General features: G+C 47.8%; 31 protein-coding genes and 3 pseudogenes. 28 read left to right on the top strand and 6 right to left on the bottom strand.

Features of this window, described 5'->3' with window-relative positions; translation table 11 throughout:
• Positions 1 to 555: 555 nt before the first annotated feature.
• Complete coding sequence (locus Q0369_RS06005; RefSeq protein WP_298097339.1) at positions 556 to 2610, bottom strand: ATP-dependent helicase; 2055 nt, start codon at positions 2608 to 2610, stop codon at positions 556 to 558.
• Between the two features lie 197 nt (positions 2611 to 2807).
• Between Q0369_RS06005 and Q0369_RS06010 the strand changes: the two are divergent.
• The 6 genes and pseudogenes from Q0369_RS06010 to Q0369_RS06030 form a co-directional block, all read left to right on the top strand.
• A pseudogene (locus Q0369_RS06010) lies at positions 2808 to 5216 on the top strand (transglycosylase domain-containing protein); the annotation flags it as partial.
• A gap of 866 nt (positions 5217 to 6082) precedes the next feature.
• Positions 6083 to 6163 (top strand): annotated as a pseudogene (locus Q0369_RS11205) (hypothetical protein); the annotation flags it as partial.
• A gap of 189 nt (positions 6164 to 6352) precedes the next feature.
• Positions 6353 to 11518 (top strand): alpha-2-macroglobulin family protein, encoded by a 5166-nt coding sequence (locus tag Q0369_RS06015; protein ID WP_298097347.1) that lies wholly within the window; start codon positions 6353 to 6355, stop codon positions 11516 to 11518.
• 260 nt (positions 11519 to 11778) lie between these two features.
• A complete protein-coding gene (locus Q0369_RS06020; RefSeq protein WP_298097349.1) occupies positions 11779 to 13335 on the top strand; it encodes a flavocytochrome c in 1557 nt (518 codons plus the stop codon).
• Positions 13336 to 13753: 418 nt separating this feature from the next.
• Positions 13754 to 15298 (top strand): flavocytochrome c, encoded by a 1545-nt coding sequence (locus tag Q0369_RS06025; RefSeq protein ID WP_298097353.1) that lies wholly within the window; start codon positions 13754 to 13756, stop codon positions 15296 to 15298.
• A gap of 148 nt (positions 15299 to 15446) precedes the next feature.
• A complete protein-coding gene (locus Q0369_RS06030) occupies positions 15447 to 16208 on the top strand; it encodes an EFR1 family ferrodoxin (RefSeq protein WP_298097364.1) in 762 nt (253 codons plus the stop codon).
• An 876-nt stretch (positions 16209 to 17084) separates the two neighbouring features.
• On the opposite strand, the gene Q0369_RS06035 is transcribed toward Q0369_RS06030, so the two are convergent.
• The 4 genes from Q0369_RS06035 to Q0369_RS06050 are packed head-to-tail and all read right to left on the bottom strand — an operon-like array spanning position 17085 to position 20666.
• The gene (locus tag Q0369_RS06035) at positions 17085 to 18806 is read right to left on the bottom strand and encodes a HAMP domain-containing sensor histidine kinase (RefSeq protein WP_298097366.1); all 1722 of its coding nucleotides are present in this window, start codon (positions 18804 to 18806) and stop codon (positions 17085 to 17087) included.
• Entirely contained in the window at positions 18790 to 19452 is a 663-nt protein-coding gene (locus Q0369_RS06040; protein WP_298097368.1) for a response regulator transcription factor, read from the bottom strand. The genes Q0369_RS06035 and Q0369_RS06040 overlap by 17 nt, the downstream gene beginning before the upstream one ends.
• A gap of 34 nt (positions 19453 to 19486) precedes the next feature.
• Positions 19487 to 20149, bottom strand: coding sequence for a hypothetical protein (locus Q0369_RS06045; RefSeq protein ID WP_298097370.1), 663 nt, complete (start codon positions 20147 to 20149; stop codon positions 19487 to 19489).
• A 13-nt stretch (positions 20150 to 20162) separates the two neighbouring features.
• The gene (locus Q0369_RS06050) at positions 20163 to 20666 is read right to left on the bottom strand and encodes a PepSY domain-containing protein (RefSeq protein ID WP_298097372.1); all 504 of its coding nucleotides are present in this window, start codon (positions 20664 to 20666) and stop codon (positions 20163 to 20165) included.
• Positions 20667 to 20872: 206 nt separating this feature from the next.
• Between Q0369_RS06050 and Q0369_RS06055 the strand changes: the two genes are divergently transcribed.
• The gene (locus Q0369_RS06055) at positions 20873 to 22489 is read left to right on the top strand and encodes a phosphoethanolamine transferase (RefSeq protein ID WP_298097374.1); all 1617 of its coding nucleotides are present in this window, start codon (positions 20873 to 20875) and stop codon (positions 22487 to 22489) included.
• A 202-nt stretch (positions 22490 to 22691) separates the two neighbouring features.
• Here Q0369_RS06055 and Q0369_RS06060 read toward each other — a convergent pair whose 3' ends face one another.
• Positions 22692 to 23582 carry a LysR family transcriptional regulator gene (locus tag Q0369_RS06060; RefSeq protein ID WP_298097376.1) on the bottom strand — a complete coding sequence of 297 codons (891 nt, stop codon included), beginning with the start codon at positions 23580 to 23582 and terminating at the stop codon, positions 22692 to 22694.
• A gap of 156 nt (positions 23583 to 23738) precedes the next feature.
• On the opposite strand from Q0369_RS06060, the gene sdhA reads away from it, so the two are divergent.
• From sdhA to Q0369_RS06175, 21 genes and pseudogenes are all read left to right on the top strand, one after another.
• Complete coding sequence (sdhA, locus tag Q0369_RS06065; protein ID WP_298097378.1) at positions 23739 to 25619, top strand: 8-methylmenaquinol:fumarate reductase flavoprotein subunit; 1881 nt, start codon at positions 23739 to 23741, stop codon at positions 25617 to 25619.
• Positions 25616 to 26590 (top strand): 8-methylmenaquinol:fumarate reductase iron-sulfur subunit, encoded by a 975-nt coding sequence (gene sdhB / locus Q0369_RS06070; RefSeq protein ID WP_298097380.1) that lies wholly within the window; start codon positions 25616 to 25618, stop codon positions 26588 to 26590. The genes sdhA and sdhB overlap by 4 nt, the downstream gene beginning before the upstream one ends.
• 10 nt (positions 26591 to 26600) lie before the next feature.
• Entirely contained in the window at positions 26601 to 27458 is an 858-nt protein-coding gene (gene sdhE, locus Q0369_RS06075; protein WP_298060921.1) for an 8-methylmenaquinol:fumarate reductase membrane anchor subunit, read from the top strand.
• Positions 27459 to 27856: 398 nt separating this feature from the next.
• Positions 27857 to 29002, top strand: coding sequence for a hydrogenase small subunit (locus Q0369_RS06080; protein WP_298097382.1), 1146 nt, complete (start codon positions 27857 to 27859; stop codon positions 29000 to 29002).
• Between the two features lie 2 nt (positions 29003 to 29004).
• A complete protein-coding gene (locus Q0369_RS06085; protein ID WP_298097384.1) occupies positions 29005 to 30726 on the top strand; it encodes a nickel-dependent hydrogenase large subunit in 1722 nt (573 codons plus the stop codon).
• A gap of 3 nt (positions 30727 to 30729) precedes the next feature.
• Positions 30730 to 31404 (top strand): Ni/Fe-hydrogenase, b-type cytochrome subunit, encoded by a 675-nt coding sequence (gene cybH / locus Q0369_RS06090; protein WP_298097388.1) that lies wholly within the window; start codon positions 30730 to 30732, stop codon positions 31402 to 31404.
• Positions 31401 to 31496, top strand: a pseudogene (locus Q0369_RS06095) (hydrogenase expression/formation protein); the annotation flags it as partial. The gene cybH and the pseudogene Q0369_RS06095, both read left to right, overlap by 4 nt.
• Positions 31497 to 31556: 60 nt before the next feature.
• Positions 31557 to 32279: a hydrogenase maturation protease gene (locus tag Q0369_RS06100; RefSeq protein ID WP_298097422.1), complete on the top strand. Its 723-nt coding sequence runs from the start codon at positions 31557 to 31559 to the stop codon at positions 32277 to 32279.
• Positions 32263 to 33900 carry a hypothetical protein gene (locus tag Q0369_RS06105; protein ID WP_298097393.1) on the top strand — a complete coding sequence of 546 codons (1638 nt, stop codon included), beginning with the start codon at positions 32263 to 32265 and terminating at the stop codon, positions 33898 to 33900. Before Q0369_RS06100 ends, Q0369_RS06105 begins: the two co-directional genes overlap by 17 nt.
• Positions 33901 to 33911: 11 nt before the next feature.
• Positions 33912 to 34175 (top strand): hypothetical protein, encoded by a 264-nt coding sequence (locus Q0369_RS06110; RefSeq protein ID WP_298097396.1) that lies wholly within the window; start codon positions 33912 to 33914, stop codon positions 34173 to 34175.
• A gap of 10 nt (positions 34176 to 34185) precedes the next feature.
• Positions 34186 to 38982, top strand: a complete 4797-nt coding sequence (locus tag Q0369_RS11210; protein WP_367178980.1) for a Sua5/YciO/YrdC/YwlC family protein — start codon at positions 34186 to 34188, stop codon at positions 38980 to 38982.
• A 577-nt stretch (positions 38983 to 39559) separates the two neighbouring features.
• Positions 39560 to 39991 carry a nickel-responsive transcriptional regulator NikR gene (nikR, locus tag Q0369_RS06130; RefSeq protein WP_297943443.1) on the top strand — a complete coding sequence of 144 codons (432 nt, stop codon included), beginning with the start codon at positions 39560 to 39562 and terminating at the stop codon, positions 39989 to 39991.
• A 739-nt stretch (positions 39992 to 40730) separates the two neighbouring features.
• Entirely contained in the window at positions 40731 to 41573 is an 843-nt protein-coding gene (gene hypB / locus Q0369_RS06135; protein ID WP_298097400.1) for a hydrogenase nickel incorporation protein HypB, read from the top strand.
• Positions 41573 to 41854 carry a HypC/HybG/HupF family hydrogenase formation chaperone gene (locus Q0369_RS06140; RefSeq protein ID WP_297943439.1) on the top strand — a complete coding sequence of 94 codons (282 nt, stop codon included), beginning with the start codon at positions 41573 to 41575 and terminating at the stop codon, positions 41852 to 41854. The genes hypB and Q0369_RS06140 overlap by 1 nt, the downstream gene beginning before the upstream one ends.
• 35 nt (positions 41855 to 41889) lie before the next feature.
• Complete coding sequence (hypD, locus tag Q0369_RS06145) at positions 41890 to 42987, top strand: hydrogenase formation protein HypD (RefSeq protein ID WP_298097403.1); 1098 nt, start codon at positions 41890 to 41892, stop codon at positions 42985 to 42987.
• A gap of 198 nt (positions 42988 to 43185) precedes the next feature.
• Positions 43186 to 44370: a hydrogenase expression/formation protein HypE gene (gene hypE / locus Q0369_RS06150; RefSeq protein WP_298097406.1), complete on the top strand. Its 1185-nt coding sequence runs from the start codon at positions 43186 to 43188 to the stop codon at positions 44368 to 44370.
• A 99-nt stretch (positions 44371 to 44469) separates the two neighbouring features.
• Positions 44470 to 45027: a hydrogenase maturation nickel metallochaperone HypA gene (locus tag Q0369_RS06155; protein WP_298097409.1), complete on the top strand. Its 558-nt coding sequence runs from the start codon at positions 44470 to 44472 to the stop codon at positions 45025 to 45027.
• Positions 45028 to 45746: 719 nt separating this feature from the next.
• The gene (locus tag Q0369_RS06160) at positions 45747 to 46514 is read left to right on the top strand and encodes a hypothetical protein (protein ID WP_298097412.1); all 768 of its coding nucleotides are present in this window, start codon (positions 45747 to 45749) and stop codon (positions 46512 to 46514) included.
• Between the two features lie 248 nt (positions 46515 to 46762).
• Positions 46763 to 47809, top strand: a complete 1047-nt coding sequence (locus Q0369_RS06165) for an ABC transporter substrate-binding protein (RefSeq protein ID WP_297924443.1) — start codon at positions 46763 to 46765, stop codon at positions 47807 to 47809.
• On the top strand, positions 47809 to 48789 hold the full coding sequence (locus Q0369_RS06170; RefSeq protein WP_298097415.1) for an iron ABC transporter permease: 981 nt from the start codon (positions 47809 to 47811) through the stop codon (positions 48787 to 48789). Before Q0369_RS06165 ends, Q0369_RS06170 begins: the two co-directional genes overlap by 1 nt.
• The coding region (locus Q0369_RS06175; protein WP_298097418.1) for an ABC transporter ATP-binding protein at positions 48773 to 49274 on the top strand (502 nt) is incomplete at its 3' end. The genes Q0369_RS06170 and Q0369_RS06175, both read left to right, overlap by 17 nt.

Raw genomic sequence — 49274 nt, forward strand, 5'->3', positions numbered from 1 at the left:
TAGCTCCGCGATGTATAAAACACGTAAATTTCAAAGTAAGAGAAAGATGAAATAGAGCGGTGAAATTTCACTATCGCCGAATTTTGCCGTAGAATTCTGTCTGCGCAAGATTTTGCGGGGAATTCGCCGCGTTAAAACCCTGTAACAGAACGAGAGTGAAATTTTAAAATTTTGCCGCATTTGCGGCGTAAAATTTTGCAACCGCCCGTACCGCAAAGATCACCGCTTCCAAACCGCCCCCTGATCGCGCTGTAGCGTAACCCGCGCGCAGCTCGCAAAAAAGTCCCAGGCAACCACGCCTCTCAATCGTAGCTTCAAACCCCGCTACCGCCTGCGAAATTTAGCGAGCTGCAAAATATCGCGGCAGTGTCCGTGCCGTAAAAATTTACAAATCGCAAAATTTACAAAAATCGCGCGGCGAAATTCTTGCCCTAACGATCCGATAAAGAAGCCGGGGCAGCGGCGCACCAGGCGTATGCAAGGAGTAAAATTCTCACCCAAACGATCCGCCAAACACGCTTAAATTAAATTTCAAATTTAGCGAGCAAATTTCGCCTACTTCACCAGCCCCGCTTCCCTTAAAAAGCAACTCGGCTCATAATTAATCTTTCTGATCTTATCAAATTTCGCGTAGCTTAGCACCAGCTCATCGCGCGCTCTGGTGACCGCCACGTAAAAGAGCCGCCGCTCCTCCTCCAGACTGCCGCCCATCGCCATTAGCTTGAGGTTTGGGAAGCGGTTTTGCGCCAGATCGATGAGATAGACGCTGCAAAACTCAAGCCCCTTGCTTGCGTGCACGCTGAGCAGATTCACCCCCTCGCCCTCGCTCATCTCCTTTGCGCCCAGGGTTATGAAGTTATAAAAGCTCTGCGGATCCGCGTATTTGCCGGCGATCTGCTCTAAAATGCCGCATTTATCGTAGATGCGAGTGACTTCGTCCTTTTTGCGCTCATCGTCTATCTTGCCGTTTTTTAGCGTCGCGCGTTTCGTCGCGATAAAGTCCGCCACAAGCGCAAAAAGGCGCGAGTCTTTGATATGCGAGATGAGCGTAGCGGATCTTGCAGCCGAGCCGCTTTTTTTAAAAATTTTATAAATTTCGTGCAAAAATACGGCGCCGCCCTCGGTGATTTTATTGTGTTTTAGCACCGGATGCGAGCGAAAAAACTCGTCAAATTCCAAAGCTTCAAAGCGCGATACCGAGCCGATAATATCCACATCGTCAAAAAGCCCGAGCTGGTAGTTTTTCCTCTTTTTTTCAAAAATTTTAACGCTCTCGTCGGGACGCAAAAGCCCTGCGTGGATGCTTCCGTGTCCAAGCGCGATCAGCGCGTCGAAAAGCTCCTTGCTTAGCGCGCTGCCGACGCCTCTTGCGTATTCGCACGTGCTCATAAAGGCCATCATATCTTTTGGATTTATTATCATCGCGAAGATGTCCGTAAAGGCCTTGATCTCGCGGCTTTCAAAAAAGCTCACGCCGCCTTTTCGCTTCGCGCCGATACCGAGCTCCTTAAGCGCGACCTCGACGCCGTCGGCGCTGGAGTTGTTGCGAAAGATAACGGCGATCTTTTCGCGCGGAGTGGCGCTTTGCGCGATCTGTGCGGCCACGTGGGCGTATTGCGCCGCCGTATCGTCGTAAACATGCAGCCTAGGCGCGCTAAATTTTCCCTCGCGGCCTACGATCAGCTTCTTTTCGTAAAGGCGCGGATTGTTCGCGATGACGCGGTTTGCAAGCGCTAAAATTGCCGAGCTTGAGCGGTAGTTGATATTCAGCGCGTAAATTTTAGCATCCGCAAAGCGCTTGCCGAAGCTGCCGATGATGTCGATGTTTGCGCCGTTAAAGGCATAAATGCTCTGATCGAAATCGCCGACGCAAAATAGGCTTTTCGTCGCAAAGGCATCGATGAGGCTTCCTTGCAGCGAGTTCGTGTCCTGATACTCGTCCACTAAAATTTCATCAAACCGCAGCGGAGCGCCCTTTCGCAGCTCATGGCGCATCTTTAGCAAGACGTCGTTGAAATCGGCGTAGTTAAATTTCGCCTTTTCCTCCTCGAACTCGCGCAAAATATCTGCGTAAATTTCGGCAAATTCCGCCTGATCCTCGTAGTTTTTGCTAAACCACGTCTCAAAATCTGCGCTCATCTCCTTATTTTGATACAGAGAATACACGTCGTACAGATACGCCCCGCCGTAGGGGCGCGCGTCGCTTACGTGATAAAATTTGCGCTTTTCTACGAGGCTTTTTAGCAGTGTCTTTAGCTCGGCGGGCTGCTTTAGGATCACGCCTTTGCCTAGCTCGCGAAGTAGGGCGTAGGATACGGCGTGGAAGGTGCCCGCGACGATTGCGGAGGTGATTTTTTTATCAAAATGCCGCTGCAGCCTCGCTATCATCTCGCTCGCGGCCTTATTCGTAAAAGTAAGAAGCAAAATTTTTCTAGGGCTCGCGCCAAGATTTAGCAGATGGGCGATCCTCGCGACGATGGTGCTGGTTTTGCCCGTGCCTGCGCTTGCGATTATTAGATTGTGCCCAGCAGGAGCGGTTGCTGCGGCGTATTGTTCGGTGTTTAGCTTAGCTAGAGCGTCCAAGATTATTCCTTTGCAAAAAGGCGCCATTATAGCCTAAAATCATTAAAATTCTTTGATATAATTGCGCGATGAAATTTCTAAAATTTACATTAAAAATCACGCTATTTTGCGCATTTGCATTCGCTCTGTTTTTGATCCTAGACGCGCTTTATCCGCTAAATTTGGATATGCTAAATAAGCAGAAGAGTAGAATTTTATATGACCGAAACGGCGAAATTTTAAATATGCAGATCAGCGACGATCAAATTTGGCGCTTCTACGCGAGCGCGGACGAGATACCGCCGCGGCTGAAACAAAGCGCGATCTACTTCGAGGATCGCTATTTTTACTACCATTTCGGTGTCAATCCAGCCTCGATCCTGCGCGCGGCTACGTATAATTTTACACAGAATTTTACTAAAAAAAGCGAGGGCAACGTCGAGCGCGTCGGAGCCTCGACGATTACGATGCAGGTTGCGCGTATGATGCGCCCCAAACAGCGCAGCTATAAGAACAAAATCATCGAAATTTTTAACGCCTTTCAGCTGGAGTGGCACTTCAGCAAGGATGAAATTTTAGGAATGTATTTCAACCTCGCCCCATACGGCGGCAACATCGAGGGGGTCAAGACTGCGGCGTATTTTTACTTCAAAAAGGACCTGCGCGAGCTTAGCAACGCTCAAATCGCGCTTCTTAGCGTGATCCCAAAAAACCCAAACAAAAACCGCCTAGACCGCAGATCAAACATCAACGCGCTTAAAAACCGCCTAATTTCGCAGCTGCGAGAGGGCGGCGTGATCTCACAGAGCGAGTATGAGCGCGCCATTGCGGAGCCGTTTTCGCCCAGACGCTACGCAGCGCCCAATTACGCGCCGCATTACGCGCTGCTGGCGTTTAGCAATTATAAAATGCAAAATTTTACCGCCAAAGATGACGTAAATTTCACTCAAAATTTAGAGCAGGGCGGCACGCCCGGCGCGACGGCGGGGCAAGCAGGCCCATCTGCGCGTAGAGCCGCGGCGATAGCAGAGTCAAATTTTTCGGACGCGGCGAGTGCCGAATTAAGCTTTACGACTGCGGAAAGTGGTAAGCCGAATTTATCTGGCTCCGTGAGTGCGCAGGTGGGAGCGGATTTAAAAGAAGCGGATTATAAAACGGAGACGACGGAGAGTTTAAATTTAAGCGAACGAACGAGCCTGAATTTAAACGAACGCGAAGGCGCAAAATCACAGGCGGGCGTAAAACCGAATGAATCGGAAAGCTTAAAACCAAATGAACGAAAGAGCGTAAATTTAGATGAGAGGCGAGATTTAATTGATGCCGTACATCCGTCGCAAAACTCGCAAGACCTAAATTTAAACGAGCAACGAGGCGCTGAGCGTTTGCTGCAGAATTTTAGCGCAGATGAAAATTCAAATAAACGACAAACCGAGTATCTGCCGCAAAATCCGAGTGCAGATATAAATTTAAACAAGCGACAGAATGTCGTCGGTACCGCGCATCCGTATCAAAACTCGCAAAACCCACAAAATCTAAATTTAAATAGTCGGCAAGATACCGCGCATTTGCCGCAAAATTCGCAGGCAGATGCAAACTCTAGCGAGCGGCCGAGCGTAAATTTTGATCCGCAGACAAATTCCGCTTCGGACACTAGGGCGCAGACGGATTTCGCTTCGTCGAACGCTAATGCTCAGACGGATTCTACTTCAGACGCCAAAATGCAGACGGATTCTGCTGCAAGCGCCGAATCGCGGGCAAATTCCGCTCCCAACGCCAAGGTGTCGCAAAATTTCGCTTTAGCCGCCCAGGCGCAGATAAATTCCTATCCCAACGCCAAGATGCGGAAAAATTCCGCAAACTCTAAAGCAGGCGTGCAGTCCAAGGAGCAAACTGCGCGAGAGCAGGAGCTTGCGCGTCTAAACGAGGGTAAAATTTATTCGAGCTTGGATCTTAAAACCCAGATCGCGCTTGAGGGTTTTTTGAAAAGCGAGATCCTCTCCTTGCGCGATAAGGGCGTTAGAAACGGCGCTGCGGTGCTGATCGACAACGAAAGCATGAGGGTGATCGCCTATGTAGGCAGCCACGATTTTAGCGCTAATGAGGGGCAAAACGACGGCGTGCGCTCGCAAAAAAACGTAGGCTCGACGCTCAAGCCCTTCATCTACGCCAAAGCCCTTGAGCACGGGCTCATAACCCCATCAAAGAAGCTGATCGACGCACCGATAACCTTCGCGGGCTATGTGCCGCGCAACTACAATCAGGGGTTTTTGGGCGCGGTTAGTGCTACGGACGCGCTAAGCCTTAGCCTAAATATCCCCGCGGTAAAGCTAAATTTAATGCTGGGTGACGACGGGCTATATGAGATGCTTAGCGGCGTCCATCTGGCGGAGTTTAGCAAGGATTATTACGGCGCAGGTATCGCGCTGGGCAGCATTTCGATGAGCCTAATGGATCTTGCTCGCCTTTACAGCGCGTTTGCAAACGGTGGAAAGCTACGAAAGCTCGAAATAGCGGGCGTAAAGATCGGTGACGATGCTAAAATTTTAACTCCGCAGAGCGCCTACATCGTAACGCAGATGTTAAGAAACGCGCCGCGCTCCTATCTCGGCTCGGTGTGGCAAAATACCCTAAACGCGCCGCCGTTGATGTTTAAAACGGGCACGAGCGCCGATGCGCGCGATCTCTACACCGTCGCTCTGACGCCGAAATTTACCCTCGGCGTCTGGCTGGGAAATTTCGACGGCTCCAAGACTAGAGATCTTAGCGGCGGCGTGAGTGCGGCAAAAGTCGCGTTTAATATGTTTGCTTTCCTCGATAAATCGGGCATGCTGGGCGAGGCGGAGTTTGCGCGTCCCGCAGGCGTGAGCTTGCGGCGAGTATGCACCGACGCGTACCGCGAAAAGGAGTGCGCTCAAAGCGCCGAGGATCTTACGATCGATGGAGTTGAGCCCAACGAGGAGTGCGAAATTTACGGCACAAGCGAGCTTTTTTACCTGCTAAAGCACGGCCTAGTCGATCCGCAAAAGGTGCGCGCAGGAAGGTGCGCGGCTAAATTTGCCGCCGTAAAGCCCGTGCTAAACGACATCAACGCCAAAACATACGAGACTGGCGCGGACGGCTTTTTGCGGCTTAAAGTGCAGTGCACGGCAGTTTTCGGCGAGCGCGTATATATCAGGCTAAGCGGCGGTTCGCGGGAGTTTATAGCGCTAAATTCCACCGCGTTTACGAGGGAGAATTCCGCGGATTTGGATTCCAAGCATTCTAGCGCGGTGCAACAAGATAATTTAAAGCAGAATTTAGCACAGCAAAATTTTGTAGAACAGAATTCTGCGGTACAAAATTCTATGCGACAAAATTTAGCGCCACAGAATTTAAAATCACAAAATCTTACGAAGCAAAATTCTGTAGAATGGAATTTCGTAGCTGAAAATCCAGCCACACAGAATTTGGCGTCGCAAAATTCTATCTTGCAAAATTCTACAGAGCAAAATTCGGGGGCTCAAAATTTCACAGCGAAAAATTTCGCGGATCAAAATTCCTCGCAGCAAAATTTCACGGCACTAGATTTCACCACGCAAAGCCTAGCGCCTGCAAATTCTAAAGTTAAAACGGGAGAATATTTTGCACGCACTAACGGCGAGGCTTTTACGCTTAACCTCGGCGTAGGGGATTTTGAGCTTGGCTGCTTGGACGAAAATGCAAATTTCGCTAAAGCAAATTTTAGAGTAAATGAAAGAAAATAAAAGGTTAATTTGTATATAATTTCGTAAAATTTTTGCAAAGGAATTTTATGAAGACAAAACTACTAAGCGCAGCGCTATTTTGCGCTTTGGCTAGCTTTGCCGCGGGCGTAGAGATCAAATACGCTAGCGGGGCTTACGAGATTAGCGGGGTGGACGGCAGTGGATTTAGTGTCACGCAAAAGCAGATCTTAAAATGCACTCCCAAAATCACGGGCACCTACGAAAGCGTGAGCGAGAGCTCAATCAGGCTTTATCCAAAGCCGATGCTTAGCGCCGGGGTTAATTATTCGTGCGAGGCGCGCGGGGTGCGCTTTGAGTTCGAGACAGAGCCTTTTAGCACCGAGCATATCGCGCTTCTGCGTCCGGGGTTAGTGGCAATCAAATTTAACGATGCGGTTAGCAAGGACGCGCTACAGCAAGCGACTAGAATTTATCGCGCGCAGAATTTAGCCCAAAACGACATATCCTACGAGCTTAGCTCGCACGATGATCGGAATTTTTTATTCAGCTTCGATCCTAAGGCGCAAAACGTCGTATTGCAAATAGAATCCCTCACCTCAAAAGCAGGCGCAAAGCTGCAAAATCCAGTGGAGCTGCGCACGGACGAGGAGCCTTTTAATGATAGCATTAACGCTTCAAATTTAAGCGGCGTGCAGATCCGCCCTGCGGCTCTAAAAGACGGCTCACTCGCAGCTAGAGTGTGTTTCCCTAACTATATGGACGAGCTGTCCGCCAAATACGTAAGAATCGCAGGCGTGAGTAAATTTAGCCTCACTCAGCCGCGATATTATTATTATGACGAAGATGAAGAGGGCGGCGAAAGCGACGATCCTTCATGCTACTACTATGCAGATATAGTAAGTGACGAGTTTATGCCGAATAAAAGCTACGAGATTAGGCTGCTAAAGGGCTTCGGAGATAGCTCATATATCTTGCGCGACGAGATAAAACAAAGCGTAAAAATGGGCGACAGGCTGCCTTTTGTAGCCTTTAGCGACGAGAAAAATTTTATCCCAAAATCCGCTTCGCTGGCATTTAAAAGCTCAAACGTAAATGAGGTTAAAATTTCGATTGCTAAAGTTCCTGAGCAAAATTTTAGGTATTTTTTAAACTTTGAAAGCAACGAAGATAGTGTAGGTGGGTTAGCTAGCGAGATCGCGGTTAAGAGCTTTGATATAGGAGGCGCTAAAAACGCCGTCGCGGAGCATAAAATCGCGATGGATTTTAAAGGCTACGAGGATGGAATTTATAAAATCACGGCGTTTTACAAAGTGGGCGAAAAGATGCAAGAGGTTTCGCGCGTAGCCTATCTTAGCGACATTACGGCTCAAGTGGTGCTGCTTGAGCGCGGCGCGCTAATTTATACTTCTAGGCTTAGTAATGGCGAGGAGCTAAGCAGAGCGAAGGTTAAAATTTACAGCGATAAAAACGAGCTAATCGTAGAGGATAAAACGGACGGAGATGGAATTTTAAGATTAGAAAATATGGAAATTTTAGCTAAAAATCCGCGCTCTATCGAGATTAGTAAAGGCGATGAGCATGCGTTCGTGCTATTTAATAACGCCGTAGCAAGCGTAGAGAAAACGATTACTGCAAAGCGTCCGTTCGTTTATCTCGCAAGCGAGCTGATAAGCCCGAATGAGCGGCTTTTAGGCACGATCGTGATGAAAAATCGCGATTTTAGCTCTTTAAAAAATACGCCGATTAAATTTAAAATTTACGATCCTAGCGGCACTGTGGTCATCACGCGCGCGCAAAACACCGATGAGTTCGGCAGCGTTAAAATAGACGAGCTCATGGGTGAAAAAAGCGGCACTTACCGCCTAGATCTCATCTATGAGGACAAAATCATCGCTTCTAAAAGCTTCAGCGTAGAAAATTTCGTCCCAAACCGCATTAAAAATGAAATTCTCACTGCCAAAGATGAATACGGCGCAGATGAGATCATAACTTTAAAGCTAAGCTCAAACTATCTTGCAGGCGCGCCGGCCGGAGATTTGAAAGGTTCGCTGGAAGCAAACGCCTATGAAAAAGAGCTAAAAATTAAAGGCTACGAGGGTTTTTCGTTTCTAAACGATCGCTTAAAGAAAAAAGGTGCTACGCAGCTTCGCAGGGCAGAATTTACGCTAAACTCCGCCGGCAAAAAAGAGCTTGCACTCTCGCCGGCAGCAGCTGATCTAAATGTCTCTAACGCCATAAATATTCTACTAAATTTCAGCGTAACCGAAGAGGGCAAAAACGTAAACGCATATCGCAGCCTGAGCTATCTGCCTTATGATCGTATCGTAGGAATTCGCGCGAGCAAGGATTTCATATCAAGCGGTGATAGCGTAAAATTCGGCTTTGCGCTACTAGATTCCAAAACTAAAACCGACGTCAAAGGCAAGATCGACGTTGAAATTTACCGAGACGATTTTACTTACGTTTATGACGGCAACAGATACGTCGAGCAAGAAAGCTTTAATCTCGTAAGTGCCGTTAGCACTGACGCGCGCGAGTTTGAGTATAAATTCCAAAACGGCGGCAATTATCTAATCGTCGCAAACGATTACTCAAGCGGCGCGAGTGCTGGCGTGCGCGTGGACGTAAGCGGCTGGGGATATTATGGACGGGTAAACGCTAAAGATGTTCAAAGCGCTAAAATCAAACTCGCAAGCGACAAGGTTAAAGCCGGAGATAAAATTAAAGGCGTCATCAATTCTCCGGTAGAAAGCGGCGTGCTAAATATCTCGCTCGTAGGCGAGCAGGTTTACGACTATAAAATTCTATCCATAAAAGGCGGTAGCGCGGAATTTGAGCTTAGTGTGCCGGAGAATTTCGTCGGAGGACACATCAACGCTGTAATCGCGCGCGCCGCAACACCCGCTGCGATGCCGCTTAGAGCCTATGCAAACGTGCCGGTGGCGCTAGATGCGAGCTCGCACAAGGCTAACGTGCAAATCCTAGCCGAGAAAAGCTACAAAAACGGGCAAAATGCGCAGATCAGTGTAAAAAGCGAGCCGAATTCCAAAGTGGTGCTCTACGCGGTCGATCTTGGAATTTTAGATATCGTCTCACAAGAGGAGCTTGATGCATTTAAGGCGTTTGACGTTAGTGCGTATTTTGCGCTGCGATACTTCGACATTTACGATGATCTTAGCGTGTATCAAACTACTGCTAAAGAGCTAAGCTTCGGCGGCGACGGCGTGATGGCGAAAGCTAAACGGAATTTAAGCCCGGTCGAAAACAAAAAGCAGAAAAAATTTATCAAAATGCTGATCGCAAAAGCGGATGCAAACGGCGAGGCGAAATTTGAGCTTGCGATGCCGAAAAATTTCAACTCTACGATCCGACTAAGCGCCATGGCTATCGGAGAGGCGGCTACGATCGGCTCGGCAAACGTCGAAGCTAAGGTTCGAGACGACGTGATCATAAAGCCTGCCGATCTAACCTACATGGTGCGCGGCGATGAAATTTCCGTGCCGCTTACGCTCATCAATACGACTGATAAAGAGCAAAAGGCGGTCTTAAAAATCAGCTCATCTCCTTCGGTTGCTATAAGCGGCGGCGAGGCAAATTTCACGCTCAAACCGCTTGAGGTCAAGCATACGAACTTCACCGCGAGCGCACTTGATATTGCGGATGCAAATATTAAATTTGATCTTGACGCAAACGGGCAAAAATTTAGCAACGATGTGGAATTTGACATAATCAGCCAGTTCCCGCGCTCGAAGCTATTTCACGTAAGCTATGGCGATAAGCCGGTAACGCTCAAAATCGATCCGAGCTATAAAGAAATTTATACTCACATCAGCGCTACGCCTAATGCTTTTAGCCTAGCGGACGAGCTATATCTCTATCCTTACGGTTGCACCGAGCAGCTTACTTCAAAGATGGTAGCGGTTGATTATGTCGCACGCAAAGACTCCAATAAAACCTTAACCAACCGCGTAAACGAGTATGCAAGTAGAATTTTATCTCGCCTCAAACCTAGCGGCAGTTTCGGCTACTGGAGTGCTCACGGCGTTACTAATTACTACGCTTCGATTTACGCAAGCGACGTTTTACTAGAGCTTGACGCGCGCTATAAATTCCTTAGCAATAAGCAAAGATCGCTGATATTTAGCGCCTTAAAATCAGACTACGAAGATCAAGCGACGCTTCGAGTATATGCGGATTTCGTGCTAGATCAATACGGCAAGCTGGATGACGATGAGATAAATTTCATTTACGACAACGGCCTTTATGACAACTCACCGATGGCTCGCATCGCTATGGCTGCGATACTTAAAAAGCACAATATGACGACCGAGTTTAACTTCATGCGTGAAAAAATAAACCAAATGGATTATGATTACGCCGAAGACGGAGCGGGCTTGACGTTTGCTAGCGACATAAGAGACGCCGCCTTTAAGCTCTACGCATTCGGCAAGGCGGGCATCAAAGACGATAGCACAAGCAAGGCGGCTATCGCGCTCGTGCGCAACCTAAAAGATGCGGACAATACGCAGGAGAGAGCGAGCGTTATACGCGGATTTGATGCGTATTTTAAGGACGCGAAAAAAGATATTAGCTTTGCTTTGAAATACGACGGCGAGACGAAAAATTTTAATTCGCCGCTGGATACTAAACTCGCGATTAAAGACGGCTCGATAGAATTTACGCCGATGAGCGGCAACGGCGAACTATTCTTTACCGTGCTAGGTTTCGGATATGAAAGCGCTGCGGTCAAACATAGCCCGCTTAGTATAAATAGACCGTTTGATAACGACCGAGATAAGAAGGTTGAAATTTATCGCGAGTTTCTTGATGCTCGCGGCAACATCGTCGATCTAAACAAACTCAAAGTAGGGGAGAAAATTTATTCTAAGATCAGCTGGCGAGCTAATCATTATCTATATAATTTCGCGATCGACGAGGCGATGCCTAGCTGCTTTGAGGCGGTAAATGAGCGCCTAGGCTCGGCCGCACAGGCTCGCCCGGAGGGCTTTGTAGATAGCGTAGCGATCGAGCATACGGAGTATCTGTATGATCGAGTGCTTTACTTCCCGAAAAGCGGCTATTTTTACTACGATCCGCAAGAGGGATATAATAGTACCGGCGTCATCTACACGCCGATAAACGTGATTATGTCGGGCTCGTGCGCGCTTCCTGCGATCTCCATCGAGGATATGCAATACGAGCGAGTAAATAACTACGATCTACAAACGCTTAAATTTAAAGTCGCTCGCTAAGGGCGTAACGATTTTAAGGCTCGGCGCGAATTTTTGCATTCATTGCGATTTTTGCGCCGAGATTTTTATTTTGAGCGATATTTTATAAACGAGCAGCATTGTAAATTTTAAAATTTTAAATCTCGCTTGCTAAATTTCAAAATTTATATTAATCCCTAAATTTCATAGCTTTTTACTATCCATTTATAGCGTCATTCTATTTGACTTGCCTTTAAATTCGAGTTATTATTTCTAAACACATTTCAATTAAAGGAGTTGTAATGCAAAAGCATGACGTATCAAGACGTAGTTTTTTAAAAATCAGTGCGGTGGGTGCGGGAGCGCTTGCGCTGGGAGCTAGTAGTGTAGCCGCAGCGCAAAACGCTAAGGACGTCAAATTTGACGAGGAATACGATATCGTCATCATCGGCACCGGTTTTGCGGGGCTTGCCGCAGCGATTAAAGCTAGCGGTCGCGGTAAAAAAGTGCTCATTTTAGAAAAGATGGGTCGCGCGGGCGGAAATTCCGTCATCAACGGCGGAAATATGGCTGCTCCTATGAATAAATTTCAAGTAGCGCAGGGCATCAAAGATAGTAAGGAGCTTTTTATCGCCGATGCCGTAAAAGACGGGCTCGGGCTCAATCATACCGATCTTTTAGGCGTGATGTTTGATCGCAGCAACGATGCGGTGGATCTTTTGGTAGGCTGCGGAGCGGAGTTTAGCGATAAGTTGATCTTTGAAAGCGGCCACAGCGTCGCAAGAAGCTTGCAATCGACCAACGGCTCGGGCTCGGGCTACATCCAACCGATGATGAATAAGCTTCAAGGGGATTCCAACGTCACGATCAAGACCCGCACGAAATTTGATGATTTCATCGTGGATGACAGCGGCCGCGTCGTGGCCGTAGAAGCGCGCGAGGAGTATAAATTTGATCCGAAGCTCTTTAGCGACGATTTGGAAAATAAAAGCGGCGAGAAAAAGAGTTACAAAGCTAAAGACGGCGTTTTGCTAGCCTCGGGCGGATACGGACGCGATCTATGGTACCGCCAGATCCAAGATCCGCGCGTAGTACCTACGATAGACAGCACCAACCATCCGGGAAGCTCGGCAGGAGCGATGCTTGCGGCAAATAGAATCGGCGCTTTTACCCTTCTAACATCGTGGATTCAGTTCCTTCCGTATTGCTCGCCCGACGAAAAGGGCTTCGGCGCTGCAGTAAATTTCACCAACCACTGCTGCAACACCTACGGTCTAACCGTCGATCCAAAGACCGGCAAACGCTTTATGGACGAGCACGCAGGGCGCAAGATCAAGGCGGACGCCTGCTTTAAGGTTATCGGCGAGAGCGAGAAAAACGACAACTATCCGGTAAACGTCTGCGATTCCCAAGCCGTTGCCGCGCGTAACCCGGTCTATACATCAAGGCCGCTGGAAGCTGGCGTCGTGAAGAAATTTGACACGCTAGAGGAGCTTGCGAAGGCTTACAACCTGCCGCTGGAGCCGTTTTTAAAGACCGTCGCGGATTATAACTCTTACGTCAAAGCGGGCAAAGACCCCGAATTCGGTAAAGTGGTCGATAAGCTAGACGGCATCGACGTTTCCAAGCCGCCGTTTTACGCAAGCCGCACGATGCCGAAGGTGCACCACACGATGGGCGGACTTGAGATCAACACCAAAGCTCAGGTCATCTCGAGCCTTACTCACGAGCCGATCCCGGGTCTTTGGGCTGCGGGCGAGGTAACCGGCGGCGTGCACGGCGCGAGCAGGCTCGGAACCTACGCGATCCTTGATTGTATGGTTTTCGGAATGATCGCGGGCGAGAGCATTGGAGCTTAAATTTAGCACCTGCGAAATTTCGGCGCGAAGTAGCGGTGCGTGCTTTGCGCCGAAATACTATGTGCGGTCTTTAAAATTTAGAAGCAAAGCCGCAAAGCGTGCCGCGGAATTTTAAGCATTTTAAAATTTAAAACGCTTAAAATTCCGCGGCGCGAGTTTTAAATTTGAATACCGCGCACTTTAAAATTTTATAGCGGCGGCAAAATTTCGCAATGGCGGCGAGCAAATCCGTGCGCCGTAAATTTTAAAATTTACGCCTAAATTTCGGCTAGCAGAGCGGAATTTATTCGCTTTAAATTTGCGCTTTTAAAATTTCTTTTCTAAATTTTCAAAATTCTATCACTAAGTCTTTACGTTAAATTTTAAATTTCGCTACGTGGGTGTATAATCTATAAAATTTCAACGCAAGGAGCAAAAAATGCAAGAAATTTCAAGACGAAATTTTATAAAAATAGGCGCGGCGGGAGCTCTGGCTTTAGCTGCAAGCAGTGCTAGTGCAACGCAAAACGCCAAAGACGTAAAATTTGACGAAGAATATGATGTTGTTGTTATCGGTAGCGGTTTTGCAGGCTCGATGGCGACACTTCAGGCTCTTAAGCGCGGCAAAAAAATGCTTATGATCGAAAAGATGGGTCGTGCGGGCGGTAACTCCGTCATTAACGCCGGCAATATGGCGGTGCCAAATAACGAATTCCAAAAAGCCGCGGGCATCACGGATAGTAAGGATGCTTTCATCGCAGATTGCCTAAAAGACGGGCTAAATTTAAATCACGTAGATTTGCTAGGCGTCATCTACGACCGTGCAGGCGATGCTTTTGAATACCTAAAAAGCATCGGAGTGGAGTTTTCGGGCAAGGTGATATCTGCTAGCGGACACTCGCTAAAGCGCGCCGTACAGGCCAAAAATGCTAGCGGCTCGGGCTACATCCAGCCGATGCATAAGGCAATCGAGGAAAATGCAAATGCTGTAATCAAGAAGCGTACTAAATTTGATGATTTTGTCGTAGATGACAGCGGCCGTGTCGTAGGCGTAAAGTGTCGCGAAGAATATAAGTTCGATCCCCAGCTTGCTAGCGACGATAGGGAAAACAAAAGTGGCGAAGTAAAATTTTTTAAAGCCAAAGATGGCGTCGTTCTGGCTGCGGGTGGATACAGCTCAGATAAATGGTTTCGCGCGCAGCAGGTGCCGTATCTAAAAGACAATATCGAAACCGTAAGCCAACCCGGTGCTACCGCAGGTGCGCTTATCGCGGCGATGAAGCTAGGTGCGAATCCTTTGCAACTCAGCTGGATTCAACTAAATCCTTATACTAATCCTAGCGAGAAGGGATTTGGTACTTCTGCGTTATTTTCAAATCACTGCGCTAACGACTATGGTCTAACTGTCGATCCAAAGACGGGTAAACGCTTTATGAACGAGCACGCCGGGCGCAAGATCAAAACCGAAGCGATCTTTAAATGCATGGCGGAGAGCGAAAATAACGACAACTATCCCGTAAATATCTGCGATCAAGCCGCAGTTGATGCAAATAATCCGGTCTATACGTCAAAAGGTGTAGAAGCAGGCTCAATCAAAAAATTTAATACCTTGGAAGAGCTTGCGAAATTTTATAAAATTCCGCTGGAGCCGTTTTTAAAAACCGTCGCGGATTTTAACGGCTATGTCAAAGCAGGAAGTGACCCGGAGTTTGGCAAGCCTTTGACAAAAGCCGATGTAGGCGGTATCGATGTATCAAAAGCTCCATTTTATGCGTGCCAAACAAGCCCGAAAATTCTTTACTGCATGGGCGGCGTGCAGATCAATACCAAAGCTCAGGTTATCGACGCAGCTAGCGGCGAGCCGATCGCAGGGCTATATGCAGCGGGCGAAATCACCGGTGGCGTTCACGGCGCAAGTAGGCTCGGTACTATGAGCATGGCTGATTGTATGGTTTTTGGAATGGTGGCGGCAGAAAATATCTGAATTGATTTTGCTTTTTTAGGGTGCGACGGCATATTTAAATTTCGCCGTCACGTATAAATTTTAAAATTTTATGCAAAAGAAACGTAAAATTCTATTCGTTCGGTAAGGGTTAAATTTCACCGAAATTCGCATAGTTTAGGAGACGGGCATGATAGCGATCTATTTTAGCGCCACGGGCAACACGAAGCATTGCGCAGATAGGCTCATCGCTCATCTCGGCGGCGTCTGCGTCTCGATCGAGAGCGAGGCCTGCGGCGAGCTTTTAAAGCACCACAACGACGTCATTTTGGCGTATCCCGTCTATTTTAGCGACCTACCGCGTATCGTGCGCGACTTCCTCTACCAAAACGGCGCGAGCTTTAGCGGCAAAAACGTATTCATCCTCGCTACGATGGAGATTTTCAGCGGCGACGGGGCAGGGTGCGCGGCTAGAGTTTTAAAACAATTCGGCGCAAACATAACGGGCGGCGCTCATATCAAAATGCCCGCGTTTATCCTCGATGTGGCGATTTTTGGCTACTCGCAAGCGAAAAACGAGCGCATAATCAAAGAGGCGGACGCTAAAGTCAGACGCGTTGCGGAGGCGCTTATCGCAGGCCGTCCGCCGCAAGAGGGGCTGAGCGCGCTTTGTCGTATTGCAGGGTTTTTAGGACAGCGACTTTGGATGAAAATTTGGGATAAAAGCCCCTTTGCCAAGCGCAAGCCGAGCCTCGATCCATCGCGATGCAGCGGCTGCGGGGCTTGCGTCAAACCCTGCCCGATGCGTAACATAAAGCTCGCTTGCAAAAAGGCGCAATTCGGCGATGAGTGCACGCTTTGCTACAGGTGCGTAAATATATGTAAGCGCAGAGCGATTACGATCCTAGGCAGGGCAAAAAATTTAGAAAAGTCCATCCCTGCGGACTTATGAGGACGAGCTCATACTTCGCAAGTTCGCAATCAAATGCGTAAAAACGGGCGAGGAAATTTTACTTTTTGAATAGCACTGCGCACGGCTAAAGCGCGACGTTTCTCGACAAGCTCGATGCAGAAAAAGTAGCCCGTCGCTATATAGTGAAATTTAATCTACCGCCGTGCAAGACCCGCGTAAAATTTGGCTATAGCACACGCTACGACGACTAAATGGACGAATACGAGACCAACGAGTGGGGCAGGGTCATACTAATAAACAGCGGGGCTGCCTTGCGTAGCAGGAGGTAAGGCAAACGGCTTTGATTATATCGCCGTAAGCTACGAGGACGAAGCGGGCAAAAAGACAAAATTTTGCTTATGTAGGCGGTCTTAAATCTCAGTCCGTCTTTTTTGCTCCGTATTTAAATTTTACTTGGTCGCTAGATACTCCTAAATTTAAATTCTCTAGAGCCGAATGTGGCGTCTTAGAATTTTAGCAAAGGTTTATTCTGTAATACTGCGCCGTGAAATTTCAGCGAAGGCTTATTTTGCCGTATACCTCAAAATTCTTAAATTACCCGCGCCAGCCCACTTAAGCTATAAAGTGCTTGCCTTATCACTTCGCCCAAGGGCAAAATGCCGCGCCTTGTCTTATTAATTCGCCACGGAATTTCGCGGTAAAACTAAATTTTAAAATTTGGCCCATTTAAATTTAAAAGCGCACGACTATCGCAAAAATCATCCGATATTATTGGTGACGCCGGCCTAATTTTAAAATTACACCATCGCCCCTATATACTGCTATAGCCGTTAAATTTTAAGCAACGATAGGCGATAAAATTTTAAGAATTTCGCCGCCCAGCATTTTTTTACGCCGCCAAGCCCACAAAACTGCCTAAACCTTCTTAAACTCCACGCTAAATTTGCTTCCGCGTCCTACTTCGCTACGCAGCGAAATCTGCGCATTATGGATCTTTGCGATTTGCGAGGCGATGGCTAGTCCGAGCCCCGCGCCACTATTTTGCTCGCGATTTCTGGAGCGCTCGATTTGATAGAGCTTGTCCCAAATTTTATTTTGCAAAGCGGGCTCGATGCCCTCTCCATCGTCGCTTATGCTAAGTTTGCACGCGTCTGCGCTCACGCAAAGCTCTAAAGCGACGCTGCTGCGCGCAAATTTTAAAGCATTGCTTAAAAGATTGTTAATCAGCCTGATCAAAAGCAACTCATCGCCATTTACGTGCACGCCCTCGGCTATCTGCGAGCTAAAACTTAGTCCTTTTTGTGCGCACAAAAGTTGAAAGTCTTGCGCGCACTCGCTTGCGATTCTGCTTAAGCTTACGGGTGCCAAACGCGCGCCGCGCTGTAAGCGGGCAAGCTCTAAAATCTGCTCTATTAGCGCCGAAATTTTACGCGCTTGATTGTTGATGACCGCGAAACTCTCCTTCGCCTCGCTCGCGTCTTGCTCGTAGGCTAGGGCGTAGTCGCTTTGAGCCAGTATGACGGCAGCGGGCGTACGCAGCTCATGCGAAAGGTCGGCGCTTAGCTGCCGCTCGCGCTCAAACGCGCTTTGCAGTGATGCTAGCATTTCATTAAACGTAGCTGCGAGTGCGCTTAGCTCATCCTTGCCTCGCGGTAGTTCTATTCGTCGCGTAAAATCGCCGCTAGCTCCGATCTCGCTAGCTGTACGCGACATAGTGCGCACGGGCTTAAACGCTCTTTTTATGATCGCGTAGCCGCCGTAGATGATGAGCACCACAAATATCGGCGATAGGATAAGAGCGATCAGCATCACGCGCTTCATCGCAAGCTCAAACTCGCTAACTGCGATGACGCCGCGTATCCATGCGTTGCGCCCTTTGATCTGCGCGTCGTAATAGAAAAACTCGTCGTCATCAAGCTCCACCTCGCGCGCGCCTTGAGGCGAGAGCGGCAACGCAGGCTCGAAGCCTTTAGGCACAAACCCAGCGATCACGCCGCCTTGTCCGTCATGTTTGTAGAAAAATACACCGTCATCAAAGCTTTTTAGCTTGTCATCGCGCGCGGCTTTTTGCACTAGACGGGCAAGCTTTTTTTGGCTGACGGAGCTTCCTGATACTTCGTCTAAAATATAGCCGCAAATGCCGATAATAGCGCCTGCAAGCACCAAAATAAATACGCTGTAATAAAGCGTCACGCGTAGACTGATAGGTAGCGCGTGCGAGCTAAAATTCTCCTTAGCGGTTGCAAATATTCTAGATAAGGCTTGAGCAAAATTTTGTATTGTGATTTTAGACGCGAAATTTTGTCCTTGACTTTGCGCGAGGACGCTATTAGAATTTTGCGCTAGATCAGGCGTTGCGCTTGTAGCAGAAAAATTCGGCGTGGAATTTGATGCCGTATTTTGCGTGGAATTATTTCTAAAATTTGACGCCCGGCTTTGAGTAGAATTTAGCGCCCGGTTTAACTTAATATTTTGCGTGGGATTTTTCTTGCGGCTTTTCTTTAAACACGCAAAATTATGCGCAAAATTCTGTTTAAAATTTCGCACGAATTTTAATATGAAAAGCGCCGTAGCGGCAAAAATCTGCTTCGTAATCGCCGAAATTTTAATCCAAATCTCGCTATTTCGCCACGACATAGCCAAGCCCTCGCTTCGTTTCTATTATATCGCCGTGCTCGCCTAGCTTTTTGCGGATATTTTTGATTAAAACATCGATGACGTTTGAGCTTGCTTCGTCGCTAAAATCCCAAATGCTCTCGCCGATTTGTTCGCGGCTTAAAATCGCACCGCGATTTAGCATCAAAAGCTCTAAAATTCTATATTCCTTACCCGTTAGCTCCACTACCTCGCCCGCGCAGACGACCGATTTTTTGCTTAGATTTAGGCGCACTTGCCCTATGATAATTTCGTTATCCGCAGTAGCGTTTTTGCGCCTGATAATTGCGCGAAGTCGCGCCAAAAGCTCACGAAAATCAAAGGGCTTAACCATATAATCGTCTGCGCCCAGATCAAGCCCTGCGACGATATCTTCTTTGGCGTCCCGCGCAGTTAAAAATAAAACCGGCGTGCCCAGTTTGCGCACCCGCGCCGCCTTCAAAAACTCAAAGCCGTCCATCACAGGCATCATCGCATCAAGCACGATAGCGTCATATTTTGCGACATCCAAAAACTCTAGCGCTTCCTTGCCGCAAAAGGCGCAATCTACGCTGTAGCCGTCCTTTTTCAGACATTTTGCGATGATTTGATTTAGATCTTTTTCATCCTCGACAAGTAAAATTTTCAAAGCGTTCCTTTAAAATTTTGCTAATTCTAATCCGCTATTTTAGCCAAAAACGCATAAATTTTGCGGCGCCTTGGACAGGCGCCTTTTGCCTAGCTCTAATCTCGCTTGCCTTTTTATCCGCTACGCTTTCTAACCGCCCTAAAAAATTTAGTGCGCCTGCTGCGATATTTAGCGCAAAAAGCCCAAATCCTACGCAGCCAAGCTTGAAATTTTGCTTAGCGATTTCGCGTTTGCAGTGGCTGCAAAGCACTGGCTTGCAAGAATTACAAACCTCCGCGCAGCTTGCTGCGCTGGCAGAATCTCGCGCACTTGCGAAATTACTTGTATCAGAAAAATTTTTTGTATCGGCGAAATTTTGCTCGCTAGTGAAATTTCGTACACTTGATAAGTCTTGCGTCTGCAAAGAATTCCGCTCGTCCTTATAATCTTTCGCTTCCGAAGAATTTTTTTGATTTTTGCAACATTCCACGCTGGAAAAATCTTTAGAATTTTGCTCGCAGGGCGCGAGATTCCGCTCGCTTGTTTTGCTTGCTAAATTTGCCGAAAAATCCTGCGCATTTTCATCTAAATTTTTAGCTGCGTCTGCATTTTGGGCGCCATAGTCAGCGTTTTCGTTTATGCTAAAATCCCTAGCGTCCAAAGCCTCGCTAGTTTGAGCGGAGCTATCTGTTCCACCCTTTAAACTTTGATTTTTCATCTCACGCCTTTGCTTATTTTTGACGCTGCAAGATCTGCTCGCCCGTAGCAGCGTCGATTAGCACCTCTTTTTTGCTCATGCCCTGGCGCAGTTTCACTTCGTATGCAGGCTTACCACCGTTACTTTCTAAATCGACCTCGCGAAAATCCCAGCCGGCGTTTGCGCTAAGTGCTTTGGCGCGAGCGTCTGCGGCACTGATTTTGACCTGCGAATAATCAATTTTACTAGGCTTTAGCTTCTTTTGCGTTTGAGTCTTTAAAATTTCGCCGCTTTGAGCGTCGATTTTGATCTCGTTTTCGCTACCTTCTTTATACGACTCGATCTCATAGACAAGCCTTCCGTGCTCACCGTCGATTTCTACGCTTTTTATAGTCGCGTCACCAAAGTTTTGCTGCGCGATCCCTATCGCTTGATCGAATGAAACTTTAGCATCCTTTTCGCTAAAACTTCCTGCGTTTAATGCACCCGCAAGGGCGAATGTAGCAGCGAATGCGCCTAAAGCTTTAAGATTTTTCATCTTTAATCCTTTTGATTTTATTTCCAAATTTATTTTGGATGGCGCAATTTTAAAATTCCAAGATGAAGCTAAGATGAATACGCGCGGAATTTTAAAATTTCACAAAAATTTTGCTGCGATTTGTGAGATACGAAGCGCGGAATTTCCGAGCATTTACCAAAACGCCGTAAAATTTCAACTTGAAATTTTATCTCAAGGAACGCTTCGTGCCTAGCTTTTTTAAAAATCCGTCGCAGCAGAAGCTTATTTTTCTAAGCTCGCTTGCTTTTGTGGCATTTTTTAACTTCTCGTTTTTTAAAAATATCATAAACGCCTACGGAATCTCGGGACTAAATTTTATCTATCTTGTCTGCGACGCGGCGGCTTTGATCGCTTTTTTGACGCTATTTTTTACAATTTTTAGCTCGCGTTATACGACCAAGCCGATTTTGATGATCTGCTTTTTTATTTCGTCGTTTACGGCGTATTTCATGGATAGCTATAACGTCGTAATCGATTCGGAGATGATCCGTAACGCAGCCCAGACGAACTTTGCCGAGTCAGCGGATCTTTTTAGCCCGAGACTAGCGATTTATGTGCTGGTGTTGGGTATTTTACCCTGCGTGCTGATTGCTCGCGCGCGCGTTAGCTACCGTCCGCTTAAATTTGAAATTTTAGCTAAGCTCAAAGCGGCGGGCATTTGCATAATAATCATCGCGGCGCTACTTTTTGGATTTAGCAAATACTACGCGTCGTTTTTTAGAGAGCATAAAATTTTACGCAGCTACGCAAATCCCGGATATTGGATCTACAGCGGCGTTAAATTTGTCGCAAAATCTAAAAAGCAGGGCTCGCAGCCTCTGATGCAAATCGCTACGGACGCGCATATCGATGAAAATTCCACAAGCTCAAAAAAGCTCGTCGTCGTAGTCGTGGGCGAAGCGGCGAGAGCGGATAGATTTTCGCTAAACGGCTACGAGCGAGATACTAATCCGCTACTAGCTAAAGAGCAGGGCGTCGTAAGCCTAAGTAATACCCATTCTTGCGGCACTTCGACGGCGCAAAGCGTGCCGTGCATGTTTTCGCTGCTAAATCGCGATGAATTTAGCGTCGAAAAGGCTGCAGAGGAGCAAAACGTATTAGACATACTAAACCGCGCTGATGACATGGCGATTTTGTGGCGCGATAACAATTCCGATTCCAAAGGTGTGGCGCTGCGCGTAAAATATCAGGATTTTAAAATTCCGCAAAATAATCCGATCTGCGACGTAGAGTGCAGGGACGAGGGGATGCTTGCGGGGCTTGATAAATTTATCGCCGAAAACGCGGGCAAAGACGTATTAATCGTGCTGCATCAGATGGGCAATCATGGGCCTGCGTATTTTAAGCGCTATAAGAAAGAATTTGAAAAATTTAGCCCCGTTTGCCGCGATAACGAGCTTGAAAACTGCTCGCAGCAAGAAATTTCAAATGCCTACGATAACGCGATTTTATACACGGATTATTTTTTAAGCAAGGTTGTAGAATTTTTAAAACCATATTCTAAGAAGTACGAAACGGCGATGATCTATATGAGCGATCACGGCGAGAGCCTCGGCGAGGGCGGCGTTTATCTGCACGGCATGCCCTATCTTTTCGCTCCCGAGGCGCAAAAGCATATCGGCGCGATCGTTTGGCTAGGTGAGGGAAAAATGCGCGAAAGATACGATTTAGGCGCGCTTAAATCGCATAAGGATGATGCTTTTTCGCACGATAATCTTTTTCACACGCTGCTTGGAATTTTTGAAGTAGATACCAAGGTGTATAACAAGGATTTGGATATTTTAAATGGAGTGAAAAATTAGAATTTCGCTCTAAATTCCGTCGTAAATTGTGAGTGAAATTTTAGCAATAAAAAATTTTATTGGCAAAATTCTAATTTAAGCTTAGTTTGAAATTTTACCTAAGCTCGGGCGAAATCTGCTATAAAATTTTATGTAAAAGCTAGTAGAGAGGCAAAGTGCTGCAAAAGCTCAATCTCTCATTTATCGTTGCGAGCTATGAATTTTAAATTTCATTAGAAATTTTACGTGCAGTTTTGATAAATGCCTGCGCTAGATGGTTTAGACGTTTGCCTTTTTTGTAGGCTATTATCAGCGTATTATCGAGCTCGCGCGCGCCTACGTCAAAGAGCTTTATCCTGCTCGCCTTATCCTCTTTTATCATCTGCGGTATGCTAAAGCACGCTCCTGCGCCGCTTGCGACGATAGCATTGGCGATATCAAAGGTCTCCGTGCGGCACAGCACTTTCGGCGCAAAGCCTGCGGCGGCAAAAAATGCATCTATTTGCTCGGCGCTTCTTAGGCTTTGATTAGGCAGGATGAATCTTTCCTCTTTTAAGCGCGAAATGTCAATTTTGGGAACAGATTCGTTTTTAAACTCAAGCGAGAGCAGATGGGTGGAGCTTAGAGCGACATAGGTTTTTTGCGTTAGAATTTTAACCCCGTCAAGCCCGCTCATATCGATGGGCAGTATCAGCATACCGACATCAAGATCACCTTGAAGTAGCATTTCGCGAATGCTAAGCGCAGAAGAAAACTGCGTGATTTGTAGATCCGAATCCTTAAATTTCTTGCAAAACATCGGCAGTAGCGACGGCAGTAGATTATAGCCGTTTTGCGAAAAACCGATGCGAATTTTATCATTTTTTACGCCGCTTATTTCAGAGATATCGTTTTTTAGGTCGTTTATGGCATCAAAAATGACTTTGGCTTTACTAGCATAAATTTTTCCCGCGTGCGTAAGCGAAATGGGATTACTCGTGCGGTTAAAAAGCTGCGTTCCAAGCTCACGTTCCAGTGATAAAATGCTCTGTGATAGCGACGGCTGCGGGATTTTAAGTGCCTCGGCAGCCTTAGTAAAGCTACGGAATTCTGCTACTTTTAATACTAGCTCCATGCGATGCAAATTCATTTAGCCTCTCCAATTGATAATTTAATTCTTATGAAATGATACACTAAATAATATTTGACTTATGTTAAAAATGAAACTAAAATTACGCTTTTAGTTTAGAACTTTAAACTTAAGCTAAGAATTTCTCAAATGGAGAGGAAAATGAGTGAATCAAATTTCAACAGACGCGATTTCTTAAAATCCGCCTGTATCAGCGTCGGCGCGCTTAGCCTTAGCGGCTGCGTGGATACCGACAAGAGTAAAAGCGCAGACGGCGGCAACGAAGGCGGCCTTCCTAGTGTGGACGTACTCGTTATCGGATCGGGAGGCGCGGGTTTGCGCGCAGCCGTGGCGGTAAGAAAGAGTAATCCAAATCTCAGCGTCGTCGTGGCTACAAAGATGATGCCTTCGCGCAACGCTACCTGTATGGCGGAAGGCGGTATCAACGGCGTTACGAGCTTCGCAAACGGCGATTCATACAAGCTTCACGCCTATGACACCGTAAAGGGCGGCGCATATCTCGTAGATCAGGATGCCGCGATTAAATTTTGCGAGCTTGCGGGCCCTACGATTGCCGAGATGGATTATATCGGCACGCTGTTTTCCAGAAACGCTAGCGGCGGCGTGGACGGCAAAGAAAGCGGCGTTCCTGGCGGCGTAGCACAGCGCTTTATGGGCGGCGCGTCTAAAAAACGATGCAACTACTCCGCCGATAAGACGGGCCATATCTTGATGCACGCCTGTTTTGACGATGCGGTCAGCAATGGCGTGAAATTTTTAATCGATCACGAGCTGCTTGAGATCAGCGCACCTGAGGGCAGATGCGAGGGCGTCGTGCTTCGAAATATCCAAACCGGCGATTTTTATCCAGTGCTCTGCAAAGCCTTGATAATAGCAACGGGCGGATATACGAGGATGTTTTACAACCGCACCTCGGTGCCTTATATCGCTACCGGCGACGGTATCGCAGCGGCACTGCGCGCGGGTCTTGGATTTAGCGATCCGGAGATGGTGCAGTTTCATCCGACCGGTATCAAAAGCGGCGGCGCGCTCATCACCGAAGCTGCGCGCGGTGAGGGCGGATATCTGCTCAATAACAAAGGCGAGCGCTTTATGAAAAACTACCACGAAAAGATGGAGCTTGCGCCGCGCGATGTCGTAGCTCGCGCGATCGAAACCGAGATCCGCGAGGGCAGGGGCTACGGCGAGGGGCTAGGCGCATACGTGCTACTTGACGTAAGGCACCTTGGAAAAGATAAAATTTTAAAAGCCCTTCCTAAGATCAGACACACCGCAATTTTGTTTGAGGGTATCGATCTAATCGAGGAGCCGATCCCGATTCGTCCGACCGCACACTACTCGATGGGCGGCATCGAAGTGTCTAAATTTGACGATATGAGCACTAAAATTTCGGGGCTTTACACCGCGGGCGAGGCGTCTTGTATCTCGATTCACGGCGCAAACCGCTTGGGCGGAAATTCTTTAACCGACGCCGTCGTAACGGGCAAGCTCGCAGGGCTCGGCGCAGCGGATTATGCTGCAAAACAAAGCGGCTTCGGTGACGGTAAAAGAGCGAGTGAGCTGGCGCAAAAATGGCAGGCTAAATTTAAGCAGATCGCAAACGGCTCGGGCAAGGCAAACGAGATGTATGAGTTGCGCGAAGAGCTAGGCGCGCAGCTTTGGGACAATATGGGTATCTTTAGAACAGGCGAAAAGCTTGATCTGCTTTCGCAAAATTTAGAGGGTATCAAAGCGCGCTACGACGAGCTGCATGTCGCAGATGTAAATCCTGTTATGAATACCGCATTTACCGACTACGTCGAGCTTGGAAATTTAATCCTGCTTGCGCGCTGTGCGTGTTTGGCTGCGCAAAAGAGGCTGGAAAGCCGCGGCGCGCATACCAGAGAGGATTATCCTAAGCGCGACGATAAAAATTTCTTAAAGCACAGTATCGTGACGATGAATGACGCAGGCGAGCTAAGCTTGGGCTACAAAGAGGTCGTCGTTACGGAATTCTCTCTTGACGGAAGGAAACCTCAATGAAATTTATCATAGACCGCTTCGACGGAAGCAAAAATTATAAGCAAGCCTATGAGCTTAGTTTAGAGCAGATCAAAGGAAGGACCCTGCTTGGAGTTTTGCAGTTTATAAAGCAAAATTTAGATATCACTTTAAATTTTACCGCAGCGTGTCGTATGGCGATATGCGGAGCCTGTGCCGTAAGGGTAAACGGACACTCATATCTTGCCTGCGATACCAAGATGGAGGCTCTGCTTGCAGAGTATGAAAATCCTGATAGTTTTACGATCTCTGCGTTAAATAATTTTCGAGTGATCTCGGATCTAGTAGTGGATTGGGAGCCTAGTATCGAAAATTTAAGAAAGATCAAACCTACGATTACTCCTAAGAAAGAATTTAGCGCAGAGAAGGGCTGTAAGCAAAGCCCTGAGCAGATGGAGCGAATTAAAAAGCAGTGGGATTGTATCCTTTGCGGATGTTGCGCTAGCGAATGCAATAAGCTAGAAGCGGACGCGAGCGATTATATGCAGCCCTTTGTTTTTACCCATGCAAATCGTGCCGCATTTGATTCAAGAAGCAAGGACGCTATGCCTCATCTAAAGCCTGCAGTGCTAAACGGATTATGGCTATGCGTACACTGCCAAGAGTGCGCCGATCGCTGCCCTAAAGGCATAAGCGCTCAAAGCGACATCACCGCACTTCGCGCCTTAGCGATGAAAAAAGGACTTACCGCAGGAAGCGGTCCGGGACATGCGGAGGCGTTCCTACTAGACATCGTAGAGGGAAGCGGAAGATTAAACGAGATCAAGCTTGCTTTAAGAAGCGAAGGGGTATTTGCAAATATGGGCAAGATGGACGTAGCGGCAAATTTAATGATGGCGGGCAAGATGAATCCTCTTCATGCTTTAGGCGGTGAGGAGATCGAGGGACATGCGGGGCTCGTTAAGATGATAGAGGCCGCGCGTAAGGCTCAAGCTAGCGGCGAGATAGAATAAGGAGGAGAGGATGAATAACGAATTTGCATTTTTCCCGGGTTGCGTTTTAAGTCAAGCCGCAAAGGAATCTAAAATTTCACTTGAAGCGATCGCTCCGGTGTTGGGTATTAAACTTCACGAGATAAAAGGTTGGAGCTGCTGCGGGGCTAGTCAAGCTCAATGCGTCGATCCTATGGCAAGCTTAGTAGCTAATGCTAGAAACATCGCGCTAGCCGAGGGTATGAATATGCCTCTGCTAACTACCTGCTCCACCTGTATGCTAACTCTAACTAAAGCAAAGCTTGCGTTGGATAAGGGAGCCAAAAGCTATATCAATACCTTTTTAAAAGAGGGCGGTATGCAGTATCAGGGAAGCACCGAGATAACAAGCCTGCTTTGGGTGCTATATCAAAGCTTAGACACATTAAAAGCTAAGGTCACGAGGCCGCTAACAAATTTAAAAGTAGCTCTATTTTACGGCTGTCACTCATTAAGACCGGAGCGAGAGCTTAAAAAAGAAAGCTCGACCAATCCGAAAAGCTTTGAAGCTGTAGTTAGCGCACTTGGCGCTCAGATCGTGCCTTTTGAAAAGCGCCTTGATTGCTGCGGCTTTCACGCTAGCTATCCTGCGGTAAAATCGGTTCAAAAGATGTCAAGCGAGATCGTAAATGACGCTGCCGAGCACGGAGCGGACGTAGTAGTTACCCCTTGTCCGCTATGTCAGATGCAGCTTGATATCTATCAGGAGCGATACCAAGAAGCGATGAACTCCAAGGCAAGAAAGCCGATCATTCATCTATCTCAGCTGGTAGGACTTGCTCTTGGGCTAAGCAACGAACAGCTTGGACTAAATATCAATATCCAAGATGCAACGAAACTGGTAAGCTAGTTTTTGAGAAATTTTTAGAATTTTCTAAAGATTTAACGAATGGTTTTGCAAAAATACTTCGCTGCGGCGCACACATAGTGCGCCTCGCTAGTATTTCACAAAATCATCCAACCTACGCCTGCTTTATCTTGAACTGCTTTTCGATACTATAAAATTCTTGATAAAATTTCACTGCTTCGTAAATTTAACGCTTCATAAAATTTAATGCTTTCTCTGTCGTAATTTAAAGTTTAGCCCACCGCGCTAAATTTTAATCCGCCTTTTATTTTTAAATTTAAAACCTACTAGACGATGAATAAATATAAAATTTTAATTAAATCTAACAAAATTTAAGGTGCATGAATTCTAAATTTCGATAGAATGCCATTTAAAAATATCCTAAATTTCAGGAGGACATTATGGTTGATTTGGCTCAAATTTCGGCTAGACTTGATGCCGTTGAGCGTTTGCCGCGAATAAAAGCAGAGGAGAGCATACAAGAAAGGCTTAAGAGCAAAGGGTTTTCACGTCGCGATTTTATGAAATGGAGCGGAGCGATGACCGCGATGCTCGGGCTTCCGGCCGCATTTGCGCCTAGCGTGGCGCGAGCTGCGGAGCTTGCGGATCGCTTGCCTGTGATCTGGCTTCATATGGCAGAGTGCACGGGCTGTAGCGAGAGCTTGCTACGCACCGAGACGCCTACGATCGACAGCCTTATATTTGATTACATCAGCCTTGAATACCACGAGACGATAATGGCTGCCGCAGGCTGGCAAGCCGAGGAAAATTTAGAGGGCGCGATCGAAAAATACAAGGGGCGCTATATCTTAATGGTCGAGGGCGGAATTCCAAGCGGCGAGAATGAATTTTTTCTAACCGTGGGTCCTGAGGGCAAAAGCGGAGCTCAGCACTGCAAACACGCTGCCGAAGGCGCTGCGGCGATATTTGCGATCGGCACCTGTTCGAGCTTCGGCGGTATTCAAGCCGCGGCTCCGAATCCGACCGGCGCCGTAGGTTTGGACAAAATCATAAACAAACCCGTCATCAACGTCCCGGGCTGTCCGCCTAGCGAAAAAAATATCGTCGGCAACGTGCTAAATTTCATCCTTTTCGGCACGCTTCCAAGCCTTGACGTTTATAACCGACCTAAATGGGCTTACGGGCTGCGCATTCACGATCTGTGCGAGCGCCGCGGACATTTCGACGCGGGCGAGTTTGTAGAAAGCTTCGGCGATGCGGGCGCAAAGGACGGATATTGCCTTTATAAAGTAGGTTGCAAGGGTCCTTATACATTTAACAACTGCTCGCGCGAGCGCTTCAACTCCCACACTAGCTGGCCGGTACAGGCTGGTCACGGCTGCATAGGTTGCTCGGAGCCTGATTTTTGGGATCATATGGGACCTTTTGAGGAGCCTTTGGCGGATCGCCTTTACGAAAGCGTTTTCGGCGGGCTCGGCGCTGATGCTACCGCAGATAAGATAGGTATCGGAATTTTAGCGATCACGGGTGTTGCGGTAGCGGCACACGCGGCGATTGCGTCATTTAAGAAAGATAAAGGGGAATAATCATGTCGCAAAGAATCGTAATAGATCCGATAACCAGAATAGAGGGACATTTAAGAATAGAGGTCGTAGTGGACGACGAAAACATCGTACGTGAAGCCTATAGTAGCTCCACTTTATGGCGCGGGCTTGAGACCATAGTAAAAAATAGAGATCCGCGCGATGCGGGATTTTTTATGCAAAGAATTTGCGGCGTATGCACCTTCTCGCACTACAAAGCGGGTATCGTCGCGGTAGAAAACGCCCTCGGTATCACTCCGCCGCTAAATGCCTTGCTAACGCGCACACTGATGGCTAATGCGCTATTTTTACACGATCATCCGGTGCATTTTTATCAACTCCACGGGCTTGATTTCGTAGATGTAGTAAGCGCGCTTAGCGCCGATCCTAAAAAAGCAAGCGAAGAGGCGTTTAAATACTGCGACACCCCTTATGCGTGCGGTGCCGATAAGCTAAAAGAGGTGCAAGATCGCGTGGGCGCTTTCGTTAAGAAAGGCGCTTTAGGGCCTTTCGCTAATGCCTACTTCGGCCATCCTACATATAAGCTTAGCCCGGAGCAAAATTTGATTGCTCTTTCGCACTATCTTGAGTGTTTGCGCATTCAGCGCACGGCGGCTCAGATGATGGCGATATTCGGTGCGAAGCAGCCTCATCCGCAAAGTCTTACCGTAGGCGGCGTAACCTGCGTGATGGATATCCTAAGTCCTGCAAGACTGGGCGAATATATGTCTAAATTTAAAGAGGTCGCGGACTTCGTAAATCGCGCCTACTATCCTGATCTCGTAATGGCTGCGAAGGCTTACGGCAACGAGCCTAGCGTGCTAAACGATATCGGCGTGGCAAATTTATGGACTCATCAAGAATTTCAGCTTTCAAAGAACGAATGGCTATTTCAAAGCGGCATGATTATGAACGGCGATATTAGCAAGGTTTTGGAGCTTGATGAAAACAAGATCACCGAGGAGGCAACGCATGCGTGGTATAAAAACGATGCGGCGCTTCATCCTTACGACGGCGAGCAAGAGCCGAATTATACGGGCCTTAAGGACGGACAGAGCATCGACGCGCACGGCAAAGAAGCGCATACAAAGGTGCTCGATACCCAGGGCAAATACACCTGGATCAAGGCTCCGCGCTACGACGGCAAACCGCTTCAAGTAGGACCGCTTGCAAATATCGTGGTAAATTACGCTAAGAAAAACGAGCGCGTAGTAAAGGTCGTGGATCAATTCCTAAAAGATACCGGCTTGCCGCTTGAGGCGGTATTTTCGACGCTTGGACGAACGGCGTGCCGTATGATCGAAGCTAAAGTCGTAGCCGATAACGGACTGATTGCACTAGAAAATTTGATCGCAAACATCAAAAGCGGCGATACCGAAACCTGCGCAAAATATGTAATCGATAACTCCAAAGAGTACAAAGGTCGCTATATCGGCCACGTGCCGCGCGGCGCACTTAGCCACTGGTGCAGGATCGAAAAGGGCGTCATCAAAAACTGGCAGGCGGTCGTGCCGTCTACTTGGAACGCCACACCGAAGGATAAAGACGGTGCTATGGGCGCTTACGAATCCTGCTTGATCGGACTTAAGCTTGCCGATCTTTCCAAGCCACTAGAGATTATCCGCCGCATCCATTCATTCGATCCTTGTATCGCCTGCGCCGTGCACGTAATGGACGCTAAAGGGGCGGAGCTTGGCTGCTATAGGGTAGATCCCAGCAAAGGATAAACGATGAAAAAAAGATTTGCGGAATACGAGTTCTCAATCGGTCTTAGGCTCACGCACTGGCTGCGTGCGCTTTGCATTACGATTTTGGTGATCACCGGATATTATATCGCTTTTGTTTTTACCGCGCCCGAGGTAAGCCCCGAGCCGGTGCTTTTCATGCAGGCTAAATTTAGATTCGTGCATCTGATCTTCGGCTTTGCGATGATCGGCGCGGCGATTTTTAAAACCTACCTTTTCTTCTTCGATAAAAAGAGCAGAAAAGAGCTTTTGAGTATCAAGGATTTTTTTAGCCCGCGCATCTGGATAGCTCAGATCAAATACTATATCTTTTTGGGCGAGCACCCGCATCTTCGCGGCGTTTACAATCCGCTACAGTTTATCTCCTATCTGGGCTTTTATCTAGTATTGTTCGTAATCTGCCTAACGGGTATGATATTATATGTGCATGTCTATCACGAAGGGCTCGGCGGTGCGCTATACGGGCTCTTACGCCCGCTGGAAGCTGCGATGGGCGGTCTAAGCGAGGTACGAATGATTCACCATCTTTGCATGAATATCATCATAATCTTCGTACCGATCCACATCTATATGGCGATTTTCAATGCCGTTAAGGGCAAAGACGGCGCGATGGATGCGATCGTAAGCGGCTATAAATTTAAAAAGGAAGAGCACGCTTGAGGGTGCTGGTACTGGGTATCGGCAACGTCATCTACGCGGACGAGGGCATAGGCGTGCACTTCGTCCGCGCGCTCGCGCAGAACTATAAATTTTATCCTAAAGCCGCCGCACGAAATTCTATGGCGGGCGAGAATTTAACGGCGCAGAATTTTATGCAAAATTCCGCCCAAGTATCTGCGATACAAAATTCTACCTTGCAAAATTCCACAGAGCGCGACCCCTTGCAAAATTCTGCGAATGAAAATTTTATCTCCGAGCAAAATTTCGCAGCAGTAAATTTAGACCGAAATTCTACTTCAGAAAATTCCGCCGAGCAAAATTCCGCTTCAAATTTTACTTCGCAGAATTCCGTCATAAATTACGCAGCGCAAAGCTCTATCAATGCGGACTTCATCGCCGTAAATTCAGCCGCGCCGAGCAGCAGCGCGGATCAGATCCGATTTATCGACGGCGGGACTCTGGCTAGCTTTTTAATGCCTACGATGGCGGAATTTGATGAAATTTTGCTCGTAGATTGCATAGACGCGGACGGCGCAAAGGGCGGCGAGGTGTATTTTTTTGACTACGACGCGATGCCTAAGCAGATCAGCTGGAGCGGTTCGGCGCACGAGGTCGAAATGCTTCAAACCCTGCAGATGATGGATCTTTGCGGCGATCTGCCTCACGTTAAAATTTTAGCGGTCGTGCCGAGGCGCATCGAAGAAGCGAGCTTTAAGCTAAGCTCCGTGATATTAGAGTCCTCAAAAATCATGGAAAAAACGGCGCTTAAGCACCTATCCGATCTTGGTTTCGCGCATGAAAAAATCGCCGATCTTAGCGCCCAAGACATCGCGGATCGATTTGCAAAAAGGGGGCGAGATGATAGTAGCATATGAGTTTAATTACCTTAATGAAAACGCGCTAATAGCGCACTTCTTGCTGTTTTATGCTCGCAAAAGCACGCTGGAGTTTTGCCTAAAAAAAGAGGCGAGCTTAATAAGCCTTTTCGTGCGCGGTAGCGAGGATGAAATTTTAAAATTTAGCGACGAGGCGATGCCGCTGATCCCAAACTCCATATTTTTGGCAAAATCCTCCGTGCGCGTGGTGGACGAGGACGGCGCCGAAGCGAAAACGCTGAAATTTAACGGCACGTTTGAAGATACCTCCTCGGGCGATATAAGTAAATTTTTAGAGGATGAAATTTCAAACGCCCGTAGCGCGGCTAAATTTAATAATTTTACCCCGCGAGTGATGAAGGAATACCTCGCTCACTCCGAGCCGTCTCAAAACGAATTCGCAATAATAAGCGGCGCTAGCGTGCTTCATGAGGGAAAATTTGAAGCGGTAAATAGGGAGAATTTTGCCCGCTTACTAGAGTTTTGCCGCATAAACTTATTTCATGCTCAGCAGGTGCAGATTAAACGCGGCGGCGCAACTTTCACGCTCAAGGCGGACGTGGATTTTAGCGCTGATTTTCTAATAGCCGCAGGGGTGGGGGCGCTGGATGGGATTTTTGTGAGCGACGAAAAGAGCAAAATCGCGCTCGCAGCCTTCGAAAAACCGCTCATAAGCCTAAAAACTAATGCGATCTTTAGAAAAAATCACGAGGACGCGCCTAAATTTTTTGACGTAAAGCTTGCGGGCGACATATTCGTGTTTGCGCTGGGGCGCGCTTTGGCAAGCGACGGGATCTATTTTTTAAGCGCAAAATGCGAAAGCGCGGCGCAGAAAGATAAAATTTTTAAGGTCGCGCCGCTGCAAAATGGCTTTTTGATCGTGCAAAACGAGGACTTTTTAAGTGAGAGCGCAAGCGCCTATCTAAAAAACTCAAAGGACAAAAACTCCGCTCTTTTTGCGCTTATATGCCGCGAAAAGGGGCTTTTAGATGATCCCAAAAAACGTGTTTTGCGCTGCTTTTTGGGCGCGGGCGCGGATGATGAGATCGCAATTTATAGCGAAAGCTCCAAAAAAATTCTACTTAAATTCGATCTGCCGCGCAGTTTTGACGAGCTTAAGGCGCAAATTTGCGCCGACGAAACGGGTGCGAAACTGCTTGAAAATTTCAGCGCCAAATTTAACGTAGACGCCGCAAAAATCGATGAAATTCTAAAAAGCGCAAATGCGGGATTTTACGGTATCTTTAGCGTGGCTGCACAGCTTATCTGGGGGCGCGATGCGGAATTTTTGACGGCGGCTGCGGAGGATTTTGCGGGCGGCAAAGGGGTGCGGCTTGATTTTTGCACGGACGAGCGCGGCTGCCTGCAAGCGGATAAAATTTTGCGCTCGGCGATGAGCTATGCGCTCGCAGGAGCCAATGAAAAGCTGTTTGCGTTCGGATTTTTCGATAGTTTGGGCTACTTTTTAAGCGATCTGGCGGATAAGTGCAAAGAGGACTTTGACGTTTTGATCTTCGGCGGAGCGATGTTTAGCGGGCGCAAATTTGCGGATTTGATGCTTAAGCTTTGCAAAAATTTTGACGCGAGCTTTAGCGACAGCTTCGCGCTTCAAGCTCGCTAGATCGGGCATATATGCGAATTTTTGGTAAAACTCCTAAGTCTTGTCCGCAAAACAGCGAGTTGCGCGGACATTGCGGCGCCGATAGCTGCGTCATGCTGGTAAGCTTAGCGCAAACGAGATTGCGCGAAATTTCAAAAAAAGCGGCAAAGGGCGCGGGCGTGAAAGAACAAATTTTATTAAATTTAGAGCATATTTTGCACCGCTCGGTACGTTTTATCCGCCCGCTGCGAGCGCAACTTGCTTGCAAAACAGCTCCTGCACCGCGCAATTTATGAAAGCACATACATGAAAGCGGCTAAATTTGAGGTTTTCGGAGCAGTGCAGGGGGTCGGGTTTCGCCCGTTCGTCTACAAGCTCGCCGTGGATTTGGGGCTAAAAGGCGAGGTTTATAACGACGGCGAGGGCGTTAAAATCATCGTTTGTGCAGACCTTTCCGAGCCGCAAAAAGGCTCGATTGATAAAAATTCCGCCCCTTTAAATTTAGATGAGCCGAATTCTAACGAAATTCAAGCGCAGAAAGTATCGTTATCAGCTGCTCGGTCTTTAAATTCTGCCGAGTCGGATTCTAACAAAGCCGCGAACTCATCACAAAATTTTGCAAGTTCAAATTTAAACGAGAGCTCCTTTTCGTCGCAGAACGCACCGAACTCGCCAAATGATTTGACCGGCTCGTCGCGCGATTTATTGAATGATTTAGTAAGCCTGCCCGATTCAGATTTGACGAGCTTGCCGCATGATTTGACGAGAGATTTTCAGGCCGCAGCGGGCGATAAACTATTACCAGACTTGTTCGAGACCGATCTAAACGAGCAGGGCTCCATTTCGCCCGCTTCGTCGGATCAAAATTTCATCGTGCAAGATTCGTCGCAGCAGCGCGGTATGTCGCAGAATGAATCGTCGCAAGGCTTGCAAAATATTAAGCGCGACTTGCAAGGCGCGAAGCGGGATTTACAGAGCTTTAAACACGATCCACAAAGCGCAGGGCAAGATCTGCGCGAAGAAGAAATTTTAAAAATTTTCGAGCAGCGCCTCCGCAGCGAAGCGCCGCCGCTTTGCCGAATCGATAGGATTATTCGCGCAGATATTAATACACAAGATTTTGCGCAAAATTTTACTGATTTTAAGATCACGCAGTCCAAAGAGGGGCGTAAATTTAACCCGATCCTGCCCGATTTTGCGATCTGCGATCAGTGCAAAAAAGAGTTTTACGACCCGCAAAATCCGCGCTTTCACTACCCATTTATCAACTGCACCGATTGCGGCCCGCGCCTTAGCATCATCGCCGCGCTGCCGTATGACCGCGCAAACACCACGATGAGGGAGTTTGAGATGTGCGAGTTTTGCCGCGGCGAATACACGGACCCGCTCACGCGCCGCTATCACGCCGAGCCGATCTCCTGCCCGCACTGCGGCCCGCAGCTGTTTTTATGCGGCACAGGCGGCGAAATTTTATCTAGCGGCGAGGAGGCGATAGCGCGCACGGCGGAGCTTTTGCGGCGTGGACAGATCGGCGCGATCAAGGGGATGGGCGGCTTTCACATCGTCTGCGATGCGACGAATGAGCGCGCAGTACGGATGCTGCGAACGCTTAAAAAGCGTCCGAGCAAGCCTTTTGCGATCATGTGTCGCGACGCAGCGCAGGCGGGGCGCGCAGCAAACCTAAGCGCGGAGGAAGAGGCGCTGATAGACTGCAACATCAAGCCGATCGTGATTTTAAAAAAGCGCGAGTTTGTTTGGCGCACAGAGGCGGGCTTTGCGGCGGATTTCGGCACGCAAAATTTAAAGGCGCAAAGCAAAAATCCTATATCGCCGAAATTTGCGGGTGAGCAAGAAGAATCGGCGCAAGGGCAGGGCTCTGCGCTACAAAATTTACGCAATTGCGCGGCGCAAAATTTTAGCACGCAAAATATTGGAGTTTGCGCGGAGCAGGGCAGGTTGCAGAGTGCGCAAATTTTTAGCAAAACGGCGCGCCGCAATTTCTCCTGCGATGCGTCGGTTGAGGGCGGCTCGCGGAGCGCAGAAAACGAGCTAGAGCGCGCATACGATGGGTCTGATTTGCAGTGCGCGGTTAAAAATTTGAGCTCGCTGCAAGCAGAAGGCGGGCTAGAGCTGCGACATACAACCAATAATTTAAATTTGCAACCCGCAGTGGATAGCCAAGACTCGCGATGCGCGGCGAATGAGCCTGATTCTCGGCTTGCGACGGACGAGTCTATTTCGCAAAATTTGGCAAATATTCAGAGCTTGCGACATGCTGAGGATGGGGTAGACTTGCAGCGTGCGACGTGCGAGCCGAGTCCGCAACAGACGATAAATTCGGAAGGCTCATGCTCTGCGCAGGCGTGTGTAGCGGACGCGCACGGCGCCTATTCTGATAGCGAGGGCGATTTTGTGCGTTTGCCCGCAAGCTTTTCGGCGATTTTTAAGGCGGGTGCGATTTTTATCGCTCCAAGCGTGGCGCCGAACCTTAATAAAATCGGCATTTTCCTAGCCAATACCGGCGTGCATCTACTGCTTTTTGAATACTTTGATCGCCCGATCGTCGCCACAAGCGCCAACATTAGCGGCGAGCCCATTATTTTTAGCAGCGAGGAGTTGCGCGCGAAGCTGGACAGCGTCATCTCGTTTTACCTGGATAACGACCGCGAAATTTTAACGCCGAGTGACGATAGTATCGCCTTTTTGCAGGAATTTAAAAAAGAAGCTGCAAGCGCGAGGGCAAACGATCGCACGCACAATATATACACGCTTGAGACCCGGGCTCACAGCGAGAATATGGCGCAAAATTTTGAAGCACCGCATGCTATGTCGCTTCCCTCGATCGATACGAAGTCCGATTTGAACGTGATTATAAAGCGGCAGCCGAATGAAAATACGTCAAACTCGAAAAGCGATGATCTGAAACGGGCAAATTCCAAGCAAGGCTCGAAGCGTGATCCGAGTGAAGGTCCGCAAAGCTCGCAAGTAGCCGTTTGCGAGCTAAAAAATTCGCAGAATTTATCCAAAAAAGCAAAAAACGAGCAAGAAAGCGCCGCACTAGGTAGCATCTGCGATGCGGCGGCAGCCGATGAAAGCGCCGATGCGGCGATAGATAGTTGTGACACGCTCTCGGATGACGGGCACAACGTCGTGGCATCAAACGATGAACGCGACGGTGCATCTTTAAATTTTAAAAACGGCATGGCATTGATTGATATGAAGCGCCGCAGCCCCGAGAACGCGAAAAATTTCAAAAAAGCAAAAGGCGAGCAGGGCGCGTCAACATTGAGCGATAAATTTGGCGCCGCACCTTCAAATTTAAAAAGCGACGTAGCGGCGTCAAGCGAAGTCATGCATAATATCGCAGTCCTGGATAGCGAGCGCTTTGCGACTTCAAATAGTAAGCGAGGCGCGACCCCAGGCAGCCAGGACACAACATTAAATTTTAAAAACGGCGTCGCAGCGTTAAATTTCAAAAGCGCGAACGATCAAGCGAGCGGAATTTTAAATCGCGCGCTATTTTTGCGAACATCTCGCGGAATGAATCCAAAAATTTTCCCTAGCAAATTCCGGCTAAAAGGCACTTTCCTGGCGCTCGGAGCGGAGCTGAAAAATCAGTTTGCGATCTACAAAGACGGGCAAATTTTCATCTCGCCCTACATCGGCGATCTTAAAAATGTTGCCACGAATGAGCGATTTTTCGCGCTTTTGGATATGTTCGTGCGCGCCTACGAGCTGAAGTTTGACGCCGTTATCGCGGATCTGCATCCGCAGTTTTCGCACACGCGATTTTTCGAGCGGCGCGGATACCCCGTGATCCGCTACCAGCACCATTTCGCGCATCTGGTGTCGAATCTAGCGCAAAATGAGCTGCTTTTTAGCGGCAAAAAATACCTCGGCTTCTGCTTTGACGGCACCGGCTACGGCACGGACGGCACGATCTGGGGGGGCGAGGTGATGGTGTTTGACCCGCACGGCTACCGTCGCGTCGCAAAATTTGACGAGATCGCGCTTATTGGCGGCGAGAATGCGATAAAAAACATCTACAAACTTGCGCTCGCGCTCATATTTAAATTTAGTGCAAAGGACGCTGCGCGCGAGTTTTTGGCAAAATTTAATGCAAGCGAAGTCGCAAATTTAGAAAAAATCGCGCCGCGTGCCATCCGCTCAAGCTCGCTAGGGCGGCTGTTCGATGCGTTTGCTGCGGTCATTTGCGGCCTGCGAACCGTAAGCTTCGACGGCGAAGCGGGCATGCGACTTGAGAACCTATATATCGATGGCTGCGAGCAGAGTTACAGGTTCGCGCTAAAAAGGGCGGGCGCGGCAAGCGAAGCGGGGATTTTTGACGAGATAAAAAGCTCTATAGACTCTGCGGTGCGCATGCCCGAGAAATTTGGCGCGGCGAAAAATCCTATCCGCAGTGCAGAACGCGAGGATAAAGGCGGCGTCTGCAGAGGAAATTCTATCGATGCCGCGGTGCGAATAGCGGAAAATTTTAGCGGCTCGATAAATCGCGATAGCCGCGCGACGAATTCTAATAGCGGTGAAAGATTTGCAGCCACGAACGCCGCGAACGTTTGCGGCTCGGCTAGCGATGCGGAAAATTCCGCGGCAAATTCCACAATCGGCGATACCGAACAAAATTTTATATACGCGCCGAATTCGACAAACGCTCGTAGTTTAAATTCCGCGGGCGAGATAAATTATGATTTATCAATAAACACAGCGAATTCTACGGCGAATTCCATATCAAACGCCGCGGCAAATTCCTCAGATGGCGAGGCGCCGTGGAGCCTTGGCGGCGAATGCTATGTGATCGATTACAAAGACGCATTTTTGCAAGCTTTGCACGATGAGCCGCGCTTGGCTGCGACGAAATTTATAAGCGCTATCGCAAACTTCATCGCGGAGTTTGCGGAGGGCTTCGGGCTCGAGGTCGTGCTAAGCGGCGGGGTCTTTCAAAACGCGACGCTTCTAAATCTTACGTGCGAAAAGCTGCGTGAGCGAGGGATAAAATTTCATCTAAACCGCGCCGTTCCTTGCAACGACAGCGGCATCGCCTACGGACAGCTCGCGGCATATTTAAGCAAAATTTCGCGCTAAGCTCGTCCATAAAAAACTTAACTGTCGCGCTAAGCCGACTCGGTAAAATTTTATTAGTATCTCGCCGATAAATTTGATTGAGCTCTGCGTCATGCCCGCACTTTGCGATACGCTACGGGCGATAAAATACACCGCAGATAGCTTCTCGAAAATCGCAAAATCAGCGAATAAATTTACGTCTTGCCGCCTGATATCGCAGCCGAAACGTTAAAATTTTAAAATTTAACGGCGCGCCGTTGCCTGCCACAGCATCACGACGTACCACCATGGCAATCGATAAAATTCTACCGCGGCGCGTGGCTAGATACTGCGCAAATCCCAAGTCAAGACGCTATTTAGCGCCTGACTCTTAAAATTGAACGCAAGCTCGCGGTAGAATTCAAAATAACGTAGCACCGGTAAAATTTCATCGCGCTAGCACTAAAATATAACGCGAAATCGCGAGCAAAATTTCAAAATAAGCGCGGTGCCTTGGAGCTTTAAATTTTAAAGAATAAGCCAAATTAGCGCAAAATTCTTACTATTTGAGCGGAATTTCGGTAAAATTACGTTCAAAATACGCGAAATGAGGGGAGCTATGAAAAAAGAGGAAAAAGAGAGCGCCGTAAGATTTAGCATTTCGCTGCCGACGAAGCTTTTTGAGGATCTCGATGAGATGGTGCGCGCCAAGCAATACCTAAGCCGCAGCGAGTTTATCCGCGATCTCATACGCGAAAAGATGGTCGAGGGCGTGCTTCACGGAGATGGCGAGGATGACTGCGTGGGCGTGCTTTGCATCGCTTACGATCATCACCAAAGCGATTTGATCGAGCAGCTCGTAGAGATCGAGCACCACGCAAACGTCACCATCGTCAGCACCAGCCACTTCCACATCGACGAGCGCCACTGCTTCGAGGAGATCACGATGCGGGATAAAATTTCAAAGATCGAGCGGCTCAGCGCCAAAATCGGCGCGCTAAAAGGGGTGAAATTTTCCAAGCTCGTAAACGCGGTAATCACCGAGGCGTAGGGCTTTTGAGCATTTTTAAAAACAGCGCGTCGCGCTAAATTTATGCGCTTTTAAATTTAAACGCAGCGGTTGCGCGATTTTTATAGGTTACGAAGCGCGATTCTCGATCGAGTAGCGAATTCGGGCAGTGCGGTTGCGCAAGGCGTGCAAATAAAATTTGTTTAAATTTACACGGCGAGCGCAAAATTTTATAAATTTTAATCAAAAAGCATTCTTGCTGCGGGTTTAAATTTACGCGCAGGCACGAAACCGGCGCAGCAGCTCGCGACTAAATTTTATAGGTGCCGCTTTCGTGCCGTATTTGTAAAGCCGAATCCGCGTAAATCGGCATAAAAACGACCGCCGCGTTGATGTTCGCCACGCCGTAGAGCACGCGCGAGATTGTAGAGTGCCGGGATCAAATCTACTCGCAAGCCCTGAATTTAGCGCTTCTATCTACGGCGATCTTTAGTTTATTTTGAGCCGTTATGAGCTGCGAGGTCTAAATTTAGAGAGTGCAGCTTTGCAATCTGTGAGCAGGTGATTAAATTTAAAACAGCGTCTTTGCTCGCTAGCTTTAAAATTTGCGGCAGCCTTCGTAAACAGCGCACGAAATTTAGATAAAACTAAAGCGCGTAAATTTCAATCCTCATTAAATTTCATAAAATTCCGTACTTCGATATAAAATTTATCAAATTTACGCCGTTTAAAGCAAAAACGTGGTATTTTACGCGCAAAATTTATTATCCAAGGAGAAAAAATGTGTAAAGATTGCGGCTGTTCCATCGGTCACACTCACGAAGCGGGCACCCATTCGCACGCAGATATGACACACGAGCATGTCCACACCCACGCGGACGGCACCGTCCACTCCCACGCTCATATGCACGAAGCAAGGATCGATCATGAGCACGACGCGCACGATCACGCCCACGCAAATGTCGCTATTAGCGACGCCAAGACGATCGAAGTGATGAGTAAAATTTTAAGCGCCAACGACGAGGAGGCCGCTCACAACAGAGCCCATTTTGACGAGGATAAAATTTTATGCTTGAATTTGATGAGTAGCCCCGGTAGCGGCAAGACGACGCTGCTTGAGGCGACTATCAAAAGCGGCAAATTTAAAATCGGCGTCATCGAGGGCGATTTAGAGACCAACCGCGACGCCGATCGCATCATAAAAGCGGGCGCGCAGGCGCATCAGATCAGCACCGGCGAAACCTGCCATCTGGATGCCTTTATGGTTCACGAGGGGCTTCATCACATCGATACTAAAAATTTAGATCTGGTTTTTATAGAAAACGTCGGTAACCTCGTCTGTCCTGCAGCATTCGACGTAGGCGCGCACCTAAACGTAGTGCTTCTAAGCGTGCCCGAGGGCAGCGACAAAATCGCAAAATACCCCGTGATATTTCGCCGCGCAGACTGCGTCGTAATCACTAAAACCGCGCTGCTACCGCATTTTGACTTCGATATGGAGGAGGTGGTGCGCGAGGTACACAAACTCAATCCGAAAGCCGACGTCATCGCGCTTGATAGCAAAAGCGGCGAAGGCGTGGAGAAATGGCTGAAATTCCTACAATACAAGAAGGAATTTCGTTAATGTGTCTTTCAATCCCTTCAAAAATTATCTCAATCGACGAAAATAATTTCGCGACCGTGGAGACTCTGGGCGTGCGCCGCGGCGTGAGCTTGGATCTGCTCCCCGAGCCCGCGGCGGTCGGGGAATATGTGCTGATCCACGTTGGCTTTGCGATGGAGAAGATCGATACGCAGCGAGCGAAGGAGAGTATCGAAATTTACGAGCAAATCGCAAAGCAGATGAGGGCGGAAGAGAGCTCCGTGTATGAAAGCATAGAGCCGCGAACCGGCGCAGAAAACTAAAGCGACTTGCAAACCCATAAAATTTAAGGTAAATAATGGATCTAATCAAGGATTTTAGGGATAAGGAGCTGATTTTAGCGCTTAGCAAGCTGATAATTTCCAAAAGCAAAAGGCCGCTAAACATCATGGAGATTTGCGGTGGACACACGCACTCGATCATGAAATTTGGCCTTCCGAGCCTGGTCGGCAAAAATATTAAATTTATCCACGGCCCCGGCTGTCCGGTGTGCGTGATGCCGCGCAGTCGCATCGACGAGGCGATCAAGCTCGCCGCGATGCCGCAGAGTATTTTTTGCACTCTAGCAGACATGCTGCGCGTGCCCGGCTCTCGCACGAGCTTGCAGAAGCTGCGCAGCGAGGGGCACGACATCAGAGCGCTTTATAGCCCGCTTGATTGCATAAAGATCGCGCAGGAAAATCCGCAAAAAACGGTGATATTTTTTGCGATCGGCTTTGAGACGACGACGCCGATGAGCGCCGTGCTTATCGATAAAGCGCTAAGCTTGGGGCTAAAAAATCTCTTTTTTCACATCAATCACGTCACGGTGCCCGCGCCCGTGCGAGCGATCTTAGACGACGCGGACGTGCAGATCGATGCGTTTTTAGGGCCTAGCCACGTAAGCGTGATTACCGGCGCGAAGGTCTACGAAAGCATTGCGCGGGATTACAAAAAACCGATAGCCGTAAGCGGATTTGAGCCGCTTGATATAATGGCGGGTGTATTAAATTTGGTAGAGCAGCAAAACGCCGGCACCTACGAGGTTTTCAACGAATACGAGCGCGTCGTAAAAGAGGACGGAAACCAAAAAGCGCAAAATTTAATAGATAAATATTTTGAAATTTGCGATTTTCCGTGGCGAGGGCTCGGCGAAATTCCAAAAAGCGGCATGAAGTTGCGCCCGCAGTACGCGGCGCTGGATGCCAGGGTGCAGTTTGATTGCAGCGTACAGAGCGCTCCTGAGAGCAAGGCCTGTATCTGCGGCGAAATTTTACGCGGCAAAAAAAGCCCCTATGATTGCAAGGTTTTCGGCAAACGCTGCACGCCGCAAAACCCGATAGGATCGTGCATGGTCTCAAGCGAAGGGGCGTGCGCGGCGTACTATAAATACGGCGACGTCAAAAACGCGGGCTAAATTTTGCGCGCGGTATCCGGCTGGCAGAGCGTAAAATTTAAAAATAAGTTATGCTTTAAAATTTTAACCAAAGAAAAAACGTCGGGCTAAAATTTAATTTGAAATTTTGCGCGGCGCCGTAGCGGCACGGCTCGTTCGACTGCGGAATACGGGCTTTAAATTTAAAACCGAATTTAAAACCAAATAAAAAGGAAAAATTTGAACGAAACTATACTTTTAAGCCACGGCGGCGGCGGCGAGGAGATGAATAGGCTCATCAACGAGACGATATTTGCAGCGTTTGATAATGAAATTTTGCGTGCCAATAACGACAGCGCGATACTAAATTTAGACGCCGGGGTGGATTTTGACCGCACGGCGCCGAGTTCTGCTTTGAATTCTGCGAGTTTCGGCGGCGAGCTAGCTTTCAGCACCGATAGTTTCGTCGTTACGCCTCTATTTTTTAACGGCGGCGATATCGGCAAGATCGCCGTTTGCGGCACCGTCAACGACCTTGCGATGGTGGGCGCGAAACCGCTGTTTTTAAGCTGCGCGCTCATCATCGAGGAGGGGCTTAGCCTAAGTGAGCTGCGACGCATTTTGGACTCGATGGCGAGCACCGCGCAAAGCTGCGGCGTTCGTATCGTTTGCGGCGATACAAAGGTCGTGCCGTGCGGCAAATGCGATAAAATTTTCATCAACACTAGCGGCATCGGCCGTGTTTTGCGACCTGCGCGCGTGCAAAACATCAAAGCGGGCGCAAAAATCCTGCTTAGCGGCGACATCGGGCGGCACGGGGCGGTGATACTCGCGGCGCGCGACGAGATCGCGCTAAGCAGCGAGCTGCAAAGCGACTGCAAACCGCTTTGCGCTGCGGTCGAAAAGCTGATCTTGCAAGGCGTAGGGATTCAAGCGATGCGAGATGCGACGCGTGGCGGGCTCAGCGCAGTTTTGAACGAATTTGCAAGCTCCAGCGGGCTTGAATTTTTGGTGCGCGAAGAGGATATCAAAATCAGCGACGAAGTAGTAGGTGTGTGTGAGCTGCTGGGCTTTGAGCCATACGAGCTCGCAAACGAAGGTACTTTCGTAGCGATCGTAGAAGATGACGCCGAGGCGGATAGGGCGCTTAAGATACTGCGAGAATTTGACGTAAACGCCGCGATCATCGGCGAGGTACGCGAAGTAGGGCACGGTGGAGGCGAATTCAGTAGCACTTTGACGCCTGGACTTAGCGCACAGGGCGAATTTGCGGGCGCGAGCGACGCGGACGCGGTGTCAGAAAATAGGGCGGGGCAATTTCAAGCTCCGTATTCGGCAAAAGGGCGAGTAATTTTGCAAAACGCCTACGGCTCGCAGCGTTTTTTGGAGCTTCCAAAGGGCGAGTTGCTGCCGAGGATTTGTTAAATTTACACACAAATTTATGCCTAAATTTTAGGCGTATTTTTAAATTTACAACAAAATTTCGCACAAAATACGGCGAGATCGTAAAATTTAGAGGTAAAAATGCATGAACTATCGATCGTAGCGGATCTTGTGGCGCTATGCGAAAAGGCGCTAAACGCCGAAATAGCAAAGAAAAAAGGCGCGGCGCAGCAAGGCGATAAAAATCGCTGTAACATCGCCAATACCGCCAATGAAAATACGGATTTCGCAAATACCGACATAGGCACCGAGAATACCGAAAATACGGGCGTTGCGGATACGGACTCGAACAGCAAAAACGGTGATTTTTATAAAAATTTGGATGCAAATCCGCAGACGCTTTGTGATACACCTATCGCAAAAAGTCCGCAGATAAGGGAACTGCACGTAAAAATGGGGCGGCTAAGCGGCGTGGAAGCGCATTATTTGCAAAACTGCTACGAAGTCTTTCGCGCAGGTACCGTCTGCGAAAATGCGGATCTCATCATCCATACCCAAGAAATCGTCGTAAAATGTAAAAACTGCGGTTTTAGCGGGGATTTGACGCAGAACGACTTTTCTTGCCCGCGCTGCAAAAGCTCCGAAATCAGCGTGATCGACGGCGAAGATATGTATCTGATGCGCCTGGTTATTGAATAAAAGAGGGCACTCGTCTTGGCGCGATAGCTTCTCATATTTCAAATTTAAACTCTTGCTCTTGCCATAAGCAGAATTTCATTTCCACCCAATTCAAATATATCTATATGCGTCAAAAATACATGAAATTATTCATAGAATTATACGTGAATTTTGTATTGAATTTTTACTTGAAAATTATAGTTTTCAATATAAAATAACTAATATTATGGGGATAGCAGTGTCTTTCATCATTGTTTGTCACATATATAAGTTTATCGATTTGTCAATGCGAGTTTTCTATATGGTTTGTTGATTAACCAATCCGCTTGTTGCATTAAAATTTTAAAACTACTTCGCACTACAATTTTTATTACGCTCTGTTTTGCATCCGCCCGCAGATTGTTAAATTTGCCCTTTGAGAGCTACGGCCTTTATGACAAATCTACAAATCTGCACGGATTAAATTTCTTGTTAAACTCCGCACGCGCCCTCCCCTCTGCGCGGCTTTTTGAGCTATCAACAAGCAGGAATTTATTTGATCGCCACACCTTTTTTATTTATGCGCGCTGTATTTAATCTCTGCACTACACGTCCTTTAAAAACCGGCGTCTAAATGTCGCAAAATTCTAAAATCGACGCGAAATTTTAAAATTCAGCAACGCGGGCGGTTCTAAATTTATCTAAATTTCAAACCCCGCAAGTATAATCCGCCATAAATTTTAAAAATCCAAAGGCAAAAAATGAATCGCAACACTTTAGACGCCATAAAATTCCGCGGCATAACCTCTAGGGTTTTATCGATCTGCTGCTACCTGATCATTTGGGCTTGTTGCGAGTTTTTGCACGATATTACGATGAGAGGATTTTTTGCCGCCGCAGCCGCAATCGTCGCCGTGATTTTTACTTCGATGGTCTTTAAGCTCTCCGCGACCAAAATGATCTCTGATATCTCCGATAGTAAGGTCTTTAGGGCGTATTTAATTAACTTTATCGCCCGAGTGCTTTGGACTATCGTATTTATTTCGCCTTTACCATACTCTATGAATAATAATATTGTGAGCTTGGAGACTCTAGATTATACCTTACACGAGCAAGGCGGTTCTTTCGTGGAGGCATTCTATTGCATTTTAGCGGCTATGGCTATAGGACTTAATCACTCTATGGAGATTAAAGATACGCAATTTGTTACCATTTGGTATGTAACGATTACAGCGTTTAAGATTATCGACACCATAGCACCGGCAATAGTATATTGCTACTTAGGAGAAGCCACTAAGAGTAAAATTTTTTATGCTTACGCGTGGTTATATTTTATATGTTTAGTGCTTGTAGAAATCATCAATTCGTTTATTAAACTGCCAGAAATGAGTAGTGCAACTACAGCGTACATGGTACTCGCGGTAATCCTTTTATCTGAAATTTTAGAACTTATCGCTTGGATTAGGATTAAAGGAATTTCAGGCGCGGAGCTTTGGAATAAAAATTTATGGACGACGCCAGCAAAATAGATCATAAAATCCAATCGGTTTCGCTGGGTATCGGGCAGTATCCTGTGAGCCTAGAGGAAAAGGGCAAAAATTTTTACTAGCAAAATTCTGCGTAAAATCACAAAATTCTGCCCTACGAAAGCATCTGAAATCCCCCTCCCGCGCGACAAAATGAAATTTATATAAAAATTTATCTGGATTTTATACCGATCAGCTATAATTCCGCTATTCTAATCCCGCATATTTTGCGGAATTTTCAAGGAGAAAAAATGCTTAAACTTCACTCAATCCTTCTTGGTGCAGCGCTTTGCGCTAGCCTGGCTTTTGCAGATCGCACGATTACCGATCAGCTCGGCCGCAAGGTCACGATCCCGGATCAAGTAAATCGTATCGTCGTGCTACACCACGAAGCACTCAATGTCTTAAACGAAATCAACGCCCAAGATAAGGTCGTAGGCATCCTAAAAAGCTGGGAGCAACGCCTAGGCAAAGAGTATAATCGTTTGGCACCGAGTTTTAAAAACCTACCTAATCCAGGCGATATCAAAGATGTCAATTACGAAGCTCTGCTTAGTCTAAAGCCCGATGCGGTCGTAGTAGTAAACTACTTCCCTAAAGAATATATCGCTAAAATGGAGGAGTTGAAAATCCCAGTCATAGGTATTTCATTTTTCAGCTCTGCACAAGAGGAAAAAGCTAAGCTAAATCCGACCTTTAAAGATGAGCGCGATAGCTTCGCTGCTTACGATGAGGGCTTTTACGAGGGGGTTAAAATTCTAGGCGAACTAAGCAATCACGAAAAGGATGCCGCTGAACTAATAGATTTCGTTAAAAAATCACAAGCTGATTTAAATGCCAAATTTAGTAATTTTATCGTAGATAAAAGACCTAGAGTTTATATGGCAAATCCTGATCTTACGACCTACGGTAGCGGCAAATATACTGGCGTAATGTTAGCAAGAGCGGGTGCGACGAACGTCGCCGCTGCAGATATAAAGGGCTACAAACAGGTTTCGCCGGAGCAAATTTTAGCATGGAATCCGCAGATTATCTTAGTGCAAAACCGCTATCCTCAAGTACCTGCCGAACTTAAGGCAAACCCTGCGCTAAAAGGTCTTAGCGCCGTGAAAGAGGATAGAATTTATCTAATGCCCGAATTCGTTAAAGCCTGGGGTCATCCGACTGCCGAAGCAATGGCGCTTGGTGAGGAATGGCTTGCGATGAAACTTTATCCGCAAAATTTTAAGGACGCAAACTTTGATAAAAAAGTAGAGGAATTCTACGAGAAATTTTACCGCGTCAAATATCAAAAATAATGCTGAACCTAATCCTGCTTCTCATTTGGGTAGTGCTGGCGATAATCTCGCTCGCTAGTGGGCAGTTTCATATACCGTTAGAAGAAATTTTTAAAATTCTCTTTAGCGGAGGCGGCGATGAAGCCGCCAAAAGTGTGATGATGGATGTTAGAATTCCGCGCATTCTACTCTCCAGCCTTTGCGGTGGAGCGCTTGCTATCGCGGGTTTGAGCTTACAGGCGGTATTTAAAAACCCGCTCGTTGGCCCGCACATCGTAGGCGTTAGCACTGCAGCGGCATTCGGCGGCGCGCTTTGTATTTTGCTAGGATTTAGCGGCTTATGGCTTGCGGGGTTTGCATTTTGCTTCGGGCTTGCGGCGCTATTTTTGCTCTATCTTTTGGCAAAATTCGTAGCACGCGCCGATATTTTCTCGCTCATTTTAGCAGGTATAGTCATTAACGGCGTATTTGCCGCACTTACGAGCTTAGTGCAGTATCTAGCAGACGATGAGGAAGTGCTGCCTAATATCGTCTTTTGGCTACTAGGAAGCTTCGTAAGCGCAGGATACGATAAAGTAATTTTGATGTGCGCGATCGCCCTGCCCGCTTCTGCAGTCTTAATCGCGCTGAGATGGCGGTTTAATCTACTCAGCCTAAATGATGATGATTTGCGCGTGCTAGGCGTGGACGTTAAGTTTCTGCGCTGCACGATCCTAGCGCTTTGCACTGCTCTGATCGCCGTACAAGTTAGCGTCAGCGGAAATATCGGCTGGGTAGGTCTTGTAGTGCCGCACGCCACCAGGCTCATCGCGGGCAGCGACCACGTGAAGCTAATGCCTGCCTGCTTCATTGCAGGAGCGATCTTTATGCTGGCAATCGACGATCTATCTCGCTCGCTAAGTAGCGCCGAAATTCCTTTAGGAATTCTATCCGCTCTCATCGGAAGCCCGATCTTTGCCCTACTTCTAAAAAGGAGTGCCAAAAATGCAAAATCTAATTGAGGTAAAAAATGCTGGCTTTTACTACGAGGCGGAAAAATTCTGCTTTCGCAACTTAAACTTCGAGCTTGCCAGCTCTCAAACATTAGCGATTTTGGGCTTAAACGGGCAAGGTAAAAGCACGCTAATGTCGTGTATGATGGGGATTTTACAGCCTAAAGAAGGCGAGATCGTGCGCAAGGCAAAATTTGCTTTCTTGCCTCAAAGCTTTAACGTCGCGTTTGATTACAGCGTGCTTGACATCGTACTGATGGGGCGGGTACGCGAAATCTCGCTCTTTTCAAAACCGGGCAAAAAGGATATTCAAATCTGCCTTGACGCTCTGGATACGCTAGGCGTCGCCCATCTGCAAAAGCGCAGCTTTAACGCCCTTAGCGGCGGGCAGAGGCAGCTCGTGCTCTTTGCTAGAGCCCTAGCTAGCAGCAGCGACGTGCTGTTTTTGGACGAGCCTGCCAGCGCGCTTGATATCAAAAACCAAGACCGCGTGC

The sequence above is a fragment of the uncultured Campylobacter sp. genome (genome assembly GCF_938030685.1).
Classification (GTDB): domain Bacteria; phylum Campylobacterota; class Campylobacteria; order Campylobacterales; family Campylobacteraceae; genus Campylobacter_B.

Excerpts from the sequence above, each read along its gene's own strand:
- Q0369_RS06005 (WP_298097339.1), bottom strand. The coding sequence starts at position 2,610 with ATGGCGCCTTTTTGCAAAGGAATAATCTTGGACGCTCTAGCTAAGCTA.
- Q0369_RS06015 (WP_298097347.1), top strand. The coding sequence starts at position 6,353 with ATGAAGACAAAACTACTAAGCGCAGCGCTATTTTGCGCTTTGGCTAGC.
- Q0369_RS06020 (WP_298097349.1), top strand. The coding sequence starts at position 11,779 with ATGCAAAAGCATGACGTATCAAGACGTAGTTTTTTAAAAATCAGTGCG.
- Q0369_RS06025 (WP_298097353.1), top strand. The coding sequence starts at position 13,754 with ATGCAAGAAATTTCAAGACGAAATTTTATAAAAATAGGCGCGGCGGGA.
- Q0369_RS06030 (WP_298097364.1), top strand. The coding sequence starts at position 15,447 with ATGATAGCGATCTATTTTAGCGCCACGGGCAACACGAAGCATTGCGCA.
- Q0369_RS06035 (WP_298097366.1), bottom strand. The coding sequence starts at position 18,806 with ATGTCGTGGCGAAATAGCGAGATTTGGATTAAAATTTCGGCGATTACG.
- Q0369_RS06045 (WP_298097370.1), bottom strand. The coding sequence starts at position 20,149 with ATGAAAAATCAAAGTTTAAAGGGTGGAACAGATAGCTCCGCTCAAACT.
- Q0369_RS06050 (WP_298097372.1), bottom strand. The coding sequence starts at position 20,666 with ATGAAAAATCTTAAAGCTTTAGGCGCATTCGCTGCTACATTCGCCCTT.
- Q0369_RS06060 (WP_298097376.1), bottom strand. The coding sequence starts at position 23,582 with ATGGAGCTAGTATTAAAAGTAGCAGAATTCCGTAGCTTTACTAAGGCT.
- sdhA (WP_298097378.1), top strand. The coding sequence starts at position 23,739 with ATGAGTGAATCAAATTTCAACAGACGCGATTTCTTAAAATCCGCCTGT.
- sdhB (WP_298097380.1), top strand. The coding sequence starts at position 25,616 with ATGAAATTTATCATAGACCGCTTCGACGGAAGCAAAAATTATAAGCAA.
- sdhE (WP_298060921.1), top strand. The coding sequence starts at position 26,601 with ATGAATAACGAATTTGCATTTTTCCCGGGTTGCGTTTTAAGTCAAGCC.
- Q0369_RS06080 (WP_298097382.1), top strand. The coding sequence starts at position 27,857 with ATGGTTGATTTGGCTCAAATTTCGGCTAGACTTGATGCCGTTGAGCGT.
- Q0369_RS06085 (WP_298097384.1), top strand. The coding sequence starts at position 29,005 with ATGTCGCAAAGAATCGTAATAGATCCGATAACCAGAATAGAGGGACAT.
- cybH (WP_298097388.1), top strand. The coding sequence starts at position 30,730 with ATGAAAAAAAGATTTGCGGAATACGAGTTCTCAATCGGTCTTAGGCTC.
- Q0369_RS06100 (WP_298097422.1), top strand. The coding sequence starts at position 31,557 with ATGCAAAATTCCGCCCAAGTATCTGCGATACAAAATTCTACCTTGCAA.
- Q0369_RS06105 (WP_298097393.1), top strand. The coding sequence starts at position 32,263 with ATGATAGTAGCATATGAGTTTAATTACCTTAATGAAAACGCGCTAATA.
- Q0369_RS06110 (WP_298097396.1), top strand. The coding sequence starts at position 33,912 with ATGCGAATTTTTGGTAAAACTCCTAAGTCTTGTCCGCAAAACAGCGAG.
- Q0369_RS11210 (WP_367178980.1), top strand. The coding sequence starts at position 34,186 with ATGAAAGCGGCTAAATTTGAGGTTTTCGGAGCAGTGCAGGGGGTCGGG.
- nikR (WP_297943443.1), top strand. The coding sequence starts at position 39,560 with ATGAAAAAAGAGGAAAAAGAGAGCGCCGTAAGATTTAGCATTTCGCTG.
- hypB (WP_298097400.1), top strand. The coding sequence starts at position 40,731 with ATGTGTAAAGATTGCGGCTGTTCCATCGGTCACACTCACGAAGCGGGC.
- Q0369_RS06140 (WP_297943439.1), top strand. The coding sequence starts at position 41,573 with ATGTGTCTTTCAATCCCTTCAAAAATTATCTCAATCGACGAAAATAAT.
- hypD (WP_298097403.1), top strand. The coding sequence starts at position 41,890 with ATGGATCTAATCAAGGATTTTAGGGATAAGGAGCTGATTTTAGCGCTT.
- Q0369_RS06155 (WP_298097409.1), top strand. The coding sequence starts at position 44,470 with ATGCATGAACTATCGATCGTAGCGGATCTTGTGGCGCTATGCGAAAAG.
- Q0369_RS06160 (WP_298097412.1), top strand. The coding sequence starts at position 45,747 with ATGAATCGCAACACTTTAGACGCCATAAAATTCCGCGGCATAACCTCT.
- Q0369_RS06165 (WP_297924443.1), top strand. The coding sequence starts at position 46,763 with ATGCTTAAACTTCACTCAATCCTTCTTGGTGCAGCGCTTTGCGCTAGC.
- Q0369_RS06170 (WP_298097415.1), top strand. The coding sequence starts at position 47,809 with ATGCTGAACCTAATCCTGCTTCTCATTTGGGTAGTGCTGGCGATAATC.